This window comes from Massilia sp. TSP1-1-2, from assembly GCF_049896185.1.
Lineage (GTDB): Bacteria > Pseudomonadota > Gammaproteobacteria > Burkholderiales > Burkholderiaceae_D > Telluria_A.
This window is the reverse complement of the sequence record NZ_JAFCTU010000003.1, coordinates 1-57,671: the sequence shown is the minus strand read 5'-3', so window position 1 is coordinate 57,671 and position 57,671 is coordinate 1. Positions and strand designations below refer to the sequence as shown.

48 protein-coding genes and 1 tRNA gene (1 of these 49 running past the window's edge) are annotated in these 57,671 nt (G+C 62.8%); 31 read left to right on the top strand and 18 right to left on the bottom strand.

The genetic code is table 11. The annotated features are described in order from the left end of the window. Positions 1-1,190, top strand: the 3' portion of a protein-coding gene (gene dsbD, locus ACP7BV_RS03345; RefSeq protein ID WP_426101509.1) for a protein-disulfide reductase DsbD. 559 nt of this gene lie to the left of the window's left edge; the window shows 1,190 of its 1,749 coding nt (coding positions 560-1,749); its start codon lies beyond the left edge, outside the window; its stop codon occupies positions 1,188-1,190. Positions 1,191-1,215: 25 nt separating this feature from the next. Here dsbD and ACP7BV_RS03340 read toward each other — a convergent pair whose 3' ends face one another. Together ACP7BV_RS03340 and ACP7BV_RS03335 are read right to left on the bottom strand one after the other, a co-directional pair. Then, a complete protein-coding gene (locus tag ACP7BV_RS03340) occupies positions 1,216-1,872 on the bottom strand; it encodes a hypothetical protein (protein WP_426101507.1) in 657 nt (218 codons plus the stop codon). 174 nt (positions 1,873-2,046) lie between these two features. Beyond that, complete coding sequence (locus ACP7BV_RS03335; protein ID WP_426101505.1) at positions 2,047-2,496, bottom strand: Spy/CpxP family protein refolding chaperone; 450 nt, start codon at positions 2,494-2,496, stop codon at positions 2,047-2,049. Positions 2,497-2,668: 172 nt separating this feature from the next. Between ACP7BV_RS03335 and ACP7BV_RS03330 the strand changes: the two genes are divergently transcribed. From ACP7BV_RS03330 to ACP7BV_RS03315, 4 genes are read left to right on the top strand one after another with little or no spacing between them, the layout of a single operon-like run. Then, the gene (locus tag ACP7BV_RS03330) at positions 2,669-3,397 is read left to right on the top strand and encodes a response regulator (protein WP_426101503.1); all 729 of its coding nucleotides are present in this window, start codon (positions 2,669-2,671) and stop codon (positions 3,395-3,397) included. Further along, positions 3,394-4,758: an ATP-binding protein gene (locus ACP7BV_RS03325; protein ID WP_426101501.1), complete on the top strand. Its 1,365-nt coding sequence runs from the start codon at positions 3,394-3,396 to the stop codon at positions 4,756-4,758. Before ACP7BV_RS03330 ends, ACP7BV_RS03325 begins: the two co-directional genes overlap by 4 nt. Before the next feature lie 51 nt (positions 4,759-4,809). Then, positions 4,810-6,033, top strand: a complete 1,224-nt coding sequence (locus tag ACP7BV_RS03320; RefSeq protein ID WP_426101499.1) for an efflux RND transporter periplasmic adaptor subunit — start codon at positions 4,810-4,812, stop codon at positions 6,031-6,033. After that, the gene (locus ACP7BV_RS03315) at positions 6,030-9,137 is read left to right on the top strand and encodes an efflux RND transporter permease subunit (RefSeq protein ID WP_426101497.1); all 3,108 of its coding nucleotides are present in this window, start codon (positions 6,030-6,032) and stop codon (positions 9,135-9,137) included. Before ACP7BV_RS03320 ends, ACP7BV_RS03315 begins: the two co-directional genes overlap by 4 nt. 96 nt (positions 9,138-9,233) lie before the next feature. Here the strand turns inward: ACP7BV_RS03315 and ACP7BV_RS03310 are convergent, their stop codons facing one another. From ACP7BV_RS03310 to ACP7BV_RS03285, 6 genes are read right to left on the bottom strand one after another with little or no spacing between them, the layout of a single operon-like run. Beyond that, positions 9,234-9,656 carry a type IV pilin protein gene (locus tag ACP7BV_RS03310; protein WP_426101495.1) on the bottom strand — a complete coding sequence of 141 codons (423 nt, stop codon included), beginning with the start codon at positions 9,654-9,656 and terminating at the stop codon, positions 9,234-9,236. After that, positions 9,653-13,147, bottom strand: a complete 3,495-nt coding sequence (locus ACP7BV_RS03305) for a pilus assembly protein (protein WP_426101493.1) — start codon at positions 13,145-13,147, stop codon at positions 9,653-9,655. The genes ACP7BV_RS03310 and ACP7BV_RS03305 overlap by 4 nt, the downstream gene beginning before the upstream one ends. 14 nt (positions 13,148-13,161) lie before the next feature. Beyond that, the gene (locus ACP7BV_RS03300) at positions 13,162-13,707 is read right to left on the bottom strand and encodes a pilus assembly PilX family protein (protein WP_426101491.1); all 546 of its coding nucleotides are present in this window, start codon (positions 13,705-13,707) and stop codon (positions 13,162-13,164) included. Position 13,708: 1 nt separating this feature from the next. Beyond that, on the bottom strand, positions 13,709-14,437 hold the full coding sequence (locus ACP7BV_RS03295; RefSeq protein WP_426101489.1) for a PilW family protein: 729 nt from the start codon (positions 14,435-14,437) through the stop codon (positions 13,709-13,711). Then, entirely contained in the window at positions 14,434-14,970 is a 537-nt protein-coding gene (pilV, locus tag ACP7BV_RS03290; RefSeq protein WP_426101487.1) for a type IV pilus modification protein PilV, read from the bottom strand. Before pilV ends, ACP7BV_RS03295 begins: the two co-directional genes overlap by 4 nt. Beyond that, positions 14,961-15,446 carry a GspH/FimT family pseudopilin gene (locus ACP7BV_RS03285; protein WP_426101485.1) on the bottom strand — a complete coding sequence of 162 codons (486 nt, stop codon included), beginning with the start codon at positions 15,444-15,446 and terminating at the stop codon, positions 14,961-14,963. Before ACP7BV_RS03285 ends, pilV begins: the two co-directional genes overlap by 10 nt. A gap of 303 nt (positions 15,447-15,749) precedes the next feature. Here ACP7BV_RS03285 and ACP7BV_RS03280 point away from each other — a divergent pair, with 303 nt between their 5' ends. Next, positions 15,750-17,654 carry an FAD/NAD(P)-binding protein gene (locus ACP7BV_RS03280; RefSeq protein ID WP_426101483.1) on the top strand — a complete coding sequence of 635 codons (1,905 nt, stop codon included), beginning with the start codon at positions 15,750-15,752 and terminating at the stop codon, positions 17,652-17,654. Between the two features lie 173 nt (positions 17,655-17,827). Then, the gene (locus ACP7BV_RS03275; protein ID WP_426101481.1) at positions 17,828-18,733 is read left to right on the top strand and encodes a hypothetical protein; all 906 of its coding nucleotides are present in this window, start codon (positions 17,828-17,830) and stop codon (positions 18,731-18,733) included. A gap of 38 nt (positions 18,734-18,771) precedes the next feature. Here ACP7BV_RS03275 and hemB read toward each other — a convergent pair whose 3' ends face one another. Continuing rightward, positions 18,772-19,785: a porphobilinogen synthase gene (gene hemB / locus ACP7BV_RS03270; protein ID WP_426101479.1), complete on the bottom strand. Its 1,014-nt coding sequence runs from the start codon at positions 19,783-19,785 to the stop codon at positions 18,772-18,774. A 23-nt stretch (positions 19,786-19,808) separates the two neighbouring features. Then, positions 19,809-20,525 carry a ribosome biogenesis GTP-binding protein YihA/YsxC gene (gene yihA / locus ACP7BV_RS03265; RefSeq protein ID WP_426101477.1) on the bottom strand — a complete coding sequence of 239 codons (717 nt, stop codon included), beginning with the start codon at positions 20,523-20,525 and terminating at the stop codon, positions 19,809-19,811. A 263-nt stretch (positions 20,526-20,788) separates the two neighbouring features. Here yihA and ACP7BV_RS03260 point away from each other — a divergent pair, with 263 nt between their 5' ends. The 7 genes from ACP7BV_RS03260 (at position 20,789) to ACP7BV_RS03230 (ending at position 27,482) form a co-directional block, all read left to right on the top strand. Continuing rightward, a complete protein-coding gene (locus ACP7BV_RS03260) occupies positions 20,789-21,457 on the top strand; it encodes a c-type cytochrome (RefSeq protein ID WP_426101475.1) in 669 nt (222 codons plus the stop codon). A 136-nt stretch (positions 21,458-21,593) separates the two neighbouring features. After that, positions 21,594-23,726, top strand: a complete 2,133-nt coding sequence (locus tag ACP7BV_RS03255; RefSeq protein WP_426101473.1) for a cytochrome c biogenesis protein ResB — start codon at positions 21,594-21,596, stop codon at positions 23,724-23,726. 25 nt (positions 23,727-23,751) lie between these two features. After that, positions 23,752-24,915 (top strand): c-type cytochrome biogenesis protein CcsB, encoded by a 1,164-nt coding sequence (ccsB, locus tag ACP7BV_RS03250; RefSeq protein ID WP_426101471.1) that lies wholly within the window; start codon positions 23,752-23,754, stop codon positions 24,913-24,915. A 90-nt stretch (positions 24,916-25,005) separates the two neighbouring features. Further along, positions 25,006-25,980 (top strand): protein-methionine-sulfoxide reductase catalytic subunit MsrP, encoded by a 975-nt coding sequence (gene msrP / locus ACP7BV_RS03245; RefSeq protein ID WP_426101469.1) that lies wholly within the window; start codon positions 25,006-25,008, stop codon positions 25,978-25,980. A 4-nt stretch (positions 25,981-25,984) separates the two neighbouring features. After that, positions 25,985-26,608, top strand: coding sequence for a sulfite oxidase heme-binding subunit YedZ (locus tag ACP7BV_RS03240; protein ID WP_426101467.1), 624 nt, complete (start codon positions 25,985-25,987; stop codon positions 26,606-26,608). Between the two features lie 41 nt (positions 26,609-26,649). Then, positions 26,650-27,096: a hypothetical protein gene (locus ACP7BV_RS03235; RefSeq protein WP_426101465.1), complete on the top strand. Its 447-nt coding sequence runs from the start codon at positions 26,650-26,652 to the stop codon at positions 27,094-27,096. After that, positions 27,096-27,482 carry a hypothetical protein gene (locus ACP7BV_RS03230; RefSeq protein ID WP_426101463.1) on the top strand — a complete coding sequence of 129 codons (387 nt, stop codon included), beginning with the start codon at positions 27,096-27,098 and terminating at the stop codon, positions 27,480-27,482. Before ACP7BV_RS03235 ends, ACP7BV_RS03230 begins: the two co-directional genes overlap by 1 nt. A 21-nt stretch (positions 27,483-27,503) precedes the next feature. On the opposite strand, the gene lysA is transcribed toward ACP7BV_RS03230, so the two are convergent. Further along, entirely contained in the window at positions 27,504-28,781 is a 1,278-nt protein-coding gene (lysA, locus tag ACP7BV_RS03225) for a diaminopimelate decarboxylase (protein WP_426101461.1), read from the bottom strand. Between the two features lie 5 nt (positions 28,782-28,786). Continuing rightward, positions 28,787-28,921, bottom strand: a complete 135-nt coding sequence (gene lptM, locus ACP7BV_RS03220; protein WP_426101878.1) for an LPS translocon maturation chaperone LptM — start codon at positions 28,919-28,921, stop codon at positions 28,787-28,789. A gap of 78 nt (positions 28,922-28,999) precedes the next feature. Here lptM and cyaY point away from each other — a divergent pair, with 78 nt between their 5' ends. Further along, positions 29,000-29,326, top strand: coding sequence for an iron donor protein CyaY (cyaY, locus tag ACP7BV_RS03215; RefSeq protein ID WP_426101459.1), 327 nt, complete (start codon positions 29,000-29,002; stop codon positions 29,324-29,326). Positions 29,327-29,364: 38 nt separating this feature from the next. On the opposite strand, the gene ACP7BV_RS03210 is transcribed toward cyaY, so the two are convergent. Continuing rightward, positions 29,365-31,719, bottom strand: a complete 2,355-nt coding sequence (locus ACP7BV_RS03210; protein ID WP_426101457.1) for a penicillin-binding protein 1A — start codon at positions 31,717-31,719, stop codon at positions 29,365-29,367. A 349-nt stretch (positions 31,720-32,068) separates the two neighbouring features. On the opposite strand from ACP7BV_RS03210, the gene ACP7BV_RS03205 reads away from it, so the two are divergent. The 8 genes from ACP7BV_RS03205 to ACP7BV_RS03170 are packed head-to-tail and all read left to right on the top strand — an operon-like array spanning position 32,069 to position 43,514. Then, positions 32,069-33,145, top strand: a complete 1,077-nt coding sequence (locus tag ACP7BV_RS03205; RefSeq protein WP_426101455.1) for a pilus assembly protein PilM — start codon at positions 32,069-32,071, stop codon at positions 33,143-33,145. Then, on the top strand, positions 33,145-33,780 hold the full coding sequence (locus ACP7BV_RS03200; RefSeq protein ID WP_426101453.1) for a PilN domain-containing protein: 636 nt from the start codon (positions 33,145-33,147) through the stop codon (positions 33,778-33,780). Before ACP7BV_RS03205 ends, ACP7BV_RS03200 begins: the two co-directional genes overlap by 1 nt. A gap of 18 nt (positions 33,781-33,798) precedes the next feature. Further along, the gene (locus ACP7BV_RS03195) at positions 33,799-34,461 is read left to right on the top strand and encodes a type 4a pilus biogenesis protein PilO (protein ID WP_426101451.1); all 663 of its coding nucleotides are present in this window, start codon (positions 33,799-33,801) and stop codon (positions 34,459-34,461) included. Beyond that, positions 34,458-35,003, top strand: a complete 546-nt coding sequence (locus ACP7BV_RS03190) for a pilus assembly protein PilP (RefSeq protein ID WP_426101449.1) — start codon at positions 34,458-34,460, stop codon at positions 35,001-35,003. The genes ACP7BV_RS03195 and ACP7BV_RS03190 overlap by 4 nt, the downstream gene beginning before the upstream one ends. Beyond that, a complete protein-coding gene (pilQ, locus tag ACP7BV_RS03185) occupies positions 35,000-37,177 on the top strand; it encodes a type IV pilus secretin PilQ (protein ID WP_426101447.1) in 2,178 nt (725 codons plus the stop codon). Before ACP7BV_RS03190 ends, pilQ begins: the two co-directional genes overlap by 4 nt. Positions 37,178-37,204: 27 nt before the next feature. Then, a complete protein-coding gene (locus ACP7BV_RS03180) occupies positions 37,205-40,687 on the top strand; it encodes a beta strand repeat-containing protein (protein ID WP_426101445.1) in 3,483 nt (1,160 codons plus the stop codon). Positions 40,688-40,716: 29 nt separating this feature from the next. After that, the gene (aroKB, locus tag ACP7BV_RS03175; RefSeq protein ID WP_426101876.1) at positions 40,717-42,345 is read left to right on the top strand and encodes a bifunctional shikimate kinase/3-dehydroquinate synthase AroKB; all 1,629 of its coding nucleotides are present in this window, start codon (positions 40,717-40,719) and stop codon (positions 42,343-42,345) included. A 29-nt stretch (positions 42,346-42,374) separates the two neighbouring features. After that, positions 42,375-43,514: a deoxyguanosinetriphosphate triphosphohydrolase gene (locus tag ACP7BV_RS03170; RefSeq protein ID WP_426101443.1), complete on the top strand. Its 1,140-nt coding sequence runs from the start codon at positions 42,375-42,377 to the stop codon at positions 43,512-43,514. Positions 43,515-43,612: 98 nt separating this feature from the next. On the opposite strand, the gene mutY is transcribed toward ACP7BV_RS03170, so the two are convergent. Genes mutY through mutM form a run of 3 tightly spaced genes read right to left on the bottom strand, consistent with a single transcriptional unit; the run spans position 43,613 to position 47,521 of the window. Next, positions 43,613-44,710: an A/G-specific adenine glycosylase gene (gene mutY, locus ACP7BV_RS03165; RefSeq protein WP_426101441.1), complete on the bottom strand. Its 1,098-nt coding sequence runs from the start codon at positions 44,708-44,710 to the stop codon at positions 43,613-43,615. After that, positions 44,707-46,638 carry a dynamin family protein gene (locus ACP7BV_RS03160; protein ID WP_426101874.1) on the bottom strand — a complete coding sequence of 644 codons (1,932 nt, stop codon included), beginning with the start codon at positions 46,636-46,638 and terminating at the stop codon, positions 44,707-44,709. Before ACP7BV_RS03160 ends, mutY begins: the two co-directional genes overlap by 4 nt. 49 nt (positions 46,639-46,687) lie before the next feature. Continuing rightward, positions 46,688-47,521, bottom strand: coding sequence for a bifunctional DNA-formamidopyrimidine glycosylase/DNA-(apurinic or apyrimidinic site) lyase (mutM, locus tag ACP7BV_RS03155; protein ID WP_426101439.1), 834 nt, complete (start codon positions 47,519-47,521; stop codon positions 46,688-46,690). A gap of 76 nt (positions 47,522-47,597) precedes the next feature. On the opposite strand from mutM, the gene ACP7BV_RS03150 reads away from it, so the two are divergent. The 7 genes from ACP7BV_RS03150 to pth all read left to right on the top strand — a co-directional run bounded on the left by ACP7BV_RS03150 (position 47,598) and on the right by pth (position 53,821). Further along, complete coding sequence (locus ACP7BV_RS03150) at positions 47,598-49,376, top strand: tetratricopeptide repeat protein (protein WP_426101437.1); 1,779 nt, start codon at positions 47,598-47,600, stop codon at positions 49,374-49,376. A gap of 75 nt (positions 49,377-49,451) precedes the next feature. Continuing rightward, positions 49,452-50,078: a lipoprotein insertase outer membrane protein LolB gene (locus tag ACP7BV_RS03145; RefSeq protein WP_426101435.1), complete on the top strand. Its 627-nt coding sequence runs from the start codon at positions 49,452-49,454 to the stop codon at positions 50,076-50,078. 2 nt (positions 50,079-50,080) lie between these two features. Continuing rightward, entirely contained in the window at positions 50,081-50,986 is a 906-nt protein-coding gene (gene ispE, locus ACP7BV_RS03140) for a 4-(cytidine 5'-diphospho)-2-C-methyl-D-erythritol kinase (RefSeq protein WP_426101433.1), read from the top strand. 66 nt (positions 50,987-51,052) lie between these two features. Beyond that, positions 51,053-51,129, top strand: a tRNA-Gln gene (locus tag ACP7BV_RS03135). 151 nt (positions 51,130-51,280) lie between these two features. Beyond that, a complete protein-coding gene (locus ACP7BV_RS03130) occupies positions 51,281-52,231 on the top strand; it encodes a ribose-phosphate pyrophosphokinase (RefSeq protein ID WP_426101431.1) in 951 nt (316 codons plus the stop codon). A gap of 251 nt (positions 52,232-52,482) precedes the next feature. Next, the gene (locus ACP7BV_RS03125; RefSeq protein WP_426101429.1) at positions 52,483-53,124 is read left to right on the top strand and encodes a 50S ribosomal protein L25/general stress protein Ctc; all 642 of its coding nucleotides are present in this window, start codon (positions 52,483-52,485) and stop codon (positions 53,122-53,124) included. Between the two features lie 112 nt (positions 53,125-53,236). Then, the gene (gene pth, locus ACP7BV_RS03120; RefSeq protein ID WP_426101427.1) at positions 53,237-53,821 is read left to right on the top strand and encodes an aminoacyl-tRNA hydrolase; all 585 of its coding nucleotides are present in this window, start codon (positions 53,237-53,239) and stop codon (positions 53,819-53,821) included. Between the two features lie 3 nt (positions 53,822-53,824). On the opposite strand, the gene ACP7BV_RS03115 is transcribed toward pth, so the two are convergent. Together ACP7BV_RS03115 and ACP7BV_RS03110 are read right to left on the bottom strand one after the other, a co-directional pair. Next, positions 53,825-55,666: a DUF3857 domain-containing transglutaminase family protein gene (locus ACP7BV_RS03115; protein WP_426101425.1), complete on the bottom strand. Its 1,842-nt coding sequence runs from the start codon at positions 55,664-55,666 to the stop codon at positions 53,825-53,827. 173 nt (positions 55,667-55,839) lie between these two features. Next, the gene (locus tag ACP7BV_RS03110) at positions 55,840-56,364 is read right to left on the bottom strand and encodes a hypothetical protein (RefSeq protein WP_426101423.1); all 525 of its coding nucleotides are present in this window, start codon (positions 56,362-56,364) and stop codon (positions 55,840-55,842) included. A 71-nt stretch (positions 56,365-56,435) separates the two neighbouring features. Here ACP7BV_RS03110 and ACP7BV_RS03105 point away from each other — a divergent pair, with 71 nt between their 5' ends. After that, positions 56,436-57,524, top strand: coding sequence for a patatin-like phospholipase family protein (locus ACP7BV_RS03105; protein ID WP_426101421.1), 1,089 nt, complete (start codon positions 56,436-56,438; stop codon positions 57,522-57,524). Positions 57,525-57,671: the final 147 nt, after the last annotated feature.

The window sequence follows — 57,671 nt, the reverse complement described above, 5'->3', positions numbered from 1 at the left end:
TCCTGCTCGGCCTGGGCCTGGCATTCACGCCCTGCGTGCTGCCGATGGTGCCGATCCTCGCGTCGATCATCGTGGGCGAGGGCGCGCAGGTCAAGCGCGCGCGCGGCTTTACGCTCGCGCTCACCTATTCGCTGGGCATGGCGATCGTCTACACGGCCCTCGGCGTGGCCGCCGGCCTGGTTGGCGAAGGCCTGGCCGCGGCGCTGCAAAATCCGTGGGTGCTGGGCGCCTTTGCGCTCCTGATCGTCGGCATGTCGCTGTCGATGTTCGGCCACTACCAGCTGCAGCTGCCGCTGGCTTGGCAAAACCGGCTGGTCAACGCGTCGTCGCGCCAGTCCGGCGGCAAGCTGGCGGGCGTGTTCATCATGGGCGCAATTTCTGCCCTGATCGTGGGGCCTTGCGTGGCCGCGCCCCTGGCCGGCGCCCTGGTTTACATCAGCCAGACGCGCGACGTCGTCATCGGCGGCGCCGCGCTGTTTGCGATGGCGGTGGGAATGAGCATTCCGCTGCTGCTGGTCGGCCTGTCGGCCGGCTCCCTGCTGCCGCGCGCGGGCGCCTGGATGGACGGCGTAAAAAAACTGTTCGGCGTGCTGATGCTGGCGATGGCGGTGTGGATGGTGGCGCCCGTGCTGCCGCCGGTGCTGCCGATGGTGGCCTGGAGCGTGCTGTTTCTCGCCTACGGCTTTCACTTGCTGCGCGGCCGGGGCCACTGGGTGCGCATGACGCTCGGCGCGCTGTTCGCGCTGCTGGGCGCGCTGGAACTGACGGGCGTCGCCACCGGCGGGCGCGACGCCTTGGCGCCGCTCGCGCACATCACCGGCAAGCACAAGGCAAGCCTGGCCTTCAAGCGCATCAAGACCGTGGCGCAGCTCGACGCCGCGCTCGCTGCCACGGGCGGCAAGACCGTGATGCTCGATTTTTACGCCGACTGGTGCGTATCGTGCAAGGAAATGGAAAAGCTGACCTTTACCGATCCGAACGTCCAGGCACGGTTGGCCAATACGCTGCTGCTTCAGGTCGACGTGACGGCCAACGATGCCGACGACAAGGCGATGCTCAAGCGCTTCGGCCTGTTCGGGCCGCCGGGGATCATCCTGTTCGACGCGCAGGGCGCCGAAATTGCCGACAGCCGCGTGGTCGGCTACCAGGACGCGCAAAAGTTCACGACGTCGCTGCTGAAATTGAACTAGGGGAATGGCTTGTTAGGAAAGGCTTTCAGGACAGGGCTTTTTCAGCCTGCTCGATGCCCAGCAATTGATCGAGGCGGCCCGACAGGCTCAATGCCATTTCGCGGCCCTTGGCCTTGAGCACCGCTTCCAGGTAGACGTCGCGCAGTTGACGGAAGTCGTCGATTCCCGCGCATCGTTCCACTTTCAATTGCAGCATCATGCCGCGCAGCCCGAGCGTGCTCTTGATGGTCTGGGTATAAAACTCGTTCAAGGCGACATGGCGCTCGGCAGTGGACATTCCCTCGGGCCCTGCGCCAGCCGCACTGCCGCCAGGCGAGTCGCCGGCAGCCGCATGTACTACATCCTCATGGCTGTGCGAGCGTCCCGACGCCTCGCGCCGCGCCGCCTCGCGCCGCGCCGCCATGCGCGCGCGCGCCGACGGCCCGTGGTCCTTGGCGTGTTCCGCCTCCGCTACCGTCTCGGGCGCACCGGCGTCGACTAGGACGATGTACTCGTCCTTGAGCAATTCGTTGATATGATCGAGCGCCAATCCCAGCGGCCCGAAGTTTTTCATCAGCACTTCCAGCGGACGATGTCCGTCGACCATGAGCAGCACGGAACGCAGCTTGGCGGGGATATGGTATTTGCGCGTGGCGATTTCCTCGCGGCCCTTGTCGGTTTTGTCGTAGATGTGCTTGTCCATACTATTCCCAATGATTACAAGATCTTGCCGCTAAGATAAATTAAGCATACACCTAGCGTAAATCACCGGTCCAGTTCTATCGGTACGTACATTGCATTTAGTTACAATGTCTATACAATCAGCCAATGCAAAAAGGCGCCGAAGCGCCTTCCTGCCGGTTGCCGCAGCAGGGTATCAACCGTGCATGCCATGCCCGCCGTGGCGGCGGTGATGCATGCTGTTCGCGTCGAACAGCGCCTTTTGCTCCGCCGTCAGCACGCCGTAGAACGCGGTGGTGGCGGCCAGGCGCGTTTCCATCGTCGCCAGGTGCTGCTTGGCCATCTCGACGCCTTTTCCCATGCGTTCGGGCGCGGGCATGCTCTTCCATGCACCGCGTTCGCCCCGTTCCTTGCCTGCGGCCGGCTTGACCGCCGCCGCGTAAGTGGTCCAGGCGCCGGCCTGGGCCGGCGTCAGCTTCAGCGCGTCATGCAGCTTCTGTTCGCGCGCGGCGGCGTGCTCGCCCCATTTGGCCTGCCTTTGTTCGTGTTTCGTGGTCGGGGCGTCGCTAGCCTGGACCGCCAGCGTGGTGCCGCCCAGTCCGAATACCGTCATGCCGATGAGGATGCTTTTGCGCAGGGTGTTCATATAGATCCTTTGTGTGAAATGTGCGAGGTGCAACTTCATGCTGCGCCGCAGATGTAAGCGCGGCATGTCGCCAGCCGACGAGTTTGTATCGATTTGTTTCGGTCCCTTTGGTATATACACAACGATACAAAGTCGCTATTCACGGCGCCGGTAAGTGGACATAATTGCGAGCATGGATAATCCTTCTACCATTCTGATCGTCGACGACGACCGCGACATCCGTTCGCTGCTGGCCGACTATCTCGAAGCGAACGGCTACCGGGCGCTGAGCGCGGCCGACGGCACCGGCATGTGGAAGGTGCTCGACGAGGCCAGGCCCGAGCTGATCGTGCTCGATTTGAACTTGCCCGGCGACGACGGCCTGACGCTGTGCCGCAAGCTGCGCGCCACGTCTTCGCTGCCGGTCATCATGCTCACCGCCCGCAACGAGCCGCTGGACCGCATCCTGGGCCTGGAAATGGGCGCCGACGATTACCTGCCCAAGCCGTTCGAGCCGCGCGAGCTGCTCGCGCGCATCAGGAGCGTGCTGCGCCGCAGCCATGCAATGCCATCGAACACCCCGCTCGATCACGCCCAGCGAATGCGCTTTTCAGGCTGGACGCTGGACTTGACGGCGCGCCACCTGCTCAATCCCGAAGGCATCGTCATCATGCTGTCGGGCGCGGAATTTCGCCTGTTGCGCGTGTTCCTCGAGCACCCCAACCGCGTGCTCAACCGCGACCAGCTGCTCAACCTCACGCAGGGGCGCGACGCCGATCCGTTCGACCGCTCGGTCGACATCCAGATCAGCCGCTTGCGCCAAAAGCTGGGCGAAGACGCGCGCCTGCCGCAAATTATCAAGACCGTGCGCAACGGCGGCTACGTGCTGGCCGGCCAGGTCACCGTGGAGCCGCCGGCGTGAAGGCTTTTCTGGGTTCGATGACCGGGCGCGTGTTCCTGACCCTGTTTTTTGGCACCGTCGTTTCCGCCATTCTGGCCGAGGTGCTGGTCGAAGAGCAGCAGTACCGCTGGTTCCAGGACTACCGCGACAACGCCGCGCTCGAGCGTTCCGAACAGCTGATCTACTCGGCCGAAATCGTGCCTTCGTCGGCGCGCGCCGCCTACCTGCTCTCGGCAAACCGGCCCGGCATCCGGCTCGAGGAACCCGACGCGCCGGCCAGGCTGGCGCGCGCGCCCTCCAAGTTCACCGCGGCGCTGGCCGCGCGCATCGGCGCGCACTACCAGCTGCAGACGCTGGCCGAGCGGCCCGCCGCCTGCAACGTGCCGCGTTTGCAGTACAGCCTGTTCTGGCCCACCGAACGGATCTGGCCGGGGGTGTGCGAGAGCATCAATGTGCGCATGCGCGACGGCGAAATACTGCGCCTGCTGATCCTGCCGCCGGCCTCCTCGCTCGAAGGCGAGCAGTCGGACTATCGCATTGTGTTCGCCGTATTCCTGGTCAGCGTCACCGCGCTCGCCTACCTGGTTGCGCGCATGACTACGCGCCCCCTCAAGCAGCTGGCGCAGGCGGCCAAGGACCTGGGCAACGACATCAACCATCCGCCGCTCGCGCTGGCCGGCGCGAGCGAAATCCGGCAGGCCAGCGCCGCCTTCAACGCCATGCAGGCGCGCATTCGCCAGCACATTTTCCAGCGCACGCAAATGCTGGCGGCCATCACGCACGACCTGCAAACACCGCTCACGCGGATGCGCTTGCGGCTGGAGAAAGTGGGCGACAACGAATTGCAGCAGCGCCTCGTTGACGACCTGTCGGCGATGCAGGCAATGGTGCGCGAAGGGCTGGACCTGGCGCGCTCGATGGACACCACTGAAACGATGCAGCCGCTCGACCTCGATTCGCTGCTGGGCAGCGTGTGCTGCGACGCCACCGATGCCGGCCAGCAGGTCGAAGTCATCGGCAGCGCCAACCGCGCGCTGATGGGCCGGCCGATGGCCTTGCGGCGCTGCCTGGTCAACCTGATCGACAACGCCGTCAAGTACGGCAAGAAGGCGGTGGTCACGGTCGACAGTGCCGGCGGCGCAGCGCGCATCCGGATTCGCGACAACGGACCCGGCATCGCCCCGATCGAGCAAGCGCGCGTGTTCGAGCCGTTCTACCGGGTCGAGTTGTCGCGTTCGCGCGAGTCGGGCGGCACCGGCCTGGGGCTGACCATCGCGCGCAACATCGCCGAGCAGCACGGCGGCTCCATCAGCCTGTGCAACCATCCCGACGGCGGCCTTGAAGTCACACTGGTACTGCCCGAGTACTACACCAGAAAATAAATTCCACTTACCAGAGAGTTCAGCGCCGCCGCCAGAGCGGCCATCACACCCATGAAAAACAACAAGACCGCCATCGTCCTCGTCCTTGCCGCCGCCTTAGCCGCCGGCGCCGCCTGGCACTTCACCCGCGCCGACGCGCCGCCCGCCACTGCGGCCGGCGGGGAGAGGGGTGAAAAAGGTGGCAAGGGCGGCCAGATGCCGACGGTCGTCAATGTCGTCACCCCGGTCAAGCGCGACGTACCGGTGGTGCTGCAGGCCAGCGGCAGCGTCACGCCGGTCAGCAGCGTCGACCTGCATCCGCAAACCACCAGCACCATCCGCACCGTGCATATCAAGGAAGGCCAGTTCGTCAAGGCCGGTACATTAATGTTTTCGCTGGATGATCGCGCCGACCGCGCCAACGTCGACAAGGCGCAAGCCGGCATTGCGCGCGAGCGCGCCGCGCTGGCCGACCTCGAGCGCCAGTACAAGCGCAGCGAAGAACTGTACCAGCAAAAGTTCATCGCCAGCAGCGCGCTCGACACTCTGCGCAGCCAGGTCGAAGCGGCGCGTGCCGGCATCGGTGCGGGCGCGGCCACGCTGCAGGCCGAACGCGTGGCCGCCAGCTACAGCGCCATCCGCGCGCCGATGGCAGGCCGGGTCGGCGCCATCAATGTATTCCCGGGCAGCCTGGTGCAGCCGGCCACGTCGCTGACCACCGTCACCCAGCTCGATCCGGTCGACGTCGCCTTTACGCTGCCCGAGTCGGCGCTGGCCGACCTGCTGGCCGCGCAGCGTGCAGGCGCCGTGGCAGTCGAGGCGAACACCGGCGGCGCCGCTCCCGTGGTCGGCAAGCTCTCCTTCATCGACAACACGGTCGACCCGAAGGCCGGCACCATCCGCGTCAAGGCACGCTTCGACAACCGCGACACGCTGCTGTGGCCCGGCCAGTACGCCAACGCGCAGGTGACTGTGCGCATCCTCAAGGACGCGATCGTGATTCCCCAGGCCGCCATCATCACGAGCACGCGCGGCACCTCGGTGTACGTGGTCGACGCCGACGACAAGGCGCAAGCGGTGCCGGTCACGCGCGTGCACAGCTTTGGCCTGGAGGCGGTCGTCACGGGCCTGGCCGGCGGGGAGAAGGTCATCACCGAAGGCAAGCAGAATTTGCGCCCGGGCGGCAAGGTACGCCTGGCCAGCGCCAGCGCCAGCGCTGGCGGCGAAGGCAAGGGCCAAGACAAGGGCAAAGACAAGAGCCAAGGCCGGCGCGCCGCCAAGGCGGAGCCGAAATGAATCTGTCAGAACTGTGTATCCGCCGTCCCGTGATGGTGATCCTGCTCTCGCTCAGCCTGGTGCTGGTGGGGGTGCTGGCCTACCTGCGCATTCCGGTCGCGGCGCTGCCAAGCTATAACACGCCGGTCATCAATGTGTCGGCCAACCTGTCCGGCGCCAGTCCCGAAACCATGGCTTCGTCGGTCGCGCTGCCGCTTGAAAAGCAGTTTTCGACCATTTCCGGCATCAGCCTGATCACCTCCACCAGCACCCAGGGCTCGACTTCGCTCACGCTCGAATTTGATCCCAGCATCGACGTCAACGTGGCCGCCATCGATGTCCAGGCAGCGCTGCTGGGCGCGCAGCGCCAGCTGCCGCAAGAGATGACGGAGTTGCCGTCCTATCGCAAGGTCAACCCGGCCGACGCGCCGGTGCTGTTCATGGCCATGACGTCGCCGTCGATGAATTTGTCGGAACTGAACGACTACGCGGAAAACCTGATCGCGCCCAGCCTGTCGACGCTGCCCGGTGTGGCGCAAGTGTCCGTGAATGGCCAGAAGCGCTTTGCGGTGCGGGTGCGCGCCAAGGCGGACCTGATGCAGGCGCGCGACCTGTCGATGGACGAACTGGCCCTCGCGCTGCGGGCGGCCAACTCGAACGCGCCATTGGGCGTGATCGACGGCCCCAGCCAGACCATGACGATCCAGGGCAATCCCCAGTTGATGAACGCGGCCGCGTTTTCGGAACTGATCGTGGCCACCCGCAACGGCGAGCCGGTGCGCCTGCGCGACGTGGCCGTGGTCGAAGACAGCTACCAGTCGGTCAAGACGGCCGGCAGCTACAACGGCGAGCGCGCGATCGTATTGCTGGTGCAGCGCCAGCCCAATGCCAACACGGTGCAGGTGGTCGATGCGGTGCGCAAGCTGCTGCCGCGCTTCCAGGCCCAGGTGCCGGCCTCGATCAAGATCAATCTGGTCAACGACCGCTCGGTGTCGATCCGCGAAGCGATCCACGACGTCAACCTGACGCTGGCGCTGACCGTGGCGCTGGTGGTGCTGGTGATCTTTTTGTTCCTGCACCGCGCCGCCGCCACCTTCATTCCCGCGGTGACGATGCCGATCTCGCTGCTGGGCGCCTTGTCGCTGCTGTACGCTTTTGGCTACAGCCTGGACAACGTTTCGCTGCTGGGCATCACGCTGGCCGTCGGGCTGGTGGTGGACGACGCCATCGTGGTGCTGGAAAATATCGTGCGCCATATCGAGATGGGCAAAAAGCCGGTGGATGCGGCGCTGGTCGGTTCGCGCGAAATGGGTTTTACCATCGTCTCGATTTCCATTTCGCTGGTGGCCGTGTTCATTCCGATCTTTTTCATGCCGGGCGTGATCGGTTTGCTGTTCCATGAATTTGCCGTCATCGTCGGCCTGGCCGTAATTGTCTCGGCGCTGGTGTCGCTCACGCTGGTGCCGATGCTGGCCAGCCGACTGCTGCCGCCGCACGTGGAAACGGGGGAGGGCGAAAAGAGCTTCATCGGGCGCCACTTCGAAGCCGGTTTCGAGCGCGTGCGGGGCGGCTACACGCGCACGCTCGACTGGGCGCTGCTGCACCGCTTCGTGGTGCTGATGGTGTTGCTGGCCACGCTGGTGGCAACCGTCTGGCTGTTCATGACGATTCCGAAAGGCTTCTTCCCCGAGGAAGACCTGGGCCAGATGCGCATGACGGTGGAAGCGGCCGAAGACACCTCGACCGAGGCCATGTTCGCGCTGCAGCAGAAAGTGGTGGAAGTGGTGCGCGCCGACCGCGATGTGCAGGATGTGACGTCGTTTTCGGGCGGCGGCAACAGCGGGCGCGGCTTCATTGCGCTCAAGCCGCGCACCGAACGCGACAAGATGCCGGTCGTGGTCGACCGCCTGCGCAAGTCGACCCGCCAGATCGCCGGCGTGTCGGTGTTTTTGTCGCCGATCCAGAACCTGCAGCTGGGCGGACGGCCCAGCAAGAGCCGCTACCAGTACACGCTGCAAAGCGTGAGCTCGGACGCGCTGGGCGAATGGGCCAACAAATACCTCGAGCAGCTGCGCGCCGATCCGGATTTCCGCGACGTCACCAGCGACTCGCAAAACCGCGGCCTGCAAGCGACCTTGCGCATCGACCGCGACAAGGCCAATGCGATGGGCGTGCAACTGGCCGACGTGCGCAGCGCGCTGTACGCCGCCTTTGGCGAGCGCCAGGTCTCGACCATTTATTCGGCCGCAGCCAGCTACAACGTGATCCTGGAAGCGGCCCCCGCCGACCGCCAGTCGGAAGACGCGCTGGCGCGCGTGTCGGTGCGCAGCAAGGCCGGCCAGCTGGTGCAGCTGGGCAGTTTTGCCAGCGTCGAGCGCACCGTCGGGCCGACCTCGGTGAACCACCAGGGGCAATTGCAAGCCATCACGCTCTCGTTCAACCTGGCGCCGGACGTGCCGCTGGGCGCGGCCACGGCCAAGATCGACAAGATGGGCGTGCAGATGAAGCTGCCGGCCTCCGTGATCACCAAGTACGGTGGCGACGCCGCAGTGTTCCAGGATTCGCAATCCTCGCAGGTGATTCTGATTGTCGCTGCCCTGGGCGTGATCTATGTGCTGCTCGGCGTGCTGTACGAAAGCTTCATCCATCCGCTGACGATCCTGGCCGGGCTGCCGTCGGCGGCGGTGGGCGCCTTGCTGACGCTGCGCCTGTTCGGCCTGGACCTGACGATGATCGCCATTATCGGCATCCTGATGCTGATCGGGATCGTCAAGAAAAACGCTATCATGATGATCGATTTTGCGCTGCACGCGCAGCGCAACGAGGGCCTGGCGCCGCATGAGGCGATCCGCCAGGCCTGCATTCTGCGGTTTCGGCCCATCATGATGACCACGCTGGCCGCGCTGATGGGCGCGCTGCCGATCGCGCTGGGTCTGGGCGCCGGCGCGGAACTGCGTCAGCCGCTGGGCCTGGCCGTGGTGGGCGGCCTGTTGTTTTCGCAAGTCATTACGCTGTATATCACGCCCGTGATGTACCTGTACCTGGACAAGTACAGCGGCAGCGGACCGATGGATGACGCGCGTCTGGCGGGGACAACGGCGCCTGGAGCGCTGCGGGACAATTGAAGGGGAAGAAGATGGGTCTTGAAGGGCGGCTTGCACCGGCTGCGCGCATCATCACGCGCAGCCGGAGCCTTCCAAACCTGATTGCTGCAACACAAATTACTGCTTCCAGCACTCGCTGATCGAGCCTTTAGTTCCGGTGATGTCCCTTCTCCCAAGATCGGTGTACGTGAAGTCGCCGCACACATCCTTGGTCTGGTTGCCATACGGCGCAGCCTTCAATTCAAACTTGGACGCATCGCCCGCCGTCACGCTGAGATCGTAAAAGCGCTTTGACGCGTTGTCGATCGGCATTGGATCGGCAGAATACCCCAGCTTTTTCATGTCGGTGGTGTAGGTATTATTGATCGTGTAGTAGCGCGCCTGCCGGGACGCCAGGTCCAGGATGGCCGTAACCGCGCCGGCCCGATGCGACTTGAGCACGTAAGCGGTGTAACTCGGTATCGCAATGGCCGACAGGATCCCGATAATGGCAACGACGATCATTAATTCTATGAGCGTAAAGCCCCGTACTTTGTTCATCGCAGTTGCTCCACTGATACACGTTTAACGCTGAGCCCGCCTTGCGGGTTGAAAGGGTCCACGGTGGGTTCGCCATCAATGGTTTGATTGACCGTGTAGCGCTTGCTGCCAACGGTAACAATATAGGGCGTGCCGACCGCTTTTTTCTTGATCCCGACAATTGACTTATGTCCAGTCGCCACGGTCAGGCTGCCATTTTCATCGGTGAACAAATTGTCCTTTGCGCCGCCGCCCGCGTCCATCCTGAACGCCATGGTCCAGCCCGACGGCAAAACGGGTGTACATTGACCCGGCGTACTGACCGGAGGAATGGTCGTGTTCAACACCAGTACACCATCCGTGAAAACCGGATTGTAGATGAGCTGTTCTTCCGTGTCCGGAAGATCGAAACGCCACCCATACTGCGTATTGCCGGTTGCACAGGAAGAACTGCCGAACCAGCAAACCTTGGCGATGGCAAGCTCACGCCTGGTCGTCGAGCTGGAGCTGGCCAATATATTGCTGTAGAGATCGCTGCCGGTGAAGCTGCGGAAGGGCGCGGCAGTTGGCTTGGTCAGCGAGGCAAAATCACTGTTCGAAGCAGGAATGACAACCTTGCCCACGGCGGTCGTCGTGCCCGAGTTCCATGCATCCATATCCCAGTCCCACAGGCCGTAGATGGTTTGGACGCCTTTCGCATACGTAGGCGCTGTGGTATCGGTGAAGGGCGTCACGCGTCCCGTGCCCAAGCCCAACACCACACGGCGGGTGCCGCCCGTTAGCACTGCTGCGACCGCGATCTTGGTGGTGATGGGCTGCGCCGTGCTGCCGTCCATGGCCGCAAATAGCGGCGTTGGCGCGGTTCGACCGTAAGTGGAGACGGCCCAGTCGGCAGTGTCTTTACTGGTGACATCGATGCGCCACACATTGCCCAACAAGTCGCCTGCATACAGGTAGTCGACAACACGGTCCCCGTCCAGATCGCCCGAAGCAACGTTGGTGATGCCATTTGGCGTCGTGACGTCGCCTTTGCCTGTACTGATCCACTGAAACGTGACCGCCCCGCTCGATTTGTCGATCAAACCGATGTAAATGCCGCCGAGATACTTGGCATTGCCGATGCCGTTGCCAAAAATGACTGCCCATTGGCCATTGTGCATGCGGCGCAGCAGTGGCGTGCCATAGGTGTTGCCGAGATTGTCGAGCGTCGTGTCGTTCCAGGAACCCTTGACGATATTGGCAGCGTTCGCCTCCGAAAACCCGACGGAACCTACGCCGGCTCCTGCCGTGGGATTGGTCACGTCCAGCGCGTAGATTTCCTTTCCGCCCGGTCCAAGACCGCCAACAATCCAGGTATGCCAAGCGTTGCCATAGTACACGTCGCCGGTGCCCGGGGCGGCATCGACATAGTAGTTGTGTCCATAGGTAGGGCTCGTCAGTTCGACGACTTTCGCATCGGCCAGGACGCTCGCTGGCATGTAGGCAAGCAGCTCGGCGCCGTCGTTGTTGGTGCCAACGTAAGCGCCTTTGTCGTCATTGCTGCCGGCGCGCGCGCCATGCAGAAAACCATCATTACTGCCGGCATAAACGACGTGCGTGCGCTGTGCCATGGTCTTGGCGAAGTCCGTGTAGGACGATTCGGAGCCCGCGCCGTACAGCGCGTCCTTGATGCCGGTACCGTAGGCCAGTGATGGTGGTCCCACCCAGGTCGGGCTCGAATCGACAATGTCGCCAAGAACGCCGCCCCGGGCGCGCAGGGGACCGGCCGTAGGTGTCGCAGTCTGCTCCTTGCCGCGGTCGCCGCGCAGCCAATTGAGGCGAGCCTGGTCCAATCCATCCGTCGATTTCAAGATGGCTTGCTGCGCAGGGGACAGCTTTGACAAATCGAGCGGGACGCCGGAGGTGCCATTGTAGGTAATCAGGGTACGGTTGGCCGGCGCCTGGATCCCAATGTCGTGATCCGGCACGCCGTTGGTCGAACCCATGGAGGAGCAAAGGCCGCCCGTCAGCTTGCAGTTCAGATCCCAGTTGTAGTCGCTTGATATGACAACGCTGCCGTCCGCATTGACCTTCAGGTCGGCCGATACCAGCGAACCGGTCCAGTTGTTCGGATTGAAGGCGGCGAGGTAGACCTGGGTTCCGGTACGCACTTGTCCGGCCTGCACGGTGTTGGCACCGGCGCTGCTGGTGGACTCGGTCGGTTCAGCCACGAAGCATGAAATCTCATGGACGTTGGTGGAGCCGCCCGTCGCCGCGGCAAAGCCGAAGCGGAACGTCGCCGGCAAGATGCCGTTGTCCTTGGTGATCGGGTGGTTCGACAGCACCGACTTGTACTTGCCGCCATTGTAGCTGTACATGAAATTGAGATTGCCGGCCGGCGTGATCATGAGCCGATAGGTAATCGGCGTGGCCTTGGTTCTTACCTTGGCAGTGACATTCGAGATCAGGTTATTGTCCGGCAGTACCCAATACCCGTCCTTGATCGCAGGGTAATCCATCACTGTATCAGTGGTGGGTGCGACCTTGGTAACGATTGACGAACCGGTGACATTACCTCTCTTGTCGTAGGTGTAGACGGTCGTTTTAACCACTTTGTGGAGAAATCCACTGGCGCAAGTTCGCTTCACCATGTCCACGCGCATGGCGTCATCGGCATCGGCCGTGTAGTACAGCGGGTAAGCTTTACTCAGCGCAGCCCAACTGATATTGCCGGCGCCACGCAAGCCGATCCGGTTGCCCTGAAAGTATAGCCCGCTGCCATAACTGTTGTAACCATTCGGGCTGGTGGGCAAAGAAGCGACATTGATCCCGCTCGCGGTATTGTCGCCGCTGTTGAGAAAATTGCCGAATTCATCCATGCCCAGCCCAAGATAGGCGCCCTCCAGGCCGTCGCCGTTACCGTTGCTGTTCGAGCAGCTGTAACCCAGGCTGCCGCCCCACGCACCAATATTCGGCGCTACGGCACCATCCATGAGAAAGAAGGAGATGCCGTCGGCGCCTTGAAAACCCCGGTTGGGCGAGGTTGCCGTGCTGCCGCCGTAGGTATGGGTGGTAAAGGTGACTTGCAATCCCTTTTTCGTAGGAAAAGTGTCCTTCCATACAATGGCGCCATTCTGACCGGTGAGGGCTGGAGTCAGGCGCAGCGCGCCGGAACCCACGGCATCGGCGGCGGTGCCCAGATTGCAGCCGGGGATGGTACTGGTGGGATCGGGTTTTCCGGCGGCTGGGACAGCCCCGCTCAGGCTGTTGTTGGTGGGGGTGCCGGCCGTCAGGCATGCGCCCGGCGTGCCTTTCACGGCCCAGTTATTGGTGATGGTCGCCTTGGTGAAATCCTCGGCCAGCGTCTGCCCACTAGCGCTTCCGGAAAGCATTGCCATCGTTGCCGGGGCAACTATCCATATGTTCTTTAACATTGTGTATCCTTCCGTTGAGTGCCGAATGTTCCAGCGACTGCACTGCGCCCGATTTTTCCAAGAGCGCATCGGTCTGCGCCAAAACGTTTTACTGGTCACGGCAGCGCCATGCGTCAGCCGCCACCAATGTCTTCGGCATCGGTGGACACCATGAAGATGGCTTGTTCAACCGCCACCGCTGTTGCATTGCCTCCGGACGCGGTCGCCGTGACCCGGTACATGGCTGAGCCCGGCGTTTTGCCGACCGTTTCGATGTACTGGATGTGATATTTGGTGCTGGCGGCATAGGTGCCGGGGGTGCCGCCTTCCGCACTGACTGTCATGCCATCGAGCGTAGGCGTGTAGCCCGAGGCCCAGGGCAGGGTAGTCGGCTTGTCCAGTTCATTACTGCAAATGACGGGCGTGGCACTCATGGCCGAGCAGGGAACCCCGGTGATCCAGTTACCCTTGTACGTGTGATCCGGTTGTCCCATCCAGAACTGGGCATTGTTGAGCGCCGCGAAAGCGGCATCGACGGCACGCGCTTTTTCGCGCGTGTTGCCCGATATTTTTTCGTCCTGGGTGAAGCCGCCGAACATGTACAAGGCGAGCAGGGAGATAACGACCAGGATGACCAGACTGGTGATGAGAACGACGCCCCGTTGTTTGTTTTGATTCATGTCATTGTCCAATCGCACGCGGAATGGTTTGGGTCACGCTCACGGTGGCCGGCTGCTGATTGCCCGGTTCGTCCTTCAGCGGATTGGTGAAGCTGAGCGCAAGCTTCACTGTCTTGACGTCATCCCACAAATCCTTGGGCGAAGCGACATCGGTTGCGGTCAAGTATTGCGTGACGAAACCGGCCTTGATTTCATCCGTACCGGTCTTGGGCTTGTCGACGCCATACATGATATCCATCTTGGTCAGGCCGGCAATCAGATCGACCGTGATCTTCTTGCTGTCCGTTGTGTCGGTTTCTTCGCAGCGCAAGTAGCCATTGACGATGCTAAATACATCGGTGTAACTGTGGCCCGCCACCAGCTGCGCCGAGCATCCCTGGCTGGAGGTCGTTGTTGCACTGGCGACGAAACGCACGCTTACCGTATCCGAGCCTGCGCCGCCTTCGGTGCCAACCATGGTCTGGCCCACGGCGAATGGGCTGAGGGCGGGAAATCTGGTCGCTGGCGTGTCCGATGGCGAATACGGAAAGGCGCCGGAATAGCGCAAGGCATTGCCTGCCAGGCTCAGCGCCATGCGTTGGGCGCCTTGAAGTTCGGCCATTTTTCGGCGCAGGTCAGCGGTGCGCGTCATGGAAATCAATATCGTGCTCAGACCGAGCAGCAGGACCAGGCCGATTGTCAGCGAGATCAGCATCTCGACCAGCCCAAAGCCTTGTTGAGCGCGCTTCATAGTATGGTCACCAAGGTTTGGTACGTGTGTTTCTTAATTTGTCCAGTGGCCAGGTCGCCACCCACGATGTCGTCGTCGTTGTGCAGCGCTACGTTTCTTTCGCTCCAGGTCAGTGTTACTGAACAGATCGCAGGCGATTTGCTGGCAGGACAAACGATAAGCGTGCTGCTACCGGGTAATGCCGCAGCGACCTCACCAACCCACGTCTTCAAATCGTAGAACGCCATTTCTGTCTTGTCGCACACGACTGTCAGGCCAATGCAGGTTTTGGCAGTGGTCGCAGGCCCTCCCGTGATGGTTGTGCCATCCACCACGATCTTTGGCGGGGGGGTGCCCCAATAGGCCACATTGGCCTGCATCGCCGCTGTCAGGCTTCCCGCAAGCATGGTGGCCACGTTCTGATACCGGGCATTCTCGGTACTGGTAATGGCTAGCAATTGCATGCCCGCGATGCCGAGCGCGCCCACCATGATCACGACCATGGCGACCAGCACTTCCAGCATCGAAAACCCTTGTTCTTTATTCATGGACATGCTGCCCCCTTATTGCTAACCCACGAGCCGGCTCTAAAAACGATGCAGCGCCTCAGCGACTCCGTATTGGTTTTGTCATGCAGCGATATTGTGTCGTCATAAAAGGTATACCCGGCGGCGTTGAACTGCGGATACTTCGTTGTGTCCGTCACGCTGATCGTATCGCCCTTGGTCAGCGCCGTTCTGACCAGCAGTTGTTGCTTCGGATCAGTTTCCAGCAAGACGACCCAGCCGGCGGACCAGTCGGTGACGCAGGCGATACCGGTGCCCGCGCACAAGGACACCGTGGTCCCGCGCTTTTGTGCCTCGCTGCGGGCAATATTCAAGGCGCCGATGATCGCGTTCAATTCGCCGCTCAAGCGGTTGCCCACGATCATTGAATTAAAGGATGGCGCAGAGATCGACGCAAGAATGGCAATAATCACCATGGTCACCACCAACTCGATCAGCGTAAATCCCCTGGCTTGCATTTGCATAAAATTATCCCGAAGTGATGGGTTCGCCGTCTGTCGCCTCATCGTGCAGTCCCGATACTAGCAAGCCAAGCTTGCATTACCCTGAGGAAATGCTTACAAATTGCTGACAAGAGGAAATATTTTACGAGGGCGACAAAAATAAAGACCTTGAGTATAGGTTGCCTACTTGACGCATGGCAATGCAAACCGTCGAAAGCCGCTACCCGGCCGATTCCCTGTTCCGCAAGTAATAATTGACTGATGACAACACCGCACCCGGCCGGCCTGCCAACATAGAGGTGAATCCACACCAGCGGGCACACCATGAAACGTTACAGCGTCACGATCATCGGCATGGGGCCGCGCGGCCTGTCCATCCTCGAACGCCTGGCCGCGTTTGCGCGCGCCAACGCCTGCCTGTTGCAGGTCAACCTGGTCGAGCCGGGCGAATGCGGGCCCGGCGTGCACGGCGTGCACCTGCCGCCCCATCTGCTGTGCAATACCGAGGCTGGTCTGCTGAGCATTTTCCCGGCACCCGGCGCCGTGGAACTGCCCAGTGCATGCGCGGGCGCCACGCTGGCCGAGTGGGCGCGCGCCCAGGGCTACCGCCGCTTCGGCGAGCAGGTGCACCAGCTGGCGCCGGACGCCACCGAAGGCGAGGCGCTCGACGACAACGCGTTTTTGCCCCGCTGTCTGCTGGGGCGCTATCTGGCCTGGGCTTACCGTACGCTGGCAAGCGCGCTGGCGCCGACGGTCAGGCTGACGCACCTGCGGCACCGCGCTATCGACATGTTCCAGCAACCGGACGGCAATTTTGTCGTTGAACTGGACAGCGGCTTTTCGGTCAACAGCGACTTCGTGTTCCTGGCCAGTGGACACAGCCGCAGCAACCTGACCGACGAGCAAGCCTGGTGCCGCAAGTTTGCCCAGGACCATGCGCGCTACAACAGCAAGCTGGTGTACATCCGTCATCCTTATCCGCTGGGCAAGCTGGCCGCGCTCGGCAGCGATGCCCGGGTCGGCATCGCCGGCATGGGCTTGACCGCGCACGACGTGGTGGCCGAGCTGACGGTGGGTCGCGGCGGGCGCTTCGTGGCCGCCGGCAGCGGCGTGCGCTACGTGGCGTCGGGCCATGAGCCGCGCCTGCTGCTGTTTTCGCGCAGTTGCCTGCCGGCGCTGGCGCGCGCCGCCGAACCGGATGCCTGCGCGCCTGGCTGCGCCGCGCCGCGTTTTTTCACCCACGGCGCGCTTGCCGCGCTGCGCCATGCCGCCGTGCAAACGCGCGCCAGCGCCCAGCTCGATTTCGACCGCGACCTGCTGCCCTTGCTGATGAAAGAACTCGGTTACGCCTGGCGCTGCGTCCAGGAAGGCACTGCGCCGGGTCCTCGGTACACGCCCGGCGCGGTCGAACTGGCCGGCATTGACGCGCTGCTGTTCCCGCTGCGCGCGCGCACCTTTGACAGCGGCGCCGCGTTCACCACGTTTGTGACCTGCCTGCTCGCCGACGACTTGTCCGAAGCGCGCCGCGGCAGCGCGGCCAGCCCGGCCAAGGCGGCCGCCGCCGCGCTGGCCGCCGCGCGCGACGTGTTGCGCGATGCCGTCGAGCAGGGCGGCTTGAGCGCCGCCTCGCACCGCAAGTACCTCAGTGTCTATCATCCCGCGTTCAACCGGGTGGCGTATGGCCCGCCGGGGGCGCGCAACGAGCAACTGCTGGCGCTGATCGAGGCGGGCGTGCTGGACATGGCCAGCGGCCCCAATCCGGCGGTGCGGATCGACGAAGAATTGTCGCGCTTTGCGCTGCACACGCGCACCGGCGGGGGCACCGACGTCACCTGCCTGGACGCGCTCGTGATCGCCCGCATGGACGCATTTTCGCCGGAAACCAATGACGACGACTTCATGCGCAACCTGCTCAAGCGCGGCACCGTGCGTCCCTTCTACAATGGCACGTTTCATCCTGGCGGGCTGGACATCGACGCGGCCGGGCATCCGCTCAGCCGGGCCGGGCGCGTCATTCCGAATGTCTGGGCCAGCGGCTGCCTGGTCGAGGGGCCGCATTATTTTACCCAGGTGTTGCCGCGTCCCCAGCGCCAGACGCCCGGCGAATGCCAGGTGCAGGACGCCGATGGCTGCGTGCGCGAACTGTTTGCCAGCATCACCGGGCGCGAAGGCGCACCCGCCCCGGCGCGGCCGCGCGCCGGCAGCGCGGTCCAGGATGCCCTGCTGTAGCCACGCAGCCGCCGCAGCAGCAGCCGCGCCGCCCGCGCCGGAAACATCCCGTAACAACCTTCAAGACCCACACCCTGTAAGCTTGCATAGCTGCTCAGGGTGACTGCGCTCGTGCGCAATACGCGCAAAAAGTATAGACTCCGGCACGGACCAGCATCAATCGATAATTCCTTTTGAAAACTAAGCCTATTTTGCGCGACCATTCCCATTCTCCGCCGGATGACGCCGGCGCTTGCGCCCATTGCGGGCAGCAACTGGCGCGCCCTGTGCTCAGCTATGGGGACAAGCGCGTCAGCAGCACGGGCCTGGTGGTCGCGGTGCTGTTGCACGTGTTGCTCTTGCTGCTGTACGTATTTCGCAGCGTCGAAGAAAAGCCCCCCGTGCCCGCGTCCGGCACCGACATCACTTATATCCGGCCGCTGCCCGGCAAGCCGAAGCGCATCGAGCCAGCCAAGAGCACCGTCAAGCCGACCAAGCCGACCAAGCCGGTCAAGGCGCGCAAACCCGAAGTGGTGGTGATGCAGCGCCTGCCCGACACCATCACGCTGCCCGAAGAAAAGCCGGTCAAGCAGGAGCCGCCCGAGCCGCCCAAGCCGGACCCGGTGCCACCGGCCGAAGACATGTCGGCGCGCATTGCCGCGCGCCAGGCGGCGCGCGCCCAGGAACGCGCCCAGAACGGGGAAGAAAGCGAAGCGGACCGCGGCAACCGGCTGGCGCGCGCGAATATCGCGGCGGCCAACGGCAAGAGCCGCGGCGACGATGAGGAAACGGGCGTCAGCGCCAAGATTCTCTCGTTCAACGCGGCCAACCTGGATTTTCGCGGCTGGGATACGGTCAAGAAGCGGCGCGTGCTGGACCGGGTAGAAGTTGAGCTGGGCCTGCACCGCGACATCGAGACGGCGTGCGTGAAGAAGATGGTGCAGCTTATGCGTCAGGGCAACGCGCAAGAAGTCAAATGGAATTCCGAGCGCCTGAACAAGAAGCTGACGCTCAGCGTGCGGCCGGCCGACACCGAGCAGCTGGAAAACTTTTTGTACCAGGAACTGTTCCCGCGCTACCGCCGCTCGGCCGGCTCGTAAGGAGCCTCGCAGGGCGGCTCGTTACGTCCCCGAGAGTGCTAAACGCGCGCCTTGAGCAGGCGCGCGATATCGCGCGCAAAGTAGGTCAGCACGCCGTCGGCGCCGGCGCGCTTGAACGCCATCATCGCTTCCATCATCACCTTGTCGTGGTCGAGCCAGCCGTTTTGCGCGGCCGCCTTGAGCATCGCGTATTCGCCGCTGACCTGGTAGGCAAAGGTCGGCACCTGGAATTCATCCTTGACGCGGCGCACGATGTCGAGATACGGCATGCCGGGCTTGACCATGACCATGTCGGCGCCTTCGGCAATGTCCAGGCCCACTTCGCGCAAGGCTTCGTCGCTGTTGGCCGGATCCATCTGGTAGGTGTTCTTGTCGCTCTTGCCCAGGTTGCCCGACGAGCCGACCGCGTCGCGGAAGGGCCCGTAAAAGGCGGACGCATATTTGGCCGAGTAGGCCATGATGCGGGTATGGATGAAGCGCGCCTGTTCCAGCGCATCGCGGATTGCGCCGATGCGTCCATCCATCATGTCGGACGGGGCCACGATGTCCACGCCCGCTTCGGCCTGGCACAGCGCCTGGCGAATCAGCATGGCGACGGTTTCGTCATTGATCACGTAGCCGTTTTCGTCGATCAAGCCATCCTGGCCGTGGCTGGTGAATGGATCGAGCGCGACGTCGGTGAGGATGCCCAGTTCCGGAAAGCGCAGCTTCAAGGCGCGCACCGCGCGCGGCACCAGCCCTTCCGGATTGGTCGCCTCGATCCCGTCCGGCGTCTTGAGGGAAGCATCGATGACGGGAAACAGCGCCATGGCAGGGATGCCCAGCCGGACGCACTCTTCGGCCACCGGCAGCAGCAGGTCGACCGACAGGCGCTCCACGCCCGGCATCGAAGCGACAGCCTGGCGCACGTTGGCGCCGTCGAGGATGAACACCGGGTAGATCAGGTCGGACGCGGTGACCGTGTTTTCGCGCATCATGGCGCGCGAAAACGGGTCCCGCCGCATGCGGCGGGGACGGGAGGCGGGGTAGGCGTGCGCTGGCAGCTTGGGCATCAGAAATCCACTTTACAAAAAGGCTAGTCGTCGCTGTCGACCGGGTCGACCAGCACCGCATCCGGGTCGGCCGGCACGGCCGTCAATCCCAGCAAATCGATAATCTTGTCGTTCGCTTCGTCGATGCCCACGCGCTTGAGCGCCGAGAACAGTTGCACGGTGAACGGGAAGCCTTCGCCATCTTCGTCGACATACGAGGCGAGCATCATTTTCGCCTGGCGCAGCGCGTTGGTCGATTCGTTGCGGTTGAGCTTGTCGGACTTGGTGAGGATGCAGTGGATCGGTTTGCCGGTGGGGGCGAACCATTCCAGCATCTGCACGTCCAGTTCGGTGAACGGGCGGCGCGAATCCATGATCAAGACCAGTGCGGCCAACTGTTCGCGGCGCTGGACGTAGTCGCCCAGCAGCTTTTGCCAGTGCAGCTTGGCCGAACCGGACACTTCCGCGTAGCCATAGCCGGGCAAGTCGACTAGCAGCGCCTCGATTTCCTCGACGATGGTGGCGTCCTTGCGGTGCTGGCCCACGTGCGCGCCGCCGATCGAGAAATAATTGATGTGCTGGGTACGGCCAGGCGTCTTGGAGGCGAACGCCAAGCCCTTCTGGTTGGTCAGGATATTGATGGCCGTCGATTTTCCCGCGTTGGAACGGCCCGCGAAGGCGATTTCAGGCGCCTGCGTATCGGGCAGATCGCGCAGTTGGTTGACGGTCGTATAGAAGCGGGCTTGCCAGAGTTTGGACATGGAATGGGCAGAAATTGCAAGAAATTGGAACAACAGGGGGCGATAACCCGAGAAAGCTATTGTACAATAAGGGGTTACGAATTGTTGCGCCGCAAAAGCCATAGCGCGCTAGCAAGATCGTTCGCAGTACAGGCAGCACCGAATACAGTACCGCGCAGTACCGCGCAGTACCGCGCAGTACCGAATAGTGTAGATCATCGCAGCAGCTCCTCACCGGTAGCTCCTTCATAAAACTAATTTTTGACTTGTCTCAGGGTGTTTGAATGAATCGTGCTTTTTCTTCCTTAGTGAAATCCTTGCTGGTTGCCACCCTGGCAGTGTCCGGCTTTGCCTCGGCCAACGAGCACGCCCCCGCTGCGGCCCCTGCCAAGGCTGATCCGGCCAAGGGCGCCACCCTGTACGACAATGGCGACGCTGCGCGCGGCCTGCCAGCCTGCGTGTCGTGCCACGGCGCGGCCGGCAACTCGACCATCGCCACCAACCCGAAGCTGGCCGGCCAGATCGGCCCTTACATCGTCAAGCAACTGATGGATTTCACCACGCCTAACCGCGTCAACCCGATCATGACGGCCTACGCCAAGATGCTCACGCCCGAGGACATGAAAAACGTCGCCGCGTACGTCGCGGCGCAGGCGCCCAAGCAGGGCGCGGCGAAGAACAAGGATATTGTCGAACTGGGCAAAAAGATTTATCGCGGCGGGATTGCCGCCACCGGCGTGGCCGCCTGCGCAGGTTGCCACGGCGCCACCGGCAGCGGCATTCCGGCGCTGTTCCCGCGCCTGGCCGGCCAGCACCAGGATTACACGGTAGCCCAGCTGCAAAGTTTCAAGAGCGGCGCGCGCAAGAACGGTCCGATGATGATGACGATCGCCAAGCGCATGTCCGACGATGAAATGAAGGCCGTGGCCGACTACATCGCCGGCTTGAAGTAACACCACCGGCCGCCGCGCCAGGCGCGGGCAGGCAGTGATCGAGGGCAGCGGCGCAAGCAGGCTGCCCTTTTTGTTGATATCCTCGGCGTTGAGCCGGGAACGGCGTCAGGAAATAAAACCGTATGAGCATTACCGCATGAGTACCCCGGTCACCACCGGAATTACGCTGAAAATCGATCCGTCGAAGCGCCGCAGCCGCGTCCTGGCCGAAGCAGTCGAACTGGTCTCGTCGATGCGCTTTGCCATCACGATGCTGGTCATGGTCATGGTCGCCGCCATTATCGGCACCGTGCTCAAGCAAAACGAGGCGCTGCCCAGCTACGTCAACCAGTTCGGCCCGTTCTGGTACGACATCTTCGGCAAGCTGGGCCTGTATTCGGTGTATTCGGCCTGGTGGTTCATCCTGATCCTGGCGCTGCTGCTGGCCTCGACGACGTTTTGCATTATCCGCAACGCGCCCAAGATGATCAAGGATATGCGCAGCTGGCGCTTGAACGTGCGCGAAGTATCGCTACGCAATTTCCACCATAAAAGTGAATGGGTCGCGCCCTTGAGTCGCGCCGCACTGGCCGAACAGAGCGCCGAGCGGCTGCGCCACGCCGGCTACCGGACCAAGATCGTCGACAAGCCGAACGGCACGCTGGTGGCGGCCAAGAAGGGCGCCGCCAACAAGTTCGGCTACATTTTCGCCCATAGCGCCATCATCATCATCCTGGTGGGCGGGATGCTCGATTCGGATTTGCCGATCCAGTTCCAGGAGCGCGTGCTGGGCAAGACGGCATTCCAGGGTGGCGGCCTGATTTCGGAAATTGCTGAAAAACACAGGCTCGGCATCAACAACCCCACTTACCGCGCCAACGTCTCGATTCCCGAGGGCGAGTCGAGCGACATGGCCACCGTCCAGCGCGCCGACGGCGTGCTGTTGCAACCGTTGCCGTTCACGATACACCTGAAGCGCTTCGTCGTCGATTTTTACACGACCGGCATGCCCAAGCTGTTCGCCAGCGACGTGCTGGTGCGCGACAATGAAACCGGCAAGAGCTTTGCCGCCACCATCAAGGTCAACGAACCGCTGCTCTACAAGGGCGTGGCGATTTACCAGTCAAGCTTTGGCGACGGCGGCACCAAGCTGACGCTGACCGGCTTTCCCATGACGGGCGTGGGCCAGGCGCCGTTCGCGTTTAAAGGCGAAGTCAATGCGTCTTCCCCGTTGACGGGTGTGCCCGGCGACTATGAAGTCGAATGGACGGACTTTCGCGCTTTCAACGTGGAAAACGTCGCCAGCGGCGCCGAAGAGTTGCGCGGCGTTGAAAAGCGGCAAAGCCTGGGCGAACAGTTATCCGCCACGCTCGACAAGCATTCCGGCTCGGCCGGCAAGGAAGGCAAGAACAAGGACTTGAAAAACGTCGGCCCGAGCGTGCAATACAAATTGCGCGACAAGACCGGCCAGGCGCGCGAATACCAGAACTACATGCAGCCGGTGACCATCGACGGCGCCCAAGTGTTCCTGGCCGGCATGCGCGTCAATCCCAACGATGCCTTCAGCTACTTGCGCATTCCCGCCGACGACGCGCACACCGTCAAGGAATGGATGCGCCTGCGCGCCGCCCTGGCCGACCCGGCCTTGCGCAAGGCCGCCGCCGCGCGCTACGCCAAACGCGCCATGCCGGCCGCGCCCGACGGCGCCTCGGCCGCGCTGGCCGCGCAGCTGCAGGAGTCGAGCGTCAAGAGCCTGGCCATTTTTGGCGGCGACGGCGCAGCGGGCGGCTACGCCGGCGTGGCCCGCTTTCTGGAAAAAGTTCCTGCGGCCGAGCAGCAAAAGGCGGCCGACATTTTCATGAAGATTCTTAACGGTAGCCTGTGGGAATTGTGGCAAGTGGCGCGCGAGCAGGCCGGCCTGCCGCAAGCGAGCCCGGACGAAGCGCACGGGCGCTTCTTGCAGCTGGCCAGCAATGCCTTGTCCGACAGCTTTTTCTACGGCGCGCCCGTGTATCTGCAACTCGACGACTTCGTGCAAGTCAAGGCGTCGGTGCTGCAGGTAACGCGCTCGCCGGGCAAGTTCGTGGTATACCTCGGCTCGCTGCTGCTGGTGCTGGGCGTGTTTGCCATGTTCTATATCCGCGAGCGGCGCGTCTGGGTCTGGTTGCGCGACGACGACGACGACCCGGGCGCCAGCCACGCGTTGATGGCCATGAGCACCCAGCGCAAGACGCTCGACTTTGAAAACGAATTTAACGACCTGAAAGCAAAGCTGCCGCAATCGGCGTAAGCTGACCGTGCATCTGGAGAACACCATGGAATTGACACAAAAACAAGCGCCGCAAACCTACCGCAAGGATCCCGGCTATTTCGAAAAGCTGGGCCTGGTTGACTGGCTGTTCGCCGCCGGCCTGCTGGGGGCGGCGCTGTTCGCGCTGCTGCGCTTTGGCGCGTACATGGATATATACGAAAAGGCAATTCTGGTGCTGGCCGCGCCCGTTTTTGCCACGCTCGGCTGGCACTGGAAACCGGTGCGCTGGCTGCTGCCCGTGGTGGCGCTGCTGGCGCTGTGGTCGATCGCCATGTACGGCGGCGACCTGGCCCGGGGCGAGACCAAATTTTTCCTGCGCTATATGCTGTCGTCCCAGTCCGCCATATTGTGGATGAGCACGCTCTTCGTGTTCTCCACCATCTACTACTGGATCGGCTTTTTCAGCCGCGCCAACTATGGCGGCTCGGTCGGCTCCAAGCTGTGCTGGTCGGCCGTGGTGCTGGGCTGGACCGGCATGATGGTGCGCTGGTACGAGTCTTACCTGGTGGGCGTGGACGTGGGCCACATTCCGGTGTCGAACCTGTATGAAGTGTTCATCCTGTTCTCGCTGATCACGGCCATGTTCTACCTGTACTATGAAGCGCGCTACGCCACCTGGCAGCTGGGCCCGTTCGTGATGCTGGTGATTGTCGCCGCCGTCGCCTTTTTGATCTGGTACATGCTGGCGCGCGACGATTCGGCCCAGATCAAGCCGCTGTTGCCCGCGCTGCAAAGCTGGTGGATGAAGATCCACGTGCCGGCCAATTTCATCGGCTACGGCAGCTTTGCGCTGTCGGCCATGGTCGGCGCGGCCTACCTGCTCAAGTCGTCGGGACGCCTGGCCGACCGCCTGCCGTCGCTGGAAGTGCTGGACGACGTCATGTACAAGTCGATTTCGGTCGGGTTTGCGTTTTTCACCGTCGCCACCATCCTGGGCGCGCTGTGGGCGGCCGACGCCTGGGGCACGTACTGGCAGTGGGACCCCAAGGAAACCTGGGCCCTGATCGTCTGGGCCAATTACGCCGCTTGGCTGCACATGCGCCTGATGAGCGGCCTGCGCGGGCGCGTGGCGGCCTGGTGGGCCTTGATCGGCTTGCTGGTGACGACCTTCGCCTTTTTGGGCGTGAATATGTTCCTGTCGGGCCTGCACTCCTACGGCAAGCTGTAAACACGGCCGCACGGCGGTCAGCCGAATCGGGCCAGATAGTGTATGTTGGGTATGATTAAACCAATAAATGCCATCTGTCCCGGAGAATTCATGCTGATCAAACGTCCAACAAGTAGCGAGATCGTCCTCGCATCCGATATCACGCCGCAGGCCGTGTACCAAGAGCGCCGCGCGTTCATTGCCAAAATGGCGGCCGGCGCCGTTGCCGGCGGCGCGATCTGGGAAATGGCCAATCGCGAAGCATTCGCGCAGGGCGCCGCTGCCAAGCTCCCCGCCAAGCGCAATCCCGCCTACGCGATCCTGGAAACGGCCACGCCGTTCAAGGACGCCACGACTTACAACAACTTTTACGAGTTCGGTTTGGACAAGGACGAGCCGGCCCAGAGTGCGGGGCGCATGAAAACGCGGCCGTGGACGGTGCAAATCGAAGGCGAAGTCAAAAAGCCGATGACGCTCGACATCGATGCACTGTTAAAGCTCGCGCCGCTCGAAGAGCGCATCTACCGACTGCGCTGCGTTGAAGGCTGGTCGATGGTCATTCCCTGGGTTGGTTATTCGCTGTCCGAGCTGATCAAAAAGGTGGAACCGACCGGCAATGCCAAGTTCGTTGAATTCATCAGCCTGGCCGATCCCAAGCAAATGCCGGGCGTGGGCAGCCGCGTGCTCAACTGGCCCTACGTGGAAGGCTTGCGCATTGACGAAGCGATGCATCCGCTGGCGCTCTTGGGCCTTGGCATGTACGGGCAGACGTTGCCCAACCAGAATGGCGCGCCGGTGCGCCTGGTGGTGCCGTGGAAGTACGGCTTCAAGTCGGCCAAGTCGATTGTCAAAATCCGCTTCGTCAAGGAGCAGCCGCGCACCGCGTGGAATGTCTCGGCGCCGGCGGAGTACGGTTTTTATTCCAACGTGAACCCGAACGTGGACCATCCGCGCTGGTCGCAGGCGACGGAGCGGCGCATTGGCGAAGACGGTTTTTTCACCAAGAAGCGCAAGACGCTGATGTACAACGGCTACCCGGAAGTGGCGTCGCTGTACGCGGGGCTGGACCTGAAGAAAAACTTTTGACGCGATGGCGGTCAATCCTACTTCCCGCCAGCTGTCCGGCATCAAGGCCGCGCTTTTTGCGCTGGCGCTGGTGCCGTTCGCGCGCCTGTTTTACCTGACCGCGACCGGGGCCTTTGTCGAACCGGTCGAAGCGGTCACGCGCGGCACCGGCGACTGGGTGCTGTATTTTTTGTGCCTGACGCTGGCGGTCACGCCGCTGCGCCGCTACACGGGCTGGAACTGGCTGGTCAAGCTGCGCCGCATGCTGGGGCTGTTTGCGTTCTTCTATGCCTTTCTGCACTTCCTGATGTTCTTTTGGGGCGACCATGGCTTCGACGTGCCCGCGATGGGCAAGGATGTCATCAAGCGGCCTTTCATCACCGTCGGCTTTGCCGCCTTTGTGTTGCTGATACCGCTCGCGCTGACCAGCACCAACGGCATGATCAAGCGGCTCGGCGGCAAGCGCTGGCAGTGGCTGCACCGTCTCATGTATGTCATCGCGCCCCTCGGCATCCTCCACTTCTGGTGGATGAAGGCGGGCAAGCATAATTTCACGGAGCCGATCATTTTTGGCGTGATCGTCGCGGTGCTGCTGGGCTTGCGGGTGTACTGGAGCCGCACCAAGGCTCTTGCTGCGGCGCGCGCTTGAGGCCGGCAGGCCACGCCTTGACGGGCGCGCTACGATGAGCAATGGCTGGCCACAACGACCTTGGATACAAATACCTGTTTGCGCACCCTGAACTGGTGCGCGAATTGCTCGCCGATTTCACCGACTTTCAGGCGCTGGGAGCGCTTGCTCCCAGCGCCTTTGAGCGGGTCAATCCGGGCTATGTCAGCGATCGTTTTTCAGAACGGCATGATGATATCGTGTGGCGCGCCAAGGTAGGCGAGCAGTGGTGTTACATCTGCATCTTTCTTGCCTTTCCAGGCGGCGCAGCGCTACGTGCTGATCGACCAGCAGCGTCTCGACCCCAGTGTTGGGCCGAAAAGCCTGGCGTGCTTGCTATGCTCTTTCAGCTGGAACTTTCGGACGTCCCAAAGGTTCTAAAGATGGTCTACCGCTGCTGGGAGCGTGGCTGGTGCAAGACGCGCAGGCGCCCTTGTGGCGCTCGGTGCTCGCTTTGGTGGAGCAGTTGATGGCGCGCCAGTTCAAAGCGAGCGACATGCCCGCCGTGCTTGCCGGCGAAGGGGAAAGCGATATGGGTGCCAGAAAATTTGAAACGTGGGCGGACTACCTCGAGGACAAAGGGCGTCAGCAGGCATTGCAGTTAGGAATCGAGCAGGGAATGCAGCAGGGAATGCAGCAAGGAATGCAGCAAGGAATGCAGCAAGGTCGCGAACTTGCGGCCGGTTCCGTGCGCTCGGCACTAAAGGACGTCCTTGGCAGACGCTTCGGGGTCGTCCCGCCGGCAGCGCTGACGCTGCTGGACCAGGCGTCCCTTGAAGAGCTCGGCGCCTTGCTGGTGAGCGCGCTCAATACGCCCAGTATCGCGGCATTGCTGGCGCTTCCGGCGGACAGCTGATCACTGGCCGCCGGATGGCATTTACTTCAAGACCGATTCGAGCGCAAACAGGTCCGTCGGATGCTCCCGCTGGCGCACCAAGTGCACCTGGTCGCCGTCGACCATCACCTCGGCCGCGCGGCCGCGCGTGTTGTAGTTCGAGGACATCGTGAAACCATAGGCGCCCGCTTGCATGATGGCCAGCAGGTCGCCTTCGGCCACGGCCAGTTGGCGGTCGCGCGCCAGCCAGTCGCCCGACTCGCACACCGGTCCGACCACGTCGTAAGTCACCGCTTCGCCGCCGTGCGGCGCCACCGCCTGCACATCCATCCAGGCCTGGTACAGGGCAGGGCGCATCAAGTCGTTCATGGCCGCATCGACGATGCAAAAGTTTTTCTCGGCGCCCGGTTTCAGGTATTCGACACGGGTGAGCAGCACGCCGGTGTCGCCCACGATGGCGCGGCCCGGCTCGAAGATCACCTTGATCGCACGACCGGCGTGCTTGTCGGCGCGCCAGGCATCGATGCGCGCGAACACACGCGCCAGGTAGTCGCCCACCGGCACCGGTTCCGAACCGCCTGCTTCACCATAATTGATGCCAATGCCCCCGCCCATGTCCAGGTGATCGAGCACGATGCCTTCGGCGCCCAGCGCGTCGACCAGCTCGATCAGTTTGTCGAGCGCCTGCAGCAGCGGGGCGTCGTCCAGCAATTGCGAGCCGATGTGGCAGTCGATCCCGACCGGTGTAATGTGCGCCAGCGCCGCTGCGGTGCGGTAGGTCGCCAGCGCATCGTCAAAGGCAACGCCGAACTTGCTCGCTTTCAGGCCGGTGGCGATGTAGGGATGGACTTTCGGGTCGACGTTGGGATTAACGCGCAGCGACACGCGCGCCTGTTTGCCCATTGTGCCGGCAACCTCGTTCAAGCGATGCAGTTCGGGAATCGATTCGACGTTAAAGCACAGGATATCGTGCGACAGCGCCAGGCGCATTTCGTCGGCGCTCTTGCCCACGCCCGAAAAGATCACTTTGCGCGGATCGCCCCCGGCGGCGATCACGCGCAGCAGTTCGCCGCCCGAGACGATGTCGAAGCCGGCGCCGCGGCGCGCCAGCAGGTCGAGGATGGCGAGGTTCGAGTTGGCCTTCATGGCGTAGCACACGAGCGCGTCGCGCCCGGCGCAGGCGTCGGAAAACGCGGCGAAATTGCCCAGCAGGGCTGCTTTCGAATACACGTAAGTTGGCGTGCCGAAGCGCTCGGCGATGGCGGGCAAGGGGGTACTGTCGGCGTGCAGCACGCCGTCAAGGTGAAAAAAATGCGACATAGATTTTATTGTTGTACTGGAGGAGAGGTTGGCGGCGGAGGAAACGGCGCAAGCCCAGAGGCCTGTTTGGCGGGCGGCTTGGGCATGTAGAGCGGGCCGGGTTGGCCGCAGCCGGCCGCGAGCAGTCCCGATAAGACCACGGCGGCGATGCCGGTATTGCGCGCAAAAGGAGACTTCACGATTAGAATCACGGTTGGATTAGACCTGTGGAGTGTAGCATGAGCGAAAAAGAATTTTTGGACCTGGCTGAAACGACCTTGACTGCCATCGAAGCGGCGCTTGACCGGCTCAACGACGAGGACGCGATCGACGTGGAATGCAAGCGCAGCGGCAACGTGCTCGAAATCGAGTTCATCGACAATGGCAGCAAGATCATCATCAACAGCCAGGCGCCGATGAAGGAAATGTGGGTGGCCGCCAAGTCGGGCGGTTTCCACTACAAGTACGTCGACGGGGCTTGGATCAACACGCGCGACGGCAGCGAGCTGTACGCCGCGCTGTCGCAGCTCGCCAGCGCCCAGGGCGGCGCCGCCGTCACCCTGTAACAAGGCCTCGGCGGGGCAGCAACTCCTCGGGGGAGAGGTTAGAACAGGTCGTTCTTGACGGCGTCCTTGACCTTTTCTTCGGCCGGGGTGCCGCGCGCTCCGGTGTCGAGGTTTTGCACACCGGCGCCGGGCGGGTTTTCGGCGTAGTAGTATTCCTCACCCACTTTCACCATGTTGGGCGGTACTTCGCGCTCTTCCATCGGCACGTCCTTGAGCGCCTTTTGCATGTAGCTGATCCAGATTGGCAAGGCCAGCCCGCCGCCCGTTTCCTTGTTGCCCAGGTTTTTGGGCTGGTCGTAGCCCATCCATGCAATGCCCACCAGCTTGTTGTTCTGGTAGCCGGCGAACCAGGCGTCGATCGAGTCGTTGGTGGTGCCGGTCTTGCCAGCCAGGTCGGTGCGCTTGAGCGCCAGCGCCTTGACCGCGGTGCCGTAGCGCACGACGTCTTTCAGCATGCTGTCGACCAGGAAGGCGTTTCTGGCGTCGATGACGCGGTGCGCCTCGATCCCGGCCTTGTCCGGATTGGCCTGCGAGAGCACCTTGCCGTTGCTGTCGCTGACCTTGGAAATCAGGTACGGGCTGACCCGGTAGCCGCCGTTGGCAAACACCGAATAGGCGCCCGCCATCTGCAGCGGCGTGGTGGCGCCCGCGCCCAGTGCCAGCGTCAGGTAGGGCGGGTTCTTTTCCGGGTCGAAGCCGAAGCGCGTCGTGTATTCCTGGCCGTACTTGGCGCCAATCTTTTGCAGGATGCGGATCGAGATCATGTTCTTGGACTTGGTCAGCCCGCGCCGCATGCTCATTGGCCCTTCATACTTGCCGTCGTAGTTCTTCGGCTCCCACGCCTGGCCGCCCGTCTGGCCGGCATCAAACGAGATCGGCGCGTCGTTGATGATGGTCGCCGGCGACAGCCCGCGCTCGAGCGAGGCCGAGTAAATAAAAGGCTTGAACGACGAGCCGGGCTGGCGCCATGCCTGCGTAACGTGATTGAACTTGTTGCGGTTGAAGTCGAAGCCGCCCACCAGCGCGCGAATCGCGCCGTCGGTCGGGTCGCTCGCTACAAAAGCCGATTCCACTTCCGGCATCTGCGTCACGCTCCAGGCGGTGCCGCCATCCTGGCTGATGCGAATGACCGCGCCGCGCTTGATGCGCCGGTTGGGCGCGGCCTTGGCCGACAGCCAGCCTTGGCCGAAGGACAAGCCGGCGCCGCTGATTTTCAATTCCTCGCCGGAGGCCGTGACGGCTGTTACTTCGGTCGGCGAGGCGGCCAGCACCACGGCGGCGATGATGTCGTCGCTGTCGGGATGCTCGGCCAATTCGTTCTCGATCGCTTCGTCCGCGTCCTCCTTGTTCTTGGGGATGTCGATGTAGGCTTCCGGGCCGCGGTACTGGTGGCGCTTTTCGTAGTCCATCACCCCGCGCCGCAGCGCCAGATAGGCCGCGTCCTGGTCGGCCTTGGTGATGGTGGTAAACACGTTCAGCCCGCGCGTGTAGGTTTCTTCTTTGAACTGTTCGTAGACCAGCTGGCGCGCCATTTCAGCCACGTATTCGGCATGCACGCCAAATTCGCCGCTGTCGGTCTTGATGTGCAGCGGCTCGGCCTTGGCGCTGGCGAACTGGGCGTCATTAATGTACTTGAGCTCGTGCATGCGCAGCAGGATGTACTGCTGGCGCGTCTTGGCGCGCTTGGGGTTGACCACGGGGTTGTAGGCCGACGGCGCCTTGGGCAGGCCGGCCAGCATGGCTGCTTCGGCGATCGTGATGTCCTTGATACTCTTGCCGAAATAAATCTGCGCGGCCGAGGCAAAACCGTAGGCGCGCTGGCCCAGGTAGATCTGGTTCATGTAGACCTCGAGAATCTGGTCCTTGGTCAGGTTTTTTTCGATCTTCCAGGACAGCAGGATCTCGTACGCCTTGCGCTTGTACGACTGTTCCGACGACAGGAAAAAGTTGCGAGCGACCTGTTGCGTGATGGTCGAGGCGCCCTGGCGCGCGCCGCTGCTGCTTGCGTTGTGCAAAAAGGCGCGCAGCAGGCCTTTGTAGTCGACGCCGCCGTGCTCGTAGAAGCGGTCATCTTCGATGGCGATGATGGCCTTTTTCATCACGTCCGGAATGTCCTTCAAGTGCACCAGGTTGCGCCGCTCTTCGCCGAACTCGCCGATCAGCGCGCCGTCAGCGGTAAAAATGCGCAATGGCATCTTGGGACGGTAGTCGGTCAGGGTGTCGAGCGCCGGCAGGTTGGGGTAGGCCATTGCCAGCGCGAACACGACGATGAGCAATCCTACCAGCGCGGTGCCGGTGACCGCGCCCAGAAACAGCAGGACAAGGCGCTTGGGCGAGCGCTTGCCGCGCGCGCCGGTGGAGGGGGAGGTTGCGTCCGGTTTGGAAGAGGCCATGCGGGTCGAATCTTTCGCTGAGAAGTTGCTGTTGATTATAAAGCACGGCTGGGGAGCGCGGCGCGCCGGCGTGGGTCCTTGTCACGCAAAGAAATTTGCCTCTGCACAACTATGATGTTCCTTGGGTTACAGAGTGTATCTTTCCCGCCCGACCGTTTGATATTCCTCGACAGAAATACCTTTACAGCTACTCAGGATAGTTGCTACGATTTAATGTAGTGTCTTATGAGTAGTGTGTAAATGGCGGTTTTATAACAATTAAACACCATAGATGCCGTTTAAATAATCGTTCTGCAGAGTCGCTTTTGCAGCGTAAGCAATGAAGTCGGTAGGTGAGGGAGTACGCTCGATGATCAATCTGGGTTCTTTGTTCGGTCAGGCCAGCCCGCCTTTATTGGGGCTTGACATCAGTACGTCGGGCGTGCGCCTGGTGGAATTGGTGGTGATCGGCAAAAATGAGCTGCGCTTGGAACGCTATGCGTCCGAGCCGCTGGCGCGTGGCGCCGTGGTGGACGGCAATATCGAAAATATCGAGCTGGTTTCCGAAGCGGTGCGCCGGGTTTGGAAGAAGAGCGGCACCCGCGTCAAGCTGGTGGCGCTGGGCATGCCGCCGGCGTCCGTGATCACCAAGAAGATCATCTTGCCGGCCGGCTTGTCCGAAGACCAGCTTGAAATGCAGGTCGAGTCCGAGGCAAGCCAGTACATCCCGTTCGCGCTCGACGAAGTGAGCCTCGACTTCGACGTGATCGGCCCGGCTGCCAGTTCCCCCGAAGATATTGAAGTCATGCTCGCCGCGTCGCGCCGCGAAAAGGTCGAGGACCGGGTCGCGATCGCCGAAGCGGCCGGCCTGACGGCAGTGGTGATGGACATCGAATCGTACGCCGCGCGCGCCGCGCTCGACCGCATCACGGCCCAGATGCCGCATGCCGGCGTCGGCCAGATCGTGGCCCTGTTCCAGATCGGCGCGCAAGTGACCCATATTTCCGTCATGCTTGACGGCGAAACTATCTATGAGCGCGAGCAGCCTTTCGGCGGCAACCAGCTGACCCAGGACATCGTACGCGCCTATGGCCTCTCGTTCGAGGACGCCGACGCCAAGAAGAAGTCGGGCGAGCTGCCCGAGGGCTACCCGGCCGAACTGTTGATGCCGTTTCTGGAAAGCGCCGCGCTGGAAGTCACGCGCGCCATCCAGTTTTTCTACACGTCCACGCCGTACACCCGCATCGACCAGTTGTTCCTGGCCGGCGGCTGTGCGCTGATTCCCGGCCTGCTCGACATTGTTGCCAACCGCACCAAGATCAGTAGCGCGGTGGTGTCGCCGTTCAAGGGCATGTCGCTCGGTCCCTCCGTGCGCGAGCAGCAATTGCGTGCCGAGGCGCCCGCCTATCTTGTCGCCTGCGGGCTGGCCCTGCGGAGGTTTGGCTGATGATCAAAATTAATCTGCTTCCCCACCGGGAAGCCAGGCGCAAGGCCAAGAAAACCGCCTTCATGGCGCTGCTGGCCGCCTCGGCCGTCATCGGCGCGGTGATCGTGATCATGGTCAGCGGCTACAATGCCGCGCGCAATGACAGCCAGAGCGACCGCAATGCCGTGCTCACGCGCGCCAATGCGGCGCTGGACAAGGAAATCGCGGAAATCGCCACCCTCAAGCAGGAAATCGAAGCGCTCAAGGCACGCCAGCAGGCGGTCGAGGACTTGCAGGGCGATCGCAACCAGCCGGTGTACCTGCTCGAAGAGCTGGTGCGCCAGACGCCGCAGGGCGTGTACCTGCGTTCGTTCCGCCAGGAAGGCCAGAAAGTGCTCCTGACGGGCAGCGCCCAGTCGCAAGAGCGGGTGGCTGAACTGCTGCGCAACTTGTCGACTGGCTCGGTCTGGCTGGAAAAGCCGGAATTGGTGGAAGTGCGCGCAGTGCCGCTGGTGGGCAGCAAGAACGGCAAGAAAATCGGCGAGTTCACCATGTCAGTGGGCATCAAGCGGCCGCGCGACAAGGACAAGGTCGAGGGCGGCGTCAAGCCCGTTACCGGCGTCATTGTCACGCCCGCCGCGCCTGCGCCCAAATAGCCGAGAACGGATACGACGATGAATATAGATCTCAAAAGGGCCGGCCAGTCGCTCAGCGGCCAGTTCAAGAACCTGGCCGGCCTGCCGCCCGGCCAGTGGCCGCTCGCGCCGCGCCTGCTGTGCGGCCTGGGCATGGCCGCTGCCGTGGTGGCGGCCGGTTACTTCTTTTACTGGAGCGGCCAGTTCGAAGCCCACGATACGCTGGTGGCGCAGGAAACCACGCTCAAGGATGAGTACACCACCAAGATTTCGTCGGCGATCAATCTGCCCGCCCTCAAGCTGCAGAAAATGCAGGTCGACCAGTATGTCGAGCGGCTCCAGAAGCAATTGCCGGGCAAGGCAGAAATGGCGGCCCTGCTGTCGGACATTAACCAGGCCGGCACCGGGCGCGGCTTGACGTTTGACCTGTTCAAGCCGGGTGCGGTGGTGGTGCGCGACTATTATGCCGAGCAGCCCATCGATATCCGGGTGGTCGGCTCCTACCATGACATTGGCGCATTTGCCAGCGACATGGCCAATTTGCCGCGCATTGTCACGCTCAACAACATGTCGCTCACCACCGGCACCAACGGCACCCTGGTGCTCGATGCGGTCGCCAAGACGTTCCGCTACCTCGACATGGATGAAGTGTCGTCGCAGCGCAAGGCCGCTGCCGACCTGAAGAAAGGCAAGCCAAAATGACGACACTGCGACATGCCCTCGCGCTGCTGCTGGGCGGCGCGCTGCTGGCCGGCTGCGGCGGCAGCGACGAGGCTGAAATCAATACCTGGATGACGGGCGTCAAGGCCGGCACCAAGATCAGCGTCGAGCCGATCTCGGAACCGAAAACGTTTATTCCGTTTGCCTATGGCGTACGCGACGAGATCGATCCGTTCGACGCCAACAAGCTGTTGGCCGAACTGGCGCGCTCGGCCAACGCGATTCCCAATCCGCTCAAGCCGGACACCGAGCGGCGCAAGGAATATTTGGAGACCTTTCCGCTCGACGGCATGGTGATGGTGGGAACGATTAACAAGGCGGGCGTGAACTATGGCCTGATCCAGATTGACCGCGCCGTGCACCAGGTCAAAAAAGGGCAAAAATTGGGCCAGAATTTCGGCGTCGTGACAGGGGTGGCCGACAGCGCCATCAATGTCGCGGAAAGAGTTCAGGACGCTGGCGGCGAATGGGTCGAGCGCATGACGAAGCTTGAGTTGCAGGAAAGTAAGGAGACCAAGAAATGATCGCACTAAGAAAAAATTTCACCGCCGTGACCGCGCTGGCGGCACGCATGGGCGCATTGCTGGCTCTGACCTTGTTCGCACAGCATGCGACGGCCCAGGAAAACGCGATCGAATCGATCACGGCCGCCCAGCAGGGCGGCAACGTGGTGCTCAACATCGCGCTGAAAAACGCGCCCACCAAGTTGCCGCTCGGCTTTACGATCGCTAACCCGACCCGCATTGCGCTCGACTTCGGCTCTACCGCCAACAACACCGGCAAGACGGCGCAGGAAGTCAACCTGGGCGACGTGCGTTCGGTCAACGTGGTACAGGCTGGCGAGCGCACCCGCCTCGTGTTCAGCCTGAAGCGTTCACTGAACTATGCGATGGCCATCGATGGCAAATCCGTCATCGTCACCGTCGACGGTTCCGGCGGCGTGGCCCAGGCTGTCAACGGCGCCGGCATCGCGGTCGTCGCCCCCGTTGTGGCCGGCGCGCCAAAACGCTCCATGCTCAAGAACCTGGACTTCCGCAAGGGCGCCAATGGTGAAGGGCGCGTCGTGGTCGACCTGCCGCACAATCAGGTAGCGGTCGACGTGCGCCAGGTCGGCAACAGCATCGTGGTCGACTTCATGAAGACCGGCTTGCCCGACACGCTGCGGCGCCGGCTCGACACGACCGACTTCGGCACTCCCGTGTCGCAGATCACCACTGTGCCGCAAGGCGACAATGTGCGCATGACCGTGGAAGCGCGCGGCTTGTGGGAACAGACCGTGTACCAGAGCGACACCCAGCTCGTGATCGACGTCAAGCCGATCAAGGAAGACCCGAACGCGCTGACCCAGGGCACCCAGGGCTACCGTGGCGAGAAAATTACCTTTAACTTCCAGAACGTGGAAGTGCGCGCCGCGCTGCAAGCGATCGCCGACATTTCCGGCCTGAACATCATCACCAGCGAGTCCGTCACCGGCAACCTGACGATGAACTTGAAGGAAGTGCCATGGGACCAGGCGCTCAACGCAATGCTGCAGGCCAAGGGCCTGGACATGCGCAAGAACGGCACCGTGTTGTGGATCGCCCCGAAAGAAGAGCTGCTGACCAAGGAAAAGCTGGAACTGGAACAAAAGGCGCAGATCGCCGACCTCGAACCACTCAAGTCGGAAATCTTCCAGCTGAACTACCAGAAGGCTGAAGCGTTCCGTACCGTGTTCGGTCTGGACGCCGGCGGCGGCGCCAGCGGCACCAGTGGGCAGAACCGCGTGCTGTCCAAGCGCGGCAGTGCCATCATTGATCCCCGCAGCAATCAATTGTTTGTGACCGATATTCCTTCGCGTCTTGAAGACATCCGCAAGCTGATCCAGAAAACCGACATTGCCTCGCGCCAGGTGCTGATCGAAGCACGCCTGGTCGAAGCGAACGATGGCTTTAGCCGTAACCTTGGCGTCAAGCTCGGCTTTGCCGACTTGCGCGGTTTGCGCGGCGGCGACGCCGGCTACCAGGTGTCGGGCAACGAGCGCATCGCCATCGGCGGCAATTACACCGGCGTCGGCCAGGTGACGCGCCAGACCCCCGACGCCGGCGACGCCTGGTCCAACCAGCAACTGGTGAACTTGCCGGCCCAGGGCATCAATGGCGTGGCGCCCGCTTCGCTCGCGGCCAGCCTGTTTTCGGCCGCGGCCAACCGCTTCCTGAATTTGGAACTGTCGGCCCTCGAAGCTGACGGCAAGGGCAAGATCATCTCCAGCCCGCGCGTGGTTACCCAAGACAATGTCTTGGCCGTCATCGAGCAGGGTATCGAGTTGCCTTACCAGGTCGCTACCAGCAGCGGCGCCACCTCGATCTTTTTCAAGAAGGCCAACCTGCGCCTGGAAGTGACGCCCCAGATCACCCCTGACGGCAATGTGATTCTGGACGTCAACGTGAACAAGGATTCCAAGGGCGACGAGACGCGCGCCGGCTTCGCCATCAATACGCAGCACGTGCAGACGAAGGTGATGGTTGAAAATGGCGGTACCGTGGTGCTGGGCGGGATTTACCAACAGCAAGACACCAACAATGTCAGCAAAGTGCCGTTCCTCGGTGACTTGCCGGTGCTGGGCAACCTGTTCAAGACCACGGCGCGCCAGAGCACCAAGACGGAGTTGTTGGTGTTCATTACGCCGAAGATCATTGCCGAACGCTTGACGACACGTTAATTGCAGATTATTTACCAGGACTACAAAATGTTTCTCAAACTCATACAAAGTGCATTGGCCCGGCCTGCCCGGCTGTTGGTCGCGGCCTCGCTGTCGGCCGCGCTGGTGGCCTGCGGCGGCGGCGGCGGCAGCCCCGGCTCGGTTCCGGGCAGCGGCACCACTCCGGGGACGCCGGGGACGCCCGTCGCGGTAGCGAGTGTGACCGTGACTGCCGTCGCGGCCGACGGCACCGTGCTCACGGGCCTGTCTGGCACACAGACGGCCACCGTGCGCGCCGTCGTCAAGTCGAAAGCCGGCTTGCCGGTGGCAAATGCCATTGTCAAGTTCAGCCTGTCCGATCCGCTGCTCGTATTCACTCCTGATTCGGCCTCGGCGCTGACCGATGACAAGGGCGTTGCCGTGGTAACGATCAAGCCGACCTCGGCCGCTGCGGCTGGCGCGCTGGCCATTACGGCCACGGCGACGGTGGAGAACGCTCTTGTCACGGGCAGTATCAACTTGGCGGTGGGGCCCGCAGGCGTTGTCCTCGATCCGACTCTGGCCGTCACCCTGGTCGACAGCGCCAATGCCCCGCTTGGTTCGCTGTCCGGCACCCAGACAGCCACCGTACGCGCGCTCGTCAAGTCAAAAGCCGGCTTGCCGGTGGCAAACGTCATCGTCAAGTTTACGCTGTCCGATCCTCTGCTAGTGTTCATTCCTGATTCGGCCTCGGCGCTGACTGATGTGAATGGCGTTGCCGAGCTAAAGGTCACGCCGAGTTCGGCCAGTTCGGCCGGTGCGGTTGCCATTGCCGCCACTACGACGGTGGAGAACGTAACGGCCAGGGGCAGCTTCAACCTGTCTGTGATCGCCGCAGGCGCAGTTGTCGAGCCGACCCTGGCCGTTACCGTGGTCGACGGCTCCAATGCCCCGCTCGGTTCGTTGTCCGGCACCCAGAGCGGCACCGTGCGCGCTTTCGTCAAGTCAAAAGCCGGTTTGCCCGTGGCAAATACCATCGTCAAGTTCACGCTGTCCGATCCGCTGCTGGTATTCATTCCTGATTCGGCCACGGCGCTGACCGATGCCAACGGCGTTGCCGAGCTGAAGGTCAAGCCCACCTCGGTTACGTCGGCTGGTGCGGTTGCCATTGCCGCCAGTGTGACGGTGGAGAATGTGGCGGCCAGGGGCAGTGTCAACGTGTCCGTGGGCCCCGCAGTGGCCGTCGTCGAGCCGACCCTGGCCGTGACCGTCGTCAACAGCGCTAATGCCCCGCTCGGTTCGCTGTCCGGCACCCAGAGCGGTACCGTACGCGTTGTCCTCAAGTCGGGCACCGGCGCGGTTGTGCCGAATGCCATTGTCAAATTCACGTTGACCGATCCGTTGCTGGCATTTACTCCTGATTCTGCCTCGTCGCTGACCGACGCCAACGGCGTTGCCGTGATTACGGTCAAGCCTGCCTCCACTACCGTGGCCGGCGCCGTTGGCATTATCGCTAGCGCGATCGTGAACAATGCTCCGGTGAGCGCCACCGTCAATATCGCGGTCGGCCCGGCTGGCGTGCCCGCCAATCCGACCATGGCGCTGACCGTTGTCGACAACACCAATGCCGCAATCACCTCGTTGTCCGGCACCCAGTCTGCCAACGTGCGCAGCCTGATCAAGGACAGTAACGGGGCGGTGGTGCCGAATGTCATCGTGGAATACACCATCAGCAGCCCGCTGCTGGTATTTACGCCACAGTCCGGTTCTGCGCTGACCGATGCGTCCGGCTTCGCCGTGATCGCCGTGTCTCCCGCCAGCATCAGCTCGGCAGGTGCGGTGGCGATCAGCGCCACGGCAGTTGTTGCCGGCAAGACCGCCAGCGCCACCACCAACGTCTCGGTGGTTGCCGCTCCGCTGACCGTGTCGAGCATGGCCTTTTCGCCGGCGCCGGTGGGCTCGCTGCCTTCGCAAAGCAGCGCTGCGCTCAATATCGGCATCACCACCGGCGGTCGTCCGGCAGCATCGGCCCCCGGCCTGGTGCTGACCTCGCTGTGCGTCAGCGACGGCACCGCCACGCTGGTAGCGGGCACCTTCACCAACGGCGTCCAGACCGCCACCTACGTCAACAAAGGCTGCACCCGCGGCACCGACGTTCTCACCGCCACGCTGGGCAGCTCGTCGATGAACACCACGATTGCCGTTGATGCCGCCAATATCGGCACCATCCAGTTCGTCAGTTCGAACCCGACCGGCCAGTCGATCGTGCTCAAGGGCTCGGGCGGCCAGGGGCGCCAGGAATCGGCGCTGCTGACCTTCCGCGTGCTTGACGAAAACAATGTCGGCCTGGCCGGCGTGGCCGTCACCTTCCGGCCGTCCACCGCGACCGGCGGGCTGTCCGTTGCTCCAGCCGCTGGCACCACCGACGCCACCGGCCAGGTGACCACCACGGTGTCGTCGGGTACGATTCCGACCCCGGTGCGCGTGCTGGCGCAGGCCAGCCGCAATGGCAAGACCATCAGCGGGCTGTCCGACACCCTGATCATCTCGACCGGCCTGCCGATCCAGAAGTCGATGTCGCTCAGCGTGGACAGCTACAACATCAATGGCTGGAATGTCGATGGCGCCATTGCCAACGTAACGATTCGCATGGCCGACCAATACGGCAATCCGATTTCGGATAACACGGCGGTCAGTTTTGTCACCGAAGGCGGCGCCATCGGTTCCTCGGCCCAGGGCGGTTGCCAGACCATCAATGGTGGTTGCAGCGTCACGCTCAAGAGCCAGAACTTCCGTCCGGCCAACGGCCGGGTTACCGTGCTGGCCTTCGTGCAAGGTATCGAAGACTTCGTCGACGTCAATGGCGACGGTCAGTACAGCTGCAGTGACTTCACTTCTGCCGACGGCACCGGGGTGTATCGTCCGCTGGTCGATACCTGCAATAGCGGCGGCGAGCCGTTCACCGATCTGGGCGATCCTTTCCTTGATGCCGGGGTCCTCGGGTCGGTGTTTGGCTTCCAGAACATCCCCCGCTATGGTGCACTTGACGGCAGTTACGATTTTTCGAACGGCGACTTGCCTGTCCCGTACAACCGCACCAGCTTTGTCGCTGCGGGCAATGGCAAGTGGGGCTTGAACTACATCCGCGCCCAGGCCGAGATCACTTTCAGCGATGCCGTGCCGAATTTGATCCGCCAGGTGTGCGGCGCGGGCAGTTGCCGCGACTGGATCGCCGCTGACGGCGACCAGTTCGTCGTCACCGGGCTGACGGGCCCTGGCTGCCAGGCGCAGTCAGTAGCGTTCCGCCTGTACGACCTGCACAACAACCCCTTGCCTTCCGAGACCACGGTGGGTACCGCCGATGTGAAAAAAGTGGCAGTAAGTTCAGTGTCGCCAAATCTCGTGGCATCGACCTCCGTTCCGGGCGGTACCATCCATAATGTGTTGATCACCCCGTCCGATACGTGTGAGGCTGGTTCGTTCGGCATCGTACTCAAGTCGCCGAGCTTGCAAACTGCGTCGACCTACACCTACCGGTTCACGGCGCCTTGAGTTCAGGAAACATCTTCCTGGTAGGGTTGATGGGCGCGGGCAAGACCACCATCGGCCGCATCCTTGCCAGGAAATTAGGAAAACGCTTTATCGATTCCGACCACGAGATCGAGGCCCGCACCGGCGCCTCGATCCCGTGGATCTTCGAAATCGAAGGCGAGGACAGTTTTCGCCGGCGCGAAGCGGAAGTCATCCGCGACCTGACGGCGCAGGACGGCATCGTGCTCGCCACCGGCGGCGGTGCCGTGCTCGATGCGCGCAACCGTGCCTATCTCAAGCAACGGGGGCGCGTTGTCTATTTACGGGCCAGTGTCAGCAGCATCATGCTGCGCACCTCCAACGACAAGAACCGCCCACTGCTGCAAACGGCCGACCCGCGCAAGAAACTCGAGGAACTGACCGCCCAGCGCGAGCCGCTGTACCGCGAAATTGCCGACCTGGTCATCGACACCGGCCGACCTAACGTACAATCGATGGTGCAGACCATTCTGGCGCAGCTTGCCGCGCTCGAAAACTCCGGCGCCGGGTCTGGGCGCGCCCAAGATACCGAACCATCGATGAACCAGCAATCTTCCATTTCCCTCCATGTTGACCTGGGTGAGCGCAGCTACCCGATTTCCATCGGCGCCGGCCTGCTGGCCGACCCGTCCCTGCTGGCCCAGCATATTGTCGGTCGCAAGGTGGCCATTGTCACCAACACCACCGTCGCCCCGCTGTACTTGGAGCAGGTCGCCGCACCGTTGCGCGCGGCAGGGCACGAGGTGCACGCCATCGTGCTGCCCGACGGCGAAGAACATAAAAACTGGGCCAGCCTGATGCAAGTGTTCGACGCACTGCTGGCCAACAAATGCGACCGCAAGACCACCATGGTGGCGCTGGGCGGCGGCGTGATCGGCGACCTGACCGGCTTTGCCGCGGCCAGCTACATGCGCGGCGTGCCGTTCGTGCAAATTCCCACCACGCTGCTCTCGCAGGTCGATTCGTCCGTTGGCGGCAAGACTGGCCTCAATCACCCGCTCGGCAAGAACATGATCGGCGCTTTTTACCAGCCGCGCGCGGTGCTGGCCGATACCGCCACGCTGGCCACCTTGCCGGCGCGCGAACTGTCGGCCGGCCTGGCCGAAGTGATCAAGCATGGCGCCATTATCGACGCCGCGTTCTTCGACTGGATCGAACAGAATGTCGGCGCCCTGATGGCGCGCGAGCCGCAGGCGCTGGCGCATGCCATTTCGCGCTCGTGCGAAATCAAGGCCGATGTGGTGCGCCAGGACGAGCGCGAAGGCGGCCTGCGCGCCATCCTCAATTTTGGCCATACCTTCGGCCACGCGATTGAAGCTGGCCTGGGCTACGGCCAGTGGCTGCACGGCGAGGCGGTCGGCTGCGGCATGGTCATGGCGGCCGATTTGTCGCACCGCGCAGGGCTGGTCGACTTTGCCACCGTGGCGCGGATGCGCGCTTTGGTGGCCGCCGCCGGCCTGCCCACCGAGGCGCCCGACCTGGGCACCGAACGCTGGCTCGAGCTGATGGAAGTGGACAAGAAAAACGAAGGCGGCGCGATCAAGTTCATCTTGATGAAGCCGCTGGGCAGCCCGAGCATCCAGGGCGTGCCGCAAGCGCTGCTGCTGGCAACGCTGGGCGCCTGCGTCAAGTCCAGCTAAGTTGAGCATGAGTTGAGCATGAGTCGAGCATGAACCCCGCAGACCAGCACCTCGCGCCCTACGCCGTGCAGTCGGCCACGGCGCGCGGGCGCCGCTACCCCGAAGCGGCGCATGCCTCGCGCAGCGAGTTCCAGCGCGACCGCGACCGCATCATTCACTGCTCGGCCTTTCGCCGCCTCGAATACAAGACCCAGGTCTTCCTCAATCACGAGGGCGACATGTTCCGCACGCGCCTGACCCACAGCCTTGAGGTCGCGCAGGTGGGCCGCTCGATGGCGCGCAATCTGCGCCTGAACGAAGACCTGGTCGAAGCGCTGGCGCTGGCGCACGACCTGGGCCACACCCCATTCGGCCACGTGGGGCAGGACGTGCTCAACGAATGCATGCAGGACTTCGGCGGTTTTGAACACAACCTGCAAAGCCTGCGCGTGGTCGACACCCTGGAGGAGCAATACGGCGCCTTCGACGGCCTGAACCTGATGTTTGACACGCGCGAAGGCATCCTCAAGCACTGCTCGCTGGCCAACGCCAGGGAACTGGGGCCGGTGGCCCAGCGCTTTATCGACCGCACCCAGCCCAGCCTGGAAGCGCAGCTGACCAATCTGGCCGACGAAATTGCCTACAACAGCCACGATATCGACGATGGCTTGCGTTCGGGGCTGATCACGATTGCGCAGCTTGAGGAAGTCGACTTTTTTGCGCGCCGCTGGCATGAAGTGCAGGCTGCCTACCCGGGCCTGTCCGGACGGCGCGCCATTTACGAGACACTAAGGCGCCTGATCACGGTGCTGGCCGACGACCTGATCGCCACTTCCAGCGCGCTGCTGCAGGAGGCCGCCCCAAGCGACGTGGACGCGGTGCGCGCCAGTGCGCCGCTGATTCGTTTTTCCGACCCGATGCGCAAAGATGCGACCGAGCTCAAACGGTTTTTGCGCGCCAATCTGTACCGCCATTTCAAGGTCAACCGGATGCGCGTCAAAGCGAGCCGCATCGTGCGCGAACTGTATGAAGCCTTCATGGCCGAGCCGGTGCTGCTGCCGCCGGACTATCAGGATGGGTCGGGCGAGTCGGCCAAACAGGCGCGCAAGATCGCCGACTATATCGCCGGCATGACGGACCGCTACGCGATCCGCGAGCACCGCCGCATATTCTCGCTCGAAGAGCTGTAGCTCTCTAAACCTGTAGGGCGGAAAAGCGCGAGCGCATTCCGCCAGTGCATGCGTCTCCGTGACGCATGCACTGGCGGAATGCGCTACGCTTTTCCGCCCTACGAAAACAGCGTTGGCTTGGCCAGTTCCGATAACAGTTTTTTAACCGGTGCCGGCAGCGGAGCCCGTTGTATGTCCGCCAGATCCCACCACAGATGCTGCTGCGGCGTCGCGCCACGTCTGGCCAACGCCACTTTGTACGGCGCAATATGCAGCCGATAATGCGTGAACACATGCACCAGCGGCAGCAGCGCCTGCATCTCTTCAACCTCGCCAAACGCGGCCGCGGCAGCCAGCATCGCCGCCTCATCGACCTGACCGCGCGCGCCATGCCCGCCCACCTCCGGCAGCGACATCAGCCCGCCCCAAATCCCGCTTTGGGCGCGCTGCTCGAGCAGTACCTGACCGCCATCGAGCACGATCAGCAAAGCCGCCTGCTTTTCGGGAATCGTCTTCTTCGGCTTTCTGACCGGTAGTTCGGCAGTGCGGCCGGTGGCATGCGCCACGCAGCGCTGCTGCAGCGGACAACGGGAGCAATCGGGCCGGCTGCGCGTGCATAACGTGGCCCCCAGGTCCATCAAGCCCTGCGTGTAGGCTTCGATACCCGTCTGCGGCAGCAAAGCTTCGGCGCGCTTCCACAGCCCGTCCTCCACCTTTTTCTCGCCCGGGAACTGCTCGATGCCGAACACCCGCGCAAACACGCGCTTGACGTTGCCATCCAAAATCGCCGCGCGCGTGCCGCTTGAAAAAGCCGACACTGCCGCCGCCGTCGAACGCCCGATGCCCGGCAGGTCGGCCAGCAATGCCGGGTCAGTGGGGAACACGCCATCGTACTCGGCCACCACGCGCCTGGCGCAGGCATGCAGGTTGCGCGCGCGGGTGTAGTAGCCTAAGCCGCTCCACTGCGCCATCACCTCTTCAGCGGGCGCATCAGCGAGCGCCTGCAGCGTAGGGAAGCGTTCCAGGAAGCGCGCATAGTAGCCCAGCACGGCGGCGACCTGGGTTTGCTGCAGCATGATTTCGGACAGCCAGATGCGGTAAGCGTCGGTCGTGTTCTGCCACGGCAGCGCGTGTCGGCCGTGCGTTTTCTGCCACGCGACAACGGCGAGCGAAAACGACGGGTCGGCCAGTTCGTCGAACTCGGTCAGGCGTTTCACGCAGCGGCCACCAGCGCCGGCGCCGAACCCGCGTTCATCGCCATGGTGACGCCGCCGGCCAGCTGCGCCAGGCGCGCCTTGACCTGCTCGACCTGCAGCTGGCTCGATTCAAAGGAAGTGATCTTGGTCTCGAGCGTGTCCGACGCATCGTGGATGCGCTGGATCGAGGCCAGGCGGTGCTTGAGCTGGTCCTTGTGCTGGCGGATCTGCGCTTCGATCGGCGACATGATCACTTTCAGCCATGCTTCGACGTCGGCATTGGCGGCGCGGAAGGTGCGCCGCACGCGCGAGGCGATCGAATCGAAAAAGCGTTCCAGGATCTGGCTGCGGCTCGTCATCAAGAGCGTGGTGGTACCGAACTGCTTGCTGTAGACTTCTTCGATCTTGTCCAGTTCGCGCCGGTACTTCTCGATCGAGAACGCCATCGGCACCGCCAGCGTCAGGCCGTGTTCGGCCGCGAACTTGCGGTACATGATCTCCATCATTTCGCTGATCTCGCCGATCTTGCCCGACGAGATATCCAGGTTCACGCGCGCCTGCTCAAAAAATTCCTTGACCGGGCCGCGCATGCCGGTGGCAAAGCGCGACGCTTCCATCGCTTCGCGCACCTTGGTGATTTCAGTTTGCACCAGCTCCATGCCCAGCGTGGTGTACAACTCGGTGGACAGGCGCGCAAACACCGAGCGCGTGCCCTGCAGCTTGAACAGGCTGCTGTCGAACTCCTTTTTCTCCACTTCGACCCGCTTCATCATGTGCGAGATCACGCTTTTGTTCTTGCCGCGCAGGGACTTGAGTTCCTGCAGCTGCTCGACGATGTTGCGCACGCGCGCAGCCAGCATGCCCTGCTGCGTGGCGATCAGGGCGCCCAGGTCGTCGGCCAGCTGCTTGCGGATGATGTCCTGCTTGGCCGGGATCATTTCGTTGAACAGCGCTGCCTCCAGCGCGCCCAAGCGGCTCTTTTCCAGCAGTGCCATGTCGGCGTTGATCTTGCCGACCAAGGCCTTTTGGGCCGACACCGGGAACACCTGGCGCGGATCGATCGCGAGCATATGCGCCACGCTGGCCTGCTGGCGCTCGATCTCGGCATTATTGTCCGCTTCGGACTTCAGTTCATCCCACATCGCATCGATCTTATTGAGTACCACGATGCGCCCGGCGCCCGGCCCGATATGCGTGCGCCACACTTCGATGTCGCTCTTGGTTACGCCCGTTTCGGCAGCCAGGATAAACAGCACCGCGTGCGCGCTCGGAATCAGGTTGAGCGTCAGTTCCGGCTCGGTGCCGATCGCGTTCAAGCCCGGCGTGTCGAGGATGACCAGGCCTTGCTTTAACAGCGGGTGCGGGTAGTTGATGATCGCGTGGCGCCACAGCGAAATTTCAATCATGCCGTCGCCGTCCAGCGTGGAAGCGATGTCCGGGTCGGTCTCGTCGTACAGGCCGTAGCGTTTCGCTTCGGCGATGCTCACCTGCTTGGTCATGCTGACCTGCTTGAACGTTTCGCTCATCTCGTCGCCGGCGTCCAGCGCCAGCGGCAGCACGGTCCAGGCAGAAGCGTCTTCTCGATAATCGCTGGTCGACAAATGGGTGGCGCGCGTTTCGATCGGCAGCAAACGCAGGCAGGGCGGGAAGGCGGCGTCGTACATCAGCTCGGTCGGGCACATGGTGGTGCGACCGGCCGCCGACGGCAAGATGCGCTGGCCATAATCGGCGAAGAATAGCGCGTTGATCAGCTCGGATTTGCCGCGCGAAAACTCCGCCACAAAGGCGACCGACAGCTTGTCGTCAGCCAGGCGCGCGAGCGCGCGCGCGATGCGCTGGTCGGTGGCCTGGTCGGTCAGCTCGGCCTGCGCGACCCAGCGCCGGTACTCCTCGAGGGCGGCGACGACTGCCTGGCGCCACTGCGTGTACTGCTCAAAATCCTGCACCATGATGCTCACATTCACCTCGCGCGCCGATCCTTGCGAACCTGGCAATTTGTTATTTTTGACAAATAACACAATAAAAAGTCGACCGCTGTCCCTGTCTGATTTGGCGTACTGCCGTGCCACAAATTTTGCAGGGTACGCCTGCACGATCATAGACGAAATATGTCTGTTGGAAATAGCCCGATTGCCCGTTGACGGCAATAAAATCACGCAAAGTGCTGCCTCCTTGCACAATTGCCTCGGCTAGAATCTGACGGATGGCGAGCGCCAGCTTGTCATAACGTTCACGTCCAATGCGCGCCGCCGAGGTTTTCGGGTTGATGCCGGCCCGAAACAAGCTCTCGCACGCATAAATATTACCCACGCCGACGACAATGTCGCCGGCCAGCAGCACCTGCTTGATGGGCGCCGAACGGCGCCGCGTGGCGCGGTACAGCAGGGCGCCCGAAAACGCGTCTTCGAGCGGCTCCACGCCAAGGCCGCGCAGCAACACGTGCTGGTCCAGGTCGCCGTCGTCGGCCGCGTGCCACAGCACCGCGCCAAAGCGGCGCGGATCGTTCAGGCGCAGCACTTGCAAGCCATGCGCGCCGTGCACCACCAGGTCGAAATGGTCATGCGTTCTGGGTAGCGTATCGACTGGCAACACGCGCAGGTGGCCCGACATGCCCAGGTGGATGATCAAGGTGCCGTGTTCAAAGCCGATCAGCAGGTATTTGCCGCGCCGGCCAATGTGCGCGATGGTGCGTCCGGCCAGCTTGCCGGACAGGCCGGCGGGGAAGGGCCAGCGCAGGCCCTCGCGGCGCGCCAGCACGCTGTCGACGACGCGGCCTTCCAGGTGGGGCGCGACGCCGCGCCGGGTGACTTCGACTTCTGGCAGTTCAGGCATGGGAGATTGGCGAAATGGTGTAAATTGAACAGGTGGGCGCAGAATTGATCTGTGCCGCCGTCATTCTGGAATTGCCTTGAAAAACGCTTTCGTTATTGTAACCCTCTCTAGCCTGATCTCGGCGTGCGCCGTGGCGCCCGCACAGCAGGCCCCCGCGCGCATCGAGCCCATGCCGGTGGCAGTCGCCGGCGACTTTGACGCCGACTCGGACGCCATCGCCGAGGATGCAACGCTGCCCAAGGTGCCGCTGACGCGCGACTTGCTGTACCGCCTCATGAAGGCCGAGCTTGACGCCCGTGGCGGCGACTGGCGCAGCGCCTACATGGCCATGCTGGGGCTGGCCCAGCAAACGCGCGACCCGCGCCTGGCGCGCCGCGCGGCCGAAGTGGCGCTGCAGGCCCGGCAAAGCGGCGAATCGCTGGCCGCGGTGCGCCTGTGGCGCGAACTGGCGCCCGCCTCCGACGAGGCGGCCCAGTATTACCTGGGGCTGGCCGTGCTGTCGGACGACCTGTCGGAAGCTGAAACCCTGTTCGCCCAGCGCCTCAAGGAAGCCACGCCGGCCGCGCGCGGCATGGCCATGTACCAGGTCCAGCAATACCTGCTGCGCGCCAGCGACAAGGACAAGGCCGGCGCGCTCCTCGAGCGCCTGCTCGCTCCCTACGCCGACACCTTCGAGGCGCGCTTGCTGCTGGCGCAAACTGCCTTTGCGCGCGGCGACGTCGAGCGCGCCGCGCGCCAGGCGCAGGCGGCGCTGGCGAGCAAACCCGACTCTGAAATCGCGGTCCTGACGCTGGCGCAGGTCACGCGCGACCAGGCCGAGGTCGATGCCTTGCTGCTCAGGTTTTTGGCGGCCAATCCCAAGGCGCGCGAAGTGCGCGCTGCGCGCGCGCGCGTGCTGCTGGGCCAGAAGCAGTACCAACTGGCGCGCGCCGAGTTCACCGAGCTGCTCAGGCAAGACGGCGCCAACGCGGGCACCGTATATGCGCTTGCACTGGTATCGATGCAGCTGGACGACGTTGCCGGCGCCGAGAAATACTTTGCGCAATATGTCGACCTGCTCGAAAAAAGCGACGACGATGAGCGCGACCCGGGCAAGGTGCTGCTGATCCTGGCGCAGCTCGCGCAAGAGCGCGGCGACTTGAAAGCGGCCCAGCGCTGGCTTGAAAAAGTCGCACCCGGAGAAGGCGAGACGTATTTTTCGGCCCAGGTCCGGCGCGGCCAATTGATGGCCCGCCAGGGCGACCTTGAAGGGGCGCGCGCATTTCTTGGCGCGCTCAAGGCCGAGGCCCCGTCCGACCAGGCGCTGGTGGTGCTGGCCCAGGGCCAGGTCTTGCGCGACGCCGGCCAGAACGAGGCGGCCTACGCGCTGCTGGCCGCCGGCGCCAAGCGCTTTCCGTCGAACCCGGACCTGCTGTACGATTTTGCGTTGCTGGCCGAAAAAACCGGCCGCCTGGACGTCATGGAAACCACGCTGCGCACGGTCATGGAACAGGCGCCGGACAACCACCACGCCTACAACGCGCTGGGCTACTCGCTGGCCGAGCGCAACGTGCGCCTGCCAGAAGCGCTGGCGCTGATCGGCAAGGCGCTGGCAATGGCACCGGGCGACCCGTTCATCATGGACAGCATGGGCTGGGTGCAGTACCGGCTAGGCAATCTCGACCAGGCGGAACAGCACTTGCGGCGGGCCTATGCGCTGCGCAGCGATGTCGATATTGCCGTGCACCTGGGCGAAGTGTTATGGAAAAAAGGCCAGAAAGACGACGCGCAAAAACTGTGGCGCGAAGCGCGCGCCAAGGATCCCAAGAACGATGCCCTCAAGAGCACGCTGGCGCGATTGCAGCTGAGCCTGTAACGCTGCGGTTAACGCCAAATGGGCGATAATGCTTTTCTTCGCCCTGGCGGGCCGCATTTTCTGGAAATTGCATCAATGAAAAATAATTTGCTACGAGCGGTCGCTACCGCGCTCGCCTGCGCACTGTTGTCGGCTTGCGCCACCACTGGCACCCGCACCGCCCCTGCGCCCGACACGGTCGTTGGCGCCTATCGCGACGCCATCGACCTGACCGGCCGCCTGCTCGTCAACTACGAGCGCGACGGCAAGCCGGACCTACTGTCCGTCAAGTTCGCCTGGGCCCAGACAGCGCGCGAAACGGGCGTCTCGCTGCTGTCGCCAACCGGTCAGACGATGGCGAAAATTTCCGTCACGCCAGACGCGGCCACGCTGACGCAAGGCGGCCAGGTGCCGCGCATCGCGCGTGACATCGACACCCTGGCCGCGCAAACGCTGGGCTTTGCCTTGCCCGTGTCGGGCCTGCGCGACTGGCTGCAAGGCTATGCCACGCTCGCCAACGGCAAGCGCTTTGCCGCTTCGCCCGCCAACAACACCGTCACCACGGCAGATGGCTGGAAGCTGACCTTTGTCAGCTGGCAAGAGGTCAGCGGGCAAGACGCACCCGGCGCCTTGCCCGTGCCACGCCGCATCGACGCCCAGCGCGACGCCACCGCAACGAGCGGCCAGCTGGCGCTGCGCATCTTGGTCGACCCGAAGGGCTGAGCATGGCATTGACGTTCCTGCATCACTGCCCGGCGCCGGCCAAGCTGAATCTGTTCCTGCATGTGAATGGCCGGCGCGCCGACGGCTACCACTTGCTGCAAACCGTGTTCCAGCTGATCGATCACGGCGATGTGCTGCATTTCGACCTGCGCGCCGACGGGCAGGTGCGCCGCACGACCGATGTTCCCGGCGTGCCCGAAGAGCATGACCTCATCGTACGCATCCTGCGCCTGCTGCAGGCCGAGCACTTGCGCCGCCACGGGGTCGCGGCGCCCGGCATCGATGTCGCCATCGACAAAATATTGCCCATGGGCGGCGGCCTGGGCGGCGGCTCGTCGGACGCGGCCACGGCTTTGATGGCGGTCAATCGAATCTGGGGGTCTGGACTGTCGCGCCAGGATATGATCGCTCTGGCCTTGCCGCTGGGGGCCGACATCCCGTTTTTCATCTTTGGTGAAAGCGCATTTGCCGAAGGTGTAGGCGCAGACCTGCAAGCCGTGCACACGCCCGATTGTTGGTACGTCGTCATCGAGCCAGGGGTTGCAGTGCCCACGGCAGCAATTTTTTGCTCTGATCATTTGACAAGGAACACGAAACCCGTCAGAATAGCGGACTTTTCCAGGCACCTGACAAGTCGAGCAGACTTCCAGCAGTTTGGTAAAAATGATTTGCAGCTTGTAGCATCTTTGCTGTTCCCGCCGGTAGCTCAGGCGATCGAATGGCTGGGGTCTTACGGTGATGCCAGGATGACTGGCTCAGGAGCGTGTGTGTTTTGCGCGTTTTCCAGCGAGAGCGAATGCGATGCGGTGCTGGCTGACATGCCTGCCGTCTGGCTCGCCTGGAAAGCACAAGCGCTGGCGCGGCATCCGCTTCACGCTGTGTTGCAAGTTGAGCCGGATGTAGTATAAAATTTGGCTTGGCGTTGAGTTCGACGGTAAAATGCGTTGAATGTGACGACAAGTAGTCAGTTGCGTAGGGGAATCGCCAAGCTGGTTAAGGCACTGGATTTTGATTCCAGCATACCAAGGTTCGACTCCTTGTTCCCCTGCCATTCGTTTAGCCTGATCTGTCGATGCGAAGTCAGCGTCCAGCAGGCGAGCGCGGTGGCCTCGCTCTCGCGGGTCATCCTATAGTACAAGCGGCGTCCAGGAATATCTGGCTGTCGTCATTCAAGAAATCAACGCTTACCTCTTGGGACTCCCATGGCTTACGAAAACCTGATGGTTTTTACCGGAAACGCTAACCCGGCCCTGGCTGAAGGAGTTGCAAAAAACCTCGGCATCCCACTTGGCAAGGCAGTCGTCTCCAAGTTTTCAGATGGCGAAGTGATGGTCGAAATCAACGAAAATGTCCGCGGTAAAGACGTCTTCGTGCTGCAATCGACTTGTGCCCCCACCAACGATAGCCTGATGGAAATCATCCTGATGGTCGACGCGCTCAAGCGCGCCTCGGCCGGGCGCATCACCGCCGCGATTCCTTACTTCGGTTATGCCCGCCAGGATCGCCGTCCCCGTTCCGCCCGCGTGGCCATTTCCGCCAAGGTCGTCGCCAACATGCTTGAAAAAGCCGGCGTCGAGCGCGTTTTGATCATGGACTTGCACGCAGACCAGATCCAGGGCTTCTTCGATATTCCGGTAGATAACATCTACGCTTCCCCCATCTTGCTGGGCGACCTGCAAAAGCGCAACTACGACGACCTGCTGGTCGTGTCGCCCGACGTTGGCGGCGTAGTGCGCGCCCGTGCGCTGGCCAAGCGCCTCGGCTGCGACCTGGCCATCATCGACAAGCGCCGCCCAAAGGCGAACGTGTCGGAAGTGATGAACATCATTGGTGAAGTTGAAGGGCGCAACTGCGTGATCATGGATGACATGGTCGACACCGCCGGCACGCTGACCAAGGCGGCCGAAGTGCTCAAGGAGCGCGGCGCCAAGAAGGTTGTTGCTTACTGTACCCACCCAGTATTGTCGGGCCCGGCGATTGACCGCATTGCCGCCTCGCCACTGGACGAACTGGTGGTGTGCGATACCATTCCGCTGTCCGCGGCAGCTTTGGCTTGCAGCAAGATCCGCCAGCTGACGTGCGCACCTTTGCTGGCCGAGACGTTCAAGCGGATCAGCAAGGGCGACTCGGTGATGTCGCTGTTTATTGATTAAGAATTAGCGGTAAGCCGTCCGTCATCGTCGAAATTCGTAGGGTGGAAAAGCTCCGGGCTCTGAGTTCCCCTCGCATTCCGACATGAGTCATCGACGGCTCATGGCGGAATGCGCTGGCGCTTTTCCGCCCTACTGGTATCTCAAGTCAGATTTTTCCGGTCGTTGTTGTTGACGGCCGTTTTCGAAAACCCCTGGTCGCGGGGGTTTTCACACCGTGGGGCAATCTAGCCCTGCAATTTTTGGAGCAACACATGAAAGTTATCGCATTCAATCGCACTTTGCAGGGGTCCGGAGCGAGCCGCCGCCTGCGCATTTCTGGCCAAACCCCAGGCATCATCTACGGTGGCGAGCAAGCCCCCGTCATGATCGCACTGGACGGCAACGCCCTGTACCACGCGCTTAAAAAAGAAGCGTTCCACGGTTCCGTACTGGACCTGGAAATCGACGGCACGACCCAGCCAGTGCTGCTGCGCGACTTCCAGATGCACGCATTTAAGCAACTGGTCCTGCACGCTGACTTCCAGCGCGTTGACGCAAAGAGCAAGCTGCACAAGAAGATCTCGCTGCACTTCACGAACGCCGACGTTTCGCCAGCAGTCAAACTGCACGGCGCAACCATCTCGCACGTGATGGAGTCGCTCGACGTTTCCTGCCTGGCTACCGACCTGCCTGAGTTCATCGAAGTTGACCTGTCGACCATCGACGTTGGCCACTCGATCCACGTGAACGACCTGTCGCTGCCAAAAGGCGTAACCGCAATCACCCACGGCAAGAACCCGACCGTCGCTACCGCGTCGGTTCCGGCTGGCCACGTGTCCGCTGAAGCCACCGCTGCCGCCGCAGAAGCGCCAGCCGCCGCTCCTGCTGCCAAGCCTGCCGGCAAGAAGAAGTAATTATCTTTTTCCGCAGCAATGCGGAAAATGGATGGAAAACCCGCCTGGCTTGCGCCGCGCGGGTTTTTTAACGTCTGCTATCCTTGCGACACCTCACTACAACGACAAGAACATGCCAATTCGCCTGATCGTCGGCCTGGGCAACCCCGGCGCCGAATATGAACTGACCCGCCACAACGCCGGCTTCTGGCTGGTGAACAACCTGGCCAACAGCTTGCCGGGTTGCCGCTTGCAACGCGAGTCGCGCTTTAACGCCCTGGTCGCCAAAAGCGTGATCAAGGGCCAGGAAGTGTGGCTGCTCGAACCGCAAACCTTCATGAACCGCTCCGGACAGTCGGTGGGCGGCCTGGCGCGCTTTTTCAAGATCAACGCCGACGAAGTGCTGGTCGTGCACGACGAGCTCGACCTTGCGCCCGGCATCGTCAAGATGAAGAAGGGCGGCTCGTCCGGTGGGCACAATGGCCTGAAAGATATTACCGCCGCGCTCGGCACACAGGATTACTGGCGCATGCGCATCGGCATCGGCCATCCGCGCACGCTGGGCTCGCAGCAGCCAGTGGCCGACTATGTGCTGCACCGTCCGCGCAAGGAAGAGCAAGTGCTGATCGAGGAATCGATCGAAAAATGCCTGCGCGTGCTGCCCTTGGCGGTCGAAGGAAAATTCGACACCGCAACCATGCAGTTGCATACTGCCTAGGGCCTAGTCGCCGATGATGACCTGGCTTTTCAGGTCGGCGATCATGCTATTGAGCAGCGGCTGCATGCGCTGGTACTCGGCCGCCGTGCACACCATGCCGTCATGGCGGAAAGTGGCGCGGCGCTGCGCGACGACCACGTTGCCGCGCAGCGTGTAGCGCGCACTGTAGTCGAGATTGGCGTCGTGCAGCGCCACCGGCCTGGGCATGGCGATGATCCGTATGCCGTCAGGAAAGGTAAAGCCCGTTTCCTCTTCCGTGTCAAAGGCGGGGCACACAAAGTCTTGCGTACGCGCGCGCTCCTGGCCAAAAGCAACTACCGTCTCGCCCAGCCCGCCCCAAAAATTGAAACTGGTCGGCAGCCCCACCGGCCCCGGCAGGCTGGCGAAATTGTCGCTGTTGCCGCTCAGGCGCATGCTGTATTCGTCGCCGCTGTCGTCGAGCTTGCCAGCATCAAACACCCCTTCGCCTCGTTGCCCCAGTCCCTGCAGCATCTGTTCGACCAACAGCTGGCGGTCAGCTTCCTTGGTGTCGCGCACCGCCTGCCGGTACGGTTCGGCCACCGCGCCCTCGTTGATTTTCGCCATGCTAAAACTGCTGCGCCCATCCTTGTCGATGGCGAACCAGGTGAAGCTGCGGTTGCGCTCCGGCTGGCGCGACGGCGTGCGTGTCAGCGTTCCCGTCTTGGCCAGCAGCACCGGTTTATCCATGACGCCCATCGGCAAGTAGCCCGCGGCAATTGATTCGGCCGTCGAATCCAGGAACAGATCGAGCGCCGGCACGTAGGTGATCACGTGGTTGAAAATACCCAGCGTGGGCGTGGCCGGCAGGCGGTAGGCATTGCCGCTGTTGACCAGCGCGGCGCTGCTCTCGATGCCGGCCGCGCGCAGCAGCGACTCGAGCAAAATGGCATGGTCCTTGCAGTCGCCGTAGCGCTTGGCCAGCACCATGGCGGCAGCATGCGGCACCACGCCGCCCGGTCCCACATACACGCCCACATAGCGGATATGCTTGCGCACCCAGTCCGACAGCGCCAGCGCGCGCGCACGCGGGTCGGGCAAGTGTGCCACCAGCTGCGCCGCCAGCGCGGCGATGGCTGGCGTGACGCGCGCCTGGCCGGCCGAGCGCGCGTCGTAGGCCCGCGCAAAGGCACCATAGCCCGGAAACGTCGATACCGCCAGCCGCTTGCCGTAGTCGAGATAGCTGACCGAGCCGTCTTCGATACGCGGGTTGGGCCCGTCGATGTAATGCCACTGGTAGCGCTTGCGTCCTGGCGCGCTGGCGAGCTGGACGGGTGCGAAGCCGACCGCGTCGGCATACAGCGGCATCGACGCCGGCATATCGTAGATGAGTTGGAAGTGCGGATTGGCAAAGGAGCGCGAAAACGACAGGTCTTCAAAGTGGCCGGGAAACAGCGGCGTGTGGCGGCGCACGACGTAGTGCACCACCAGCTGGTCGCCTGCTTCAATGCCGGGGAACACGATGATTTTCAGGCGCGTGTCCTGGAACATGGGCGCGTCGCTGGACACCGCCTCCTGCTGGTCCTTGATCTGCGCGGATGCTACCGGCACGCGCCGCCCGTCGCGCTTGCGGATATGGGCGTCGATCGTTTCCACCACGTCGAGCGCGCGGTTGTAGCTGATGTAATACTGGCTGTGTTCCTGCACCGCGCGCGCCTGTACGATGGTCTTGGCATGATCCACCGTCATGCGGTAGCCGCCGTTGGTGGCCACCGTGTACTGCTGGACGTAGCTGTCGATCACGAGCGAGGGATCGGTGTCGTCCGCCGCCCCGGCACGCAAGGAGTAGAGCAGGCAGCACAGGACCGCAAGTAGGCGCAGTGGCATGAAAATCTCCGGCAAGGCGCGAAGCAAACGTGCATGGTACGCAGGCCCTTGAGGCCTGCCCATGCGCGCACGCAAGCGCGCGATGCCGGGTGCTGTTTTTTTTCGTGAATGCGTGGTTTGCTTTTGCCCCGCTTCTATTACCCCGCTGCTGTTACCCCGCCGCTGTTACCCCATCAGCGTTTGTCCGGATCAGCCAGGGCGTCGCGCTCTCTGCAACTTAATGACGCATATTTTCCTTTCGGAAAACTTGCTTTGATGCCGAAGGTTGACAATTCCGCTTGAGGATGTTCCAGTGCGATGAAGGCGCAGCCATTTTTGTCGGCAAACTTTTCCAGATTGTCGCTGCTGCCGGACAGGCGAACCGTCACGCCGACGCCTGGGCTCACGCAGCAGCCAATAAAACGGGTCATGTATTCTTCCTCCACGATGACGAGCGTGTGCCCCATCAGCGTTGCCGGCTTTTTGAACACACGGTAGTCCGTGTAGTCGGCCCGTTGCGCCGGCTTCAAGTCCAGGTAGCCCGCCTTGATGTAGGCCTGCAGCGCTTGGCCCGAGTCGCCGAGGCGGTCACGGGTACTCGGATTGAGACTGAGCGCCTTGATCAGGCCCGCTTCCAGATCGGGCTGCTCAGGGGGAGCGGAAGAAACTTTCGAACATGCGGTCAACAGGACGAGCAAAATAACGATCAGCTTTTTCATTGATTTCCCGCGGTTAGCTGTGGATGGAACGCCGACTGGACGATTGCGGGCTCAGCCGGGATAATCCGGCAATGCATGCACTTTCCTTTCACGCCGGCCCGCGCGCGCTGGCCCACTTGCAGGCCCACGGCCTGCGGGCCGCCGACGTCGCCATTGTACCGGCCGCCGCAGGCGGGCCCAAGGGGCTCATTTTCCAGGCCCTCGACCAATACCTGTTCGGCACCTGGCTGGCGGCGGCGCCCCGCGAGCGCGCGCTGATCGGCTCGTCCATCGGCGCCTGGCGCATGGCCGCCGCCTGCCATGCCGACCCGGTCGCCGCCTTTGCGCGGCTGGGGGATGTGTATTGCGGCCAGCGCTACCACAGCTTGACGCCGTCGCCGCAGGAAATCGACGACGTCTGCCGGCAATTGCTGAGTAGCTTCGTCGGCGGTTATGAAGAAGAGGTCGTCAACCATCCGCAGCATCGCCTGCATCTGCTGACCGTGCGCGGCTTGCGCGCCTTGGCCGCGCCCGCGCATCGGCGCGCCGAAGTTGCCGGCTTCGTCACGGCAACGCTGCTCAACGCCGCTTCGCGCAAGCGCCTGGCGCACATGCTCGAGCGCGTCGTGCTCAGCAGCGGGCCGGGCGCTCCGGCTTGGCTGGCGCCGCGCTTCGACAACTTCACCACCCATTTCGCGCAACTTAGCGAAGGCAACCTGGGCGCCGCATTGCTCGCGTCGGGCACCTTGCCGCTCGTAATGAAACCGGTGCGCGGCCTTGCCGGCGCCCCGCCGGGCACGTATTGGGATGGCGGCATCATCGACTACAATCTGGCGCTGCCATATTCGCGCCTGGGACCGGGCGAGCTGGTGCTGTATCCCCATTTCAGCGAGCACATCGTTCCGGGCTGGCTGGACAAGGCCATGGCGTGGCGGCGTACCGCGCGCGGCGCCAACCGCGGCTGGCTCGACAATGTACTGATCGTGGCGCCCACCAGGCAATTCCTGCGCTCGCTGCCGCGCGGCAAACTGCCCGACCGCCAGGATTTCAAGCATTACGGACTCGATCACGACCTGCGCCACGCCAACTGGCAACAGGCGATCATCCAGGGCCAAGCCCTGCGCGACGACTTCGCCGCCTTTGCCGTGAAAAACGACATGTCGCGCGTAAAACCCCTGTGACGGTCAAGGGCATTTCGGGGGGGGGGGGGGGGGGGGGGGCCGGGGGGGGGGGGGGGGGGCGGGGCGGGCCCCGACGGCGCCTTTTGCGGTACCGGTGCCGGCTTGGGGGCGACGACCGGCTCCACGGTCTGACAGCCGGACAAAATA

Coding starts and splice junctions, on each gene's coding strand:
- ACP7BV_RS03255 (WP_426101473.1), top strand. CDS start 21,594: ATGAGTACCCCGGTCACCACCGGAATTACGCTGAAAATCGATCCGTCG.
- ACP7BV_RS03315 (WP_426101497.1), top strand. CDS start 6,030: ATGAATCTGTCAGAACTGTGTATCCGCCGTCCCGTGATGGTGATCCTG.
- ACP7BV_RS03115 (WP_426101425.1), bottom strand. CDS start 55,666: ATGCCACTGCGCCTACTTGCGGTCCTGTGCTGCCTGCTCTACTCCTTG.
- hemB (WP_426101479.1), bottom strand. CDS start 19,785: ATGCCCAAGCTGCCAGCGCACGCCTACCCCGCCTCCCGTCCCCGCCGC.
- ACP7BV_RS03130 (WP_426101431.1), top strand. CDS start 51,281: ATGGCTTACGAAAACCTGATGGTTTTTACCGGAAACGCTAACCCGGCC.
- ACP7BV_RS03145 (WP_426101435.1), top strand. CDS start 49,452: ATGAAAAATAATTTGCTACGAGCGGTCGCTACCGCGCTCGCCTGCGCA.
- ACP7BV_RS03310 (WP_426101495.1), bottom strand. CDS start 9,656: ATGAACAAAGTACGGGGCTTTACGCTCATAGAATTAATGATCGTCGTT.
- ACP7BV_RS03285 (WP_426101485.1), bottom strand. CDS start 15,446: ATGCAAATGCAAGCCAGGGGATTTACGCTGATCGAGTTGGTGGTGACC.
- ACP7BV_RS03195 (WP_426101451.1), top strand. CDS start 33,799: ATGAATATAGATCTCAAAAGGGCCGGCCAGTCGCTCAGCGGCCAGTTC.
- ACP7BV_RS03210 (WP_426101457.1), bottom strand. CDS start 31,719: ATGGCCTCTTCCAAACCGGACGCAACCTCCCCCTCCACCGGCGCGCGC.
- pilQ (WP_426101447.1), top strand. CDS start 35,000: ATGATCGCACTAAGAAAAAATTTCACCGCCGTGACCGCGCTGGCGGCA.
- ACP7BV_RS03300 (WP_426101491.1), bottom strand. CDS start 13,707: ATGAATCAAAACAAACAACGGGGCGTCGTTCTCATCACCAGTCTGGTC.
- ACP7BV_RS03240 (WP_426101467.1), top strand. CDS start 25,985: ATGGCGGTCAATCCTACTTCCCGCCAGCTGTCCGGCATCAAGGCCGCG.
- ACP7BV_RS03170 (WP_426101443.1), top strand. CDS start 42,375: ATGAACCCCGCAGACCAGCACCTCGCGCCCTACGCCGTGCAGTCGGCC.
- cyaY (WP_426101459.1), top strand. CDS start 29,000: ATGAGCGAAAAAGAATTTTTGGACCTGGCTGAAACGACCTTGACTGCC.
- ACP7BV_RS03335 (WP_426101505.1), bottom strand. CDS start 2,496: ATGAACACCCTGCGCAAAAGCATCCTCATCGGCATGACGGTATTCGGA.
- ACP7BV_RS03110 (WP_426101423.1), bottom strand. CDS start 56,364: ATGAAAAAGCTGATCGTTATTTTGCTCGTCCTGTTGACCGCATGTTCG.
- msrP (WP_426101469.1), top strand. CDS start 25,006: ATGCTGATCAAACGTCCAACAAGTAGCGAGATCGTCCTCGCATCCGAT.
- ACP7BV_RS03125 (WP_426101429.1), top strand. CDS start 52,483: ATGAAAGTTATCGCATTCAATCGCACTTTGCAGGGGTCCGGAGCGAGC.
- ACP7BV_RS03260 (WP_426101475.1), top strand. CDS start 20,789: ATGAATCGTGCTTTTTCTTCCTTAGTGAAATCCTTGCTGGTTGCCACC.
- ACP7BV_RS03105 (WP_426101421.1), top strand. CDS start 56,436: ATGCATGCACTTTCCTTTCACGCCGGCCCGCGCGCGCTGGCCCACTTG.
- ACP7BV_RS03330 (WP_426101503.1), top strand. CDS start 2,669: ATGGATAATCCTTCTACCATTCTGATCGTCGACGACGACCGCGACATC.
- ACP7BV_RS03160 (WP_426101874.1), bottom strand. CDS start 46,638: ATGGTGCAGGATTTTGAGCAGTACACGCAGTGGCGCCAGGCAGTCGTC.
- ccsB (WP_426101471.1), top strand. CDS start 23,752: ATGGAATTGACACAAAAACAAGCGCCGCAAACCTACCGCAAGGATCCC.
- mutM (WP_426101439.1), bottom strand. CDS start 47,521: ATGCCTGAACTGCCAGAAGTCGAAGTCACCCGGCGCGGCGTCGCGCCC.
- ACP7BV_RS03320 (WP_426101499.1), top strand. CDS start 4,810: ATGAAAAACAACAAGACCGCCATCGTCCTCGTCCTTGCCGCCGCCTTA.
- ACP7BV_RS03280 (WP_426101483.1), top strand. CDS start 15,750: ATGAAACGTTACAGCGTCACGATCATCGGCATGGGGCCGCGCGGCCTG.
- lysA (WP_426101461.1), bottom strand. CDS start 28,781: ATGTCGCATTTTTTTCACCTTGACGGCGTGCTGCACGCCGACAGTACC.
- ACP7BV_RS03230 (WP_426101463.1), top strand. CDS start 27,096: ATGGCGCGCCAGTTCAAAGCGAGCGACATGCCCGCCGTGCTTGCCGGC.
- ACP7BV_RS03295 (WP_426101489.1), bottom strand. CDS start 14,437: ATGAAGCGCGCTCAACAAGGCTTTGGGCTGGTCGAGATGCTGATCTCG.
- ACP7BV_RS03200 (WP_426101453.1), top strand. CDS start 33,145: ATGATCAAAATTAATCTGCTTCCCCACCGGGAAGCCAGGCGCAAGGCC.
- pilV (WP_426101487.1), bottom strand. CDS start 14,970: ATGTCCATGAATAAAGAACAAGGGTTTTCGATGCTGGAAGTGCTGGTC.
- ACP7BV_RS03340 (WP_426101507.1), bottom strand. CDS start 1,872: ATGGACAAGCACATCTACGACAAAACCGACAAGGGCCGCGAGGAAATC.
- aroKB (WP_426101876.1), top strand. CDS start 40,717: ATGGGCGCGGGCAAGACCACCATCGGCCGCATCCTTGCCAGGAAATTA.
- yihA (WP_426101477.1), bottom strand. CDS start 20,525: ATGTCCAAACTCTGGCAAGCCCGCTTCTATACGACCGTCAACCAACTG.
- ACP7BV_RS03190 (WP_426101449.1), top strand. CDS start 34,458: ATGACGACACTGCGACATGCCCTCGCGCTGCTGCTGGGCGGCGCGCTG.
- pth (WP_426101427.1), top strand. CDS start 53,237: ATGCCAATTCGCCTGATCGTCGGCCTGGGCAACCCCGGCGCCGAATAT.
- ACP7BV_RS03180 (WP_426101445.1), top strand. CDS start 37,205: ATGTTTCTCAAACTCATACAAAGTGCATTGGCCCGGCCTGCCCGGCTG.
- ACP7BV_RS03205 (WP_426101455.1), top strand. CDS start 32,069: ATGATCAATCTGGGTTCTTTGTTCGGTCAGGCCAGCCCGCCTTTATTG.
- ACP7BV_RS03235 (WP_426101465.1), top strand. CDS start 26,650: ATGGCTGGCCACAACGACCTTGGATACAAATACCTGTTTGCGCACCCT.
- ispE (WP_426101433.1), top strand. CDS start 50,081: ATGGCATTGACGTTCCTGCATCACTGCCCGGCGCCGGCCAAGCTGAAT.